The 57,671-nt window shown below is 71.4% G+C and carries 47 protein-coding genes (1 of these 47 running past the window's edge); 21 read left to right on the plus strand and 26 right to left on the minus strand.

What is annotated here, in order from left to right; genetic code table 11:
* Positions 1-194 (plus strand): hypothetical protein (locus tag ABEA82_RS17110; RefSeq protein ID WP_345662376.1); only part of this gene is annotated, 194 nt, incomplete at its 5' end.
* 179 nt (positions 195-373) lie between these two features.
* Here the strand turns inward: ABEA82_RS17110 and ABEA82_RS17115 are convergent.
* The gene (locus ABEA82_RS17115; protein ID WP_345662377.1) at positions 374-1,381 is read right to left on the minus strand and encodes a stage II sporulation protein M; all 1,008 of its coding nucleotides are present in this window, start codon (positions 1,379-1,381) and stop codon (positions 374-376) included.
* 128 nt (positions 1,382-1,509) lie between these two features.
* Here ABEA82_RS17115 and ABEA82_RS17120 point away from each other — a divergent pair, with 128 nt between their 5' ends.
* Positions 1,510-2,559, plus strand: coding sequence for an RDD family protein (locus tag ABEA82_RS17120; RefSeq protein ID WP_345662378.1), 1,050 nt, complete (start codon positions 1,510-1,512; stop codon positions 2,557-2,559).
* 44 nt (positions 2,560-2,603) lie between these two features.
* On the opposite strand, the gene ABEA82_RS17125 is transcribed toward ABEA82_RS17120, so the two are convergent.
* A complete protein-coding gene (locus ABEA82_RS17125; RefSeq protein WP_345662379.1) occupies positions 2,604-3,218 on the minus strand; it encodes a hypothetical protein in 615 nt (204 codons plus the stop codon).
* Positions 3,219-3,331: 113 nt separating this feature from the next.
* A complete protein-coding gene (ahcY, locus tag ABEA82_RS17130) occupies positions 3,332-4,789 on the minus strand; it encodes an adenosylhomocysteinase (RefSeq protein WP_345662380.1) in 1,458 nt (485 codons plus the stop codon).
* A 518-nt stretch (positions 4,790-5,307) separates the two neighbouring features.
* Here ahcY and ABEA82_RS17135 point away from each other — a divergent pair.
* A complete protein-coding gene (locus tag ABEA82_RS17135) occupies positions 5,308-7,509 on the plus strand; it encodes a fructose-specific PTS transporter subunit EIIC (protein WP_345662381.1) in 2,202 nt (733 codons plus the stop codon).
* Positions 7,510-7,585: 76 nt separating this feature from the next.
* Here the strand turns inward: ABEA82_RS17135 and ABEA82_RS17140 are convergent, their stop codons facing one another.
* The 7 genes from ABEA82_RS17140 to ABEA82_RS17170 all read right to left on the minus strand — a co-directional run bounded on the left by ABEA82_RS17140 (position 7,586) and on the right by ABEA82_RS17170 (position 15,350).
* The gene (locus ABEA82_RS17140; protein WP_345662382.1) at positions 7,586-8,566 is read right to left on the minus strand and encodes a cation diffusion facilitator family transporter; all 981 of its coding nucleotides are present in this window, start codon (positions 8,564-8,566) and stop codon (positions 7,586-7,588) included.
* 143 nt (positions 8,567-8,709) lie between these two features.
* On the minus strand, positions 8,710-9,861 hold the full coding sequence (manA, locus tag ABEA82_RS17145; RefSeq protein WP_345662383.1) for a mannose-6-phosphate isomerase, class I: 1,152 nt from the start codon (positions 9,859-9,861) through the stop codon (positions 8,710-8,712).
* 114 nt (positions 9,862-9,975) lie between these two features.
* Entirely contained in the window at positions 9,976-11,103 is a 1,128-nt protein-coding gene (locus tag ABEA82_RS17150) for an SIS domain-containing protein (protein WP_345662384.1), read from the minus strand.
* Between the two features lie 119 nt (positions 11,104-11,222).
* Positions 11,223-11,393, minus strand: a complete 171-nt coding sequence (locus ABEA82_RS17155) for a Trm112 family protein (protein ID WP_345662385.1) — start codon at positions 11,391-11,393, stop codon at positions 11,223-11,225.
* A gap of 332 nt (positions 11,394-11,725) precedes the next feature.
* Positions 11,726-13,090, minus strand: a complete 1,365-nt coding sequence (locus tag ABEA82_RS17160) for a phosphomannomutase/phosphoglucomutase (protein ID WP_345662386.1) — start codon at positions 13,088-13,090, stop codon at positions 11,726-11,728.
* 103 nt (positions 13,091-13,193) lie between these two features.
* Complete coding sequence (locus tag ABEA82_RS17165) at positions 13,194-14,810, minus strand: L-lactate permease (RefSeq protein WP_345662924.1); 1,617 nt, start codon at positions 14,808-14,810, stop codon at positions 13,194-13,196.
* Between the two features lie 117 nt (positions 14,811-14,927).
* Positions 14,928-15,350: a DUF3499 domain-containing protein gene (locus ABEA82_RS17170; RefSeq protein WP_345662387.1), complete on the minus strand. Its 423-nt coding sequence runs from the start codon at positions 15,348-15,350 to the stop codon at positions 14,928-14,930.
* A gap of 294 nt (positions 15,351-15,644) precedes the next feature.
* Between ABEA82_RS17170 and ABEA82_RS17175 the strand changes: the two genes are divergently transcribed.
* A complete protein-coding gene (locus tag ABEA82_RS17175; protein ID WP_039932780.1) occupies positions 15,645-16,100 on the plus strand; it encodes a metallopeptidase family protein in 456 nt (151 codons plus the stop codon).
* 62 nt (positions 16,101-16,162) lie between these two features.
* Here the strand turns inward: ABEA82_RS17175 and ABEA82_RS17180 are convergent, their stop codons facing one another.
* The 3 genes from ABEA82_RS17180 to ABEA82_RS17190 form a co-directional block, all read right to left on the minus strand.
* Positions 16,163-17,692, minus strand: a complete 1,530-nt coding sequence (locus ABEA82_RS17180) for a DUF5719 family protein (RefSeq protein ID WP_345662388.1) — start codon at positions 17,690-17,692, stop codon at positions 16,163-16,165.
* Complete coding sequence (locus ABEA82_RS17185; RefSeq protein ID WP_345662389.1) at positions 17,689-21,375, minus strand: glycosyltransferase family 2 protein; 3,687 nt, start codon at positions 21,373-21,375, stop codon at positions 17,689-17,691. Before ABEA82_RS17185 ends, ABEA82_RS17180 begins: the two co-directional genes overlap by 4 nt.
* 162 nt (positions 21,376-21,537) lie before the next feature.
* Positions 21,538-21,801 carry a WhiB family transcriptional regulator gene (locus tag ABEA82_RS17190; RefSeq protein WP_003990679.1) on the minus strand — a complete coding sequence of 88 codons (264 nt, stop codon included), beginning with the start codon at positions 21,799-21,801 and terminating at the stop codon, positions 21,538-21,540.
* A 660-nt stretch (positions 21,802-22,461) separates the two neighbouring features.
* On the opposite strand from ABEA82_RS17190, the gene ABEA82_RS17195 reads away from it, so the two are divergent.
* The 4 genes from ABEA82_RS17195 to ABEA82_RS17210 all read left to right on the plus strand — a co-directional run bounded on the left by ABEA82_RS17195 (position 22,462) and on the right by ABEA82_RS17210 (position 26,409).
* On the plus strand, positions 22,462-22,968 hold the full coding sequence (locus tag ABEA82_RS17195) for a cysteine dioxygenase (protein WP_345662390.1): 507 nt from the start codon (positions 22,462-22,464) through the stop codon (positions 22,966-22,968).
* A gap of 54 nt (positions 22,969-23,022) precedes the next feature.
* Positions 23,023-23,982 carry a 2-phospho-L-lactate transferase gene (gene cofD / locus ABEA82_RS17200; protein WP_345662391.1) on the plus strand — a complete coding sequence of 320 codons (960 nt, stop codon included), beginning with the start codon at positions 23,023-23,025 and terminating at the stop codon, positions 23,980-23,982.
* Positions 23,979-25,310: a coenzyme F420-0:L-glutamate ligase gene (locus ABEA82_RS17205; protein ID WP_345662392.1), complete on the plus strand. Its 1,332-nt coding sequence runs from the start codon at positions 23,979-23,981 to the stop codon at positions 25,308-25,310. Before cofD ends, ABEA82_RS17205 begins: the two co-directional genes overlap by 4 nt.
* Positions 25,311-25,407: 97 nt before the next feature.
* The gene (locus ABEA82_RS17210) at positions 25,408-26,409 is read left to right on the plus strand and encodes a DNA-3-methyladenine glycosylase family protein (RefSeq protein ID WP_345662393.1); all 1,002 of its coding nucleotides are present in this window, start codon (positions 25,408-25,410) and stop codon (positions 26,407-26,409) included.
* A 175-nt stretch (positions 26,410-26,584) separates the two neighbouring features.
* Here the strand turns inward: ABEA82_RS17210 and manB are convergent, their stop codons facing one another.
* A complete protein-coding gene (gene manB / locus ABEA82_RS17215) occupies positions 26,585-27,667 on the minus strand; it encodes a mannose-1-phosphate guanylyltransferase (protein WP_345662394.1) in 1,083 nt (360 codons plus the stop codon).
* Between the two features lie 135 nt (positions 27,668-27,802).
* The gene (locus ABEA82_RS17220; protein WP_345662395.1) at positions 27,803-29,317 is read right to left on the minus strand and encodes a peptidoglycan recognition protein family protein; all 1,515 of its coding nucleotides are present in this window, start codon (positions 29,315-29,317) and stop codon (positions 27,803-27,805) included.
* Positions 29,318-29,467: 150 nt separating this feature from the next.
* Between ABEA82_RS17220 and ABEA82_RS17225 the strand changes: the two genes are divergently transcribed.
* The 6 genes from ABEA82_RS17225 to ABEA82_RS17250 all read left to right on the plus strand — a co-directional run bounded on the left by ABEA82_RS17225 (position 29,468) and on the right by ABEA82_RS17250 (position 39,133).
* Complete coding sequence (locus tag ABEA82_RS17225; RefSeq protein ID WP_345662396.1) at positions 29,468-30,223, plus strand: TIGR03089 family protein; 756 nt, start codon at positions 29,468-29,470, stop codon at positions 30,221-30,223.
* A 232-nt stretch (positions 30,224-30,455) separates the two neighbouring features.
* Positions 30,456-31,691, plus strand: coding sequence for an LCP family protein (locus ABEA82_RS17230; RefSeq protein WP_345662397.1), 1,236 nt, complete (start codon positions 30,456-30,458; stop codon positions 31,689-31,691).
* 240 nt (positions 31,692-31,931) lie between these two features.
* Positions 31,932-33,680: an LCP family protein gene (locus ABEA82_RS17235; RefSeq protein ID WP_345662398.1), complete on the plus strand. Its 1,749-nt coding sequence runs from the start codon at positions 31,932-31,934 to the stop codon at positions 33,678-33,680.
* Between the two features lie 74 nt (positions 33,681-33,754).
* Positions 33,755-35,377 carry an LCP family protein gene (locus tag ABEA82_RS17240; RefSeq protein WP_345662399.1) on the plus strand — a complete coding sequence of 541 codons (1,623 nt, stop codon included), beginning with the start codon at positions 33,755-33,757 and terminating at the stop codon, positions 35,375-35,377.
* 218 nt (positions 35,378-35,595) lie between these two features.
* The gene (locus tag ABEA82_RS17245) at positions 35,596-37,353 is read left to right on the plus strand and encodes an LCP family protein (protein WP_345662400.1); all 1,758 of its coding nucleotides are present in this window, start codon (positions 35,596-35,598) and stop codon (positions 37,351-37,353) included.
* Positions 37,354-37,444: 91 nt separating this feature from the next.
* On the plus strand, positions 37,445-39,133 hold the full coding sequence (locus ABEA82_RS17250; protein ID WP_345662401.1) for an LCP family protein: 1,689 nt from the start codon (positions 37,445-37,447) through the stop codon (positions 39,131-39,133).
* 52 nt (positions 39,134-39,185) lie between these two features.
* Here ABEA82_RS17250 and ABEA82_RS17255 read toward each other — a convergent pair whose 3' ends face one another.
* Complete coding sequence (locus ABEA82_RS17255) at positions 39,186-40,223, minus strand: glycosyltransferase family 2 protein (protein WP_345662402.1); 1,038 nt, start codon at positions 40,221-40,223, stop codon at positions 39,186-39,188.
* Between the two features lie 127 nt (positions 40,224-40,350).
* Between ABEA82_RS17255 and ABEA82_RS17260 the strand changes: the two genes are divergently transcribed.
* A complete protein-coding gene (locus ABEA82_RS17260) occupies positions 40,351-41,835 on the plus strand; it encodes an LCP family protein (protein WP_345662403.1) in 1,485 nt (494 codons plus the stop codon).
* Between the two features lie 12 nt (positions 41,836-41,847).
* On the opposite strand, the gene ABEA82_RS17265 is transcribed toward ABEA82_RS17260, so the two are convergent.
* A complete protein-coding gene (locus ABEA82_RS17265) occupies positions 41,848-42,405 on the minus strand; it encodes an acyl-CoA thioesterase (RefSeq protein WP_345662404.1) in 558 nt (185 codons plus the stop codon).
* Between the two features lie 119 nt (positions 42,406-42,524).
* Between ABEA82_RS17265 and ABEA82_RS17270 the strand changes: the two genes are divergently transcribed.
* Positions 42,525-43,826, plus strand: a complete 1,302-nt coding sequence (locus ABEA82_RS17270) for an LCP family protein (RefSeq protein WP_345662405.1) — start codon at positions 42,525-42,527, stop codon at positions 43,824-43,826.
* 86 nt (positions 43,827-43,912) lie between these two features.
* Here ABEA82_RS17270 and ABEA82_RS17275 read toward each other — a convergent pair whose 3' ends face one another.
* Both ABEA82_RS17275 and ABEA82_RS17280 read right to left on the minus strand, forming a co-directional pair.
* Positions 43,913-44,278, minus strand: a complete 366-nt coding sequence (locus ABEA82_RS17275) for a four-helix bundle copper-binding protein (RefSeq protein ID WP_345662406.1) — start codon at positions 44,276-44,278, stop codon at positions 43,913-43,915.
* 197 nt (positions 44,279-44,475) lie between these two features.
* Positions 44,476-45,633: an acyl-CoA dehydrogenase gene (locus ABEA82_RS17280; RefSeq protein ID WP_003990716.1), complete on the minus strand. Its 1,158-nt coding sequence runs from the start codon at positions 45,631-45,633 to the stop codon at positions 44,476-44,478.
* A gap of 187 nt (positions 45,634-45,820) precedes the next feature.
* Between ABEA82_RS17280 and ABEA82_RS17285 the strand changes: the two genes are divergently transcribed.
* Positions 45,821-47,164 (plus strand): UDP-glucose dehydrogenase family protein, encoded by a 1,344-nt coding sequence (locus tag ABEA82_RS17285; RefSeq protein WP_345662407.1) that lies wholly within the window; start codon positions 45,821-45,823, stop codon positions 47,162-47,164.
* Between the two features lie 142 nt (positions 47,165-47,306).
* Here ABEA82_RS17285 and ABEA82_RS17290 read toward each other — a convergent pair whose 3' ends face one another.
* On the minus strand, positions 47,307-47,816 hold the full coding sequence (locus ABEA82_RS17290; RefSeq protein ID WP_345662408.1) for a CGNR zinc finger domain-containing protein: 510 nt from the start codon (positions 47,814-47,816) through the stop codon (positions 47,307-47,309).
* Positions 47,817-47,932: 116 nt separating this feature from the next.
* Between ABEA82_RS17290 and ABEA82_RS17295 the strand changes: the two genes are divergently transcribed.
* Both ABEA82_RS17295 and ABEA82_RS17300 read left to right on the plus strand, forming a co-directional pair.
* Positions 47,933-48,304, plus strand: coding sequence for a VOC family protein (locus tag ABEA82_RS17295; protein ID WP_345662409.1), 372 nt, complete (start codon positions 47,933-47,935; stop codon positions 48,302-48,304).
* Positions 48,305-48,318: 14 nt separating this feature from the next.
* Positions 48,319-48,711, plus strand: a complete 393-nt coding sequence (locus tag ABEA82_RS17300; RefSeq protein ID WP_345662410.1) for a VOC family protein — start codon at positions 48,319-48,321, stop codon at positions 48,709-48,711.
* 46 nt (positions 48,712-48,757) lie between these two features.
* Here the strand turns inward: ABEA82_RS17300 and ABEA82_RS17305 are convergent, their stop codons facing one another.
* From ABEA82_RS17305 to ABEA82_RS17325, 4 genes are all read right to left on the minus strand, one after another.
* Positions 48,758-49,891 carry a dipeptidase gene (locus tag ABEA82_RS17305; protein WP_345662411.1) on the minus strand — a complete coding sequence of 378 codons (1,134 nt, stop codon included), beginning with the start codon at positions 49,889-49,891 and terminating at the stop codon, positions 48,758-48,760.
* A 324-nt stretch (positions 49,892-50,215) separates the two neighbouring features.
* On the minus strand, positions 50,216-51,403 hold the full coding sequence (locus ABEA82_RS17315) for a dipeptidase (protein WP_345662412.1): 1,188 nt from the start codon (positions 51,401-51,403) through the stop codon (positions 50,216-50,218).
* A 5-nt stretch (positions 51,404-51,408) separates the two neighbouring features.
* A complete protein-coding gene (gene purE, locus ABEA82_RS17320; protein WP_345662413.1) occupies positions 51,409-51,936 on the minus strand; it encodes a 5-(carboxyamino)imidazole ribonucleotide mutase in 528 nt (175 codons plus the stop codon).
* On the minus strand, positions 51,933-53,072 hold the full coding sequence (locus ABEA82_RS17325) for a 5-(carboxyamino)imidazole ribonucleotide synthase (protein ID WP_345662414.1): 1,140 nt from the start codon (positions 53,070-53,072) through the stop codon (positions 51,933-51,935). Before ABEA82_RS17325 ends, purE begins: the two co-directional genes overlap by 4 nt.
* Before the next feature lie 167 nt (positions 53,073-53,239).
* Between ABEA82_RS17325 and ABEA82_RS17330 the strand changes: the two genes are divergently transcribed.
* Positions 53,240-53,746 carry a GtrA family protein gene (locus ABEA82_RS17330; RefSeq protein WP_345662415.1) on the plus strand — a complete coding sequence of 169 codons (507 nt, stop codon included), beginning with the start codon at positions 53,240-53,242 and terminating at the stop codon, positions 53,744-53,746.
* A gap of 47 nt (positions 53,747-53,793) precedes the next feature.
* On the opposite strand, the gene ABEA82_RS17335 is transcribed toward ABEA82_RS17330, so the two are convergent.
* Together ABEA82_RS17335 and ABEA82_RS17340 are read right to left on the minus strand one after the other, a co-directional pair.
* Complete coding sequence (locus tag ABEA82_RS17335) at positions 53,794-55,071, minus strand: ATP-binding protein (protein ID WP_345662417.1); 1,278 nt, start codon at positions 55,069-55,071, stop codon at positions 53,794-53,796.
* 118 nt (positions 55,072-55,189) lie between these two features.
* The gene (locus ABEA82_RS17340; protein WP_345662418.1) at positions 55,190-55,867 is read right to left on the minus strand and encodes a response regulator transcription factor; all 678 of its coding nucleotides are present in this window, start codon (positions 55,865-55,867) and stop codon (positions 55,190-55,192) included.
* A gap of 516 nt (positions 55,868-56,383) precedes the next feature.
* On the opposite strand from ABEA82_RS17340, the gene ABEA82_RS17345 reads away from it, so the two are divergent.
* On the plus strand, positions 56,384-57,671 hold the 5' portion of the coding sequence (locus tag ABEA82_RS17345; RefSeq protein ID WP_345662419.1) for a peptide MFS transporter. Its footprint extends 218 nt past the window's final position; 1,288 of the gene's 1,506 nt are visible here — the first part of the coding sequence; its start codon is at positions 56,384-56,386; its stop codon lies beyond the right edge, outside the window.

Raw genomic sequence — 57,671 nt, forward strand, 5'->3', positions numbered from 1 at the left:
CTCGGGCTTTCCTCCGGGCGCTTCCCTTCGGTCTTGCGTTTCCGACTCTATCAGATCTTTCCGATCCGATTTCCTCGGTGCTTTCCAGGTTCCCGCTTTCGCGTTTCCCTTTCCGGCGGTTCCGACTTTATCAGAAGTTTCGAGCCGGACTGACCGGCAACTCAATTCCGATTTATCGGGAGGGGCTTCAATGAAAGCGATGCTTCACGAAGCAGACAGATGCTCACTGTAGCCGGTTCGGGGCTGAACCCCGCCTCCAGGCAACTGTTCGAATCTACCTCCCCGCATTCGCCGTGTCAACGGCTCCTGTGGGGCGAAGAGGAGACTAGCAGTTGAACGGACGTGGACGCACATCAGGCGGTCGTGCCCTGCTTCAGGCCGCTGTCGGGACGGTGGCGCTGCGTTCCGCTGCCTCGACGTCGCCGGTCTCACCGGCGCGTGCGGCACGGCCACCCACGACATAGACGTAAAGCAGGAAGGCCAGTTCGGCGATGACTCCGATGGTGATGCGTGCCCAGGTGGGAAGGCCGGACGGGGTGACGAAGCCTTCGATGGCGCCGGAGACGAAGAGGACCAGGGCGAGGCCTATGGCCATGCCGATGGCGGCTCGGCCCTCTTCCGCGAGAGCCGTGCGCCGTGTGCGCGGGCCCGGGTCTATCAGGGTCCAGCCGAGGCGCAGACCCGTGCCGGCCGCGACGAAGACGGCGGTCAGTTCAAGCAGGCCGTGTGGGAGGACGAGGCCGAGGAACGTGTCGAGGCGACCTGCCGAGGACATCAGGCCGAAGCCCACGCCGAGGTTGAGCATGTTCTGGAAGAGGATCCAGATGACCGGTAGACCGACGAAGACCCCGAGGATCAGGCACAGGGCAGCGGCCCAGGCGTTGTTCGTCCAGACCTGGGCGGCGAAGCTCGCGGCCGGGTGGCTGGAGTAGTACGTCTCGTACTGGCCGCCCGGGCGGGTGAGCTCGCGTAGTTCGCTGGGGGCCGCGAGGGAGGCCTGCACTTCGGGGTGGGTGCCGATCCACCAGCCCAGGAGGGCGGCGACGGCCGTGGACAGCAGCGCGGTGGGGACCCACCAGTGGCGTGAGGTGTAGACGGCGGCGGGGAAGCCGTGGGTGAGGAACCGGGTGACGTCGCGCCAGGAGGCGCGCCGGGTGCCTGTCACGGCGCTTCGCGCGCGTGCCACGAGTTGGCTGAGCCGGCCGGTCAGCTGGGGGTCGGGTGCGCTGGACTGGATCAGGGAGAGGTGCGTGGCGGTGCGCTGGTAGAGGGTGACGAGTTCGTCGGCTTCGGCGCCGTTGAGGCGGCGCTGGCGGCGGAGCAGGGCTTCGAGGCGGTCCCACTCCGCGCGATGGGCGGAGACGAAGACGTCGAGGTCCATCGGTGTGCCTGCTCCTCGGCTGTTCGTCGGCGGCTCGTCGTGGATCAGCTTGTCGTACTACGGCGCGATGCGCCCTCAGCTTGGCAGACTGGCCCTGACGGGGGCAGGGCAGGGGAAGGACGGCGGGCGTGAGTGAGCTGGTGACGGGCGAGGCGGTGGCGTTGGAGCTGCGCCCGGCGAGGCTGCCCAGCAGGGCGTTGGCCGTGTTGCTGGATCTCGTGGCGGCCATGGCCGTCTACATCGCGGTGACCGTCGCGTTGGTGGTGTCCACTGCCTCGCTGGACGAGGCGGCGCAGACGGCGCTGTCGATCGCGACGTTCGTTCTGGTGCTGGTGGGTGCGCCGATAGCGGTCGAGACGCTCAGTCACGGGCGGTCGCTCGGGAAGATGGCCTGCGGGCTGCGTGTGGTGCGGGACGACGGTGGTCCGATCAGGTTCCGGCATGCCCTGGTGAGGGGCTTGATCGGGGTGATCGAGATTCTGATGACCTTCGGCATCGTCGCCTGTGTCGCCTCGTTCGTGTCGGCGCGTGGGCGGCGGCTCGGTGACGTGTTCGCGGGGACTCTCGTCGTACGGGAACGGATTCCGGTCGCGCGGACCGGTTTCGTGCCGACTCCTCCGCCGTGGCTGGCCGGGCGGTTCTCGGGGCTCGATCTGTCCGCGGTGCCCGACGGTCTGTGGCTCGCCGTCCGTCAGTACCTGACGCGCATGCAGCAGTTGGATCCGCAGGTGGGCCGGTCGATGGCGGAGCGGCTGGCGTCGGATCTGGCGGAGCGTACGGGGGCTCCGGTGCCGCAGGGTGTTCCGGCGGCGGCGTATCTGGCAGCGGTCGTGCAGGAGCGGCAGGCTCGGGAGGCCCGGCGGGCTTTCGTCAGTGTCAGGGGGGACGGGTCCGCCTCTTCCGCGACGTCTGCTGCGACACCGGCCGACGTCCAGGCTCCGGCCGACGTACGGGCTCCGGCCGACGTACGGGCTTCAGCCGACGTACGGGCTTCAGCCGTGGACGAGGTCGGGGCTGCGCACGGATCACCGGTGGTGCCAGGTGGCGCTGCGTCCGGGGCATCCGAAACTCCCGCAGCGACCGAAGCGACCTCGCCGGTTACGGGAGGCCGGCCTGCCGAGTCGCACGAGGTGCCGGTGGGTGACCGTCCCGGCACCGGGTTCGTGCCGCCGGCGTGACGGCGGGCGGGCTGCCCCGCTCATCGGCTGCCGGGGCGGTCGGCTCAGGTGAACGGCGACGGTGGTGATTCGAGGTCCTCGAGCTCGATGCCGGGGGCCGCGAGCACCACGTCGCCGGCGATGTGCACGGCGTGCTGCTCACCCGTGTCCAGGGCTGTGACCTGGTATTCGTCCACGGTCAGAGGGCCACTGTCAGTGGTGTGTGCTTCTCTTTTCAGCAAGGCCCACGACTGGTCCACGGTGCGCGGGGCGAGGACCGGGTCCGTGAAGGCTACGAGGCGTACGCGGGTGGCTGTTGCCGAGGGGGTGAGGCGCAGGAGACGGGCGGTGGCGACGAGGAATGCCGGGGAGGTCCCGGTGAAGGCATGGGCGGGCACATTGCCTTCGGTGGCCTCGGTTCCGGTGGGGTCGGTGCGGACCCAGGTGACGCCGTCGAGTGCGGCACCGCGGACCTGCCAGGCGGCGGCGTGGAGTTCGAGGCGGATGGGGCGGCCGAGTTCGTCGAGAGTGAGGTCCACGGAACCGCGGTGATCGCCTGAGGGGGTGGTCAGCTGGGAGACGTAGCGCCAGCCGGAGGGGCCGACGGCGCACTGGAAGTGCTCATCTGCGAGGGGGGTGTGATCGTGCGGATCATGGAGCGAATAACGGCCGCGGGGCATGGGGGTCCTGGGTCCTGACGGGCTGGGCCGGTCACCGGTCCGTCGAACGGGGCAGGCCCCCGGCACGGGGGTGCGGGGGCCTGCCTCGGTCTCGACGGTGCTGAACTACCGGCTCAGTAGCGGTAGTGGTCCGGCTTGAACGGGCCCTCGACCTGCACGCCGATGTATTCGGCCTGCTCGGGGCGGAGCGTGGTGAGCTTCACGCCGAGCGCGTCGAGGTGGAGGCGGGCGACCTTCTCGTCGAGGTGCTTGGGCAGCACGTAGACGCCGGTCGGGTACTCGTCGGGCTTGGTGAACAGCTCGATCTGGGCCAGGGTCTGGTCCGCGAAGGAGTTGGACATCACGAACGACGGGTGGCCGGTGGCGTTGCCCAGGTTCAGCAGGCGGCCCTCGGAGAGGACGATGATCACCTTGCCGTCGGGGAAGGTCCAGGTGTGGACCTGCGGCTTGACCTCGTCCTTGACGATCCCGGGGATCTTGGCGAGGCCGGCCATGTCGATCTCGTTGTCGAAGTGGCCGATGTTGCCGACGATGGCCTGGTGCTTCATCTTGGCCATGTCCGAGGCCATGATGATGTCCTTGTTGCCGGTCGTGGTGATGAAGATGTCGGCCTTGTCGATGACCTCGTCGAGGGTCGTGACCTGGTAGCCGTCCATCGCGGCCTGGAGGGCGCAGATCGGGTCGATCTCGGTGACGATCACACGGGCGCCCTGTCCGCGCAGGGACTCCGCGCAGCCCTTGCCCACGTCGCCGTAGCCGCAGACGACCGCGGTCTTGCCGCCGATGAGGACGTCGGTGGCGCGGTTGATGCCGTCGACGAGGGAGTGGCGGCAGCCGTACTTGTTGTCGAACTTCGACTTGGTGACGGCGTCGTTGACGTTGATCGCCGGGAACAGGAGGGTGCCGTCGCGCTGCATCTCGTACAGGCGGTGGACGCCGGTGGTGGTCTCCTCGGTGACGCCGCGGATCTCCGAGGACAGCTGGGTCCACTTCTGCGAACCGTCCGTGATGGTGCGGTTCAGCAGCTCGAGGATGACGCGGTGCTCGTCGGACTCGGCGGTGTCGGGCGAGGGGACCTTGCCGTCCTTCTCGTATTCGACGCCCTTGTGGACGAGGAGGGTGGCGTCACCGCCGTCGTCGAGGATCATGTTGGGGCCGCCGGTGGGGCTGTCCGGCCAGGTCAGAGCCTGCTCCGTGCACCACCAGTACTCCTCCAGGGTCTCGCCCTTCCAGGCGAAGACCGGGACGCCCTGGGGGTTGTCCACGGTGCCGTTCGGGCCGACGGCGATGGCCGCGGCGGCGTGGTCCTGGGTGGAGAAGATGTTGCAGGAGGCCCAGCGGACCTGTGCGCCCAGGGCGACCAGGGTCTCGATGAGCACGGCGGTCTGCACGGTCATGTGCAGGGAGCCGGTGACACGGGCGCCGGCCAGGGGCTGTGCCTCGGCGTACTCCTTGCGGATCGCCATCAGGCCGGGCATCTCGTGCTCGGCGAGGGTGATCTCCTTGCGGCCGAACTCGGCCAGGGAGAGGTCGGCGACCTTGAAGTCCTGTCGGTTGTCGACAGTCGTCATTCGAGCTGCTCCTCGGGTTGGGTCGAGGTGGGTACGGCTGGTCTGCGCGGCGGCGGACACAGGGGTGCCCCGAAGGAGGACACAGGCATGCCCGCGTACGCGCAGCGCAGTCCGTCGGAGGCCCTCTCTCCCTCGGCCGGTCCGCGTCGGGACCGCCCGACCGCCATCAGCAGCGACGTCTGGCTCCGTCCCAAGCTACACCGGGAGGCCGTGCCACCCCCAGCCCGCCTCCGAATAGATCGCGCCACCGGGGACGGGGTGAGCGGGCTGGGTGCGGGGGCCTTCGGGGGCGGCGGCAGGTCAGGTGGCGGTGAGGTGTGCGAGTGGTGGGCGAGAGCGATAACAGGACACCAACGAACGGTCGACAGGAGGCGGTAAACCGGTACGTTCAGGGACCTTTCGGCCTTTGAGTCTGCGGTGGGGTGGTGCAGGATGCCCCGGAGATCTGACCAACTGATCGATCTTGCGGGAGCGTCCGGGACGGCGGTTCCGTATGACAAAGGCGTTAGGAGATCGACGTGACGAATCCGGCCGGCCCTCCCCCCACGGGCGACGGCGGTGGCGAGCGGCAGCGGTTGAAGCTGCTCGCGGTGACCGCGTGCCCGACCGGCATCGCCCACACCTACATGGCGGCCGAGAAGCTCGCCCAGGCCGCCGAGAGCCGCGGCATCGACATGAAGGTGGAGACCCAGGGATCCATCGGGGCTGAAAACGTCCTCGACGACAACGATGTCAACCACGCGGACGGTGTCATCGTCGCCGCGGACAAGGACGTGGACCTGAGCCGTTTCGTCGGCAAGCGGGTGCTGACGGTCGGGGTGGCGGAGGGCATTCGCCACCCGGAGCAGCTCATCGAGAGGGTGCTGTCGGCGCCCGTGCACACCGAAGGGGGCACCCCCTCGGCCCCCACGAACTCCGCGGCCGGCGGCAAGGAGCGGAGCATCGGGTACAAGGCGCTGATGAACGGGGTCAGTTACATGATCCCGTTCGTCGTGGTCGGCGGGCTGCTGATCGCGATCTCGCTCTCGCTCGGCGGGCACACCGACCCGTCGGGCGGGCTGGTCATCCCGAAGGACTCCTTCTGGATGGACGTGAACAACATCGGCGTCATCGGCTTCACGCTGATGGTGCCGATCCTGTCGGGCTATATCGCGTACGCCATCGGGGACCGGCCCGCGCTGGTGCCCGGCATGATCGGCGGCTGGATCGCCAACACCGGTGAGCTGTACGGCTCCAAGGCGGGGGCCGGGTTCATCGGGGCGATCGTGACCGGGTTCCTCGCCGGGTATCTGGTGCTGTGGATCAAGAAGGTCAAGGTCCCGAAGTTCGCGCAGCCGATCATGCCGATCATCGTGATCCCGATCGTGGCGACCACGGCACTGGGGCTGTTCTTCATCTACGTCCTCGGCAAGCCGATCTCCTGGGTGTTCGAGCATCTGACCGACTGGCTCAGCGGTATGACCGGTACCAGCGCGATCCTGCTCGGCGCGATCCTGGGGCTCATGATCGCGTTCGACATGGGCGGGCCGGTCAACAAGACGGCGTTCCTGTTCGGCGCCGGGCTCATCGCGACCGGCAACCAGACGGTCATGGGCATGTGCGCGGCCGCGATCCCGGTCATGCCGCTGGGGCAGGGCCTGGCCACGCTGATACGGAAGCGGCTGTACACCGAGCAGGAGCGGGAGACGGGGCTCGCCTCGCTGTTCATGGGGTGCTTCGGCATCTCGGAGGGTGCGATCCCGTTCGCGGCGGCGCGGCCCGCGCAGGTCATCCCGGCCAACATGCTGGGTGGCGCGGTCGCCGGTGCGATCGCGGGTGTCGCCGGTGTCGAGGACGCGGTGCCGCACGGTGGTCCGATCGTGGCGGTACTGGGCGCGGTGAGTGGTGTGCCGATGTTCTTCGTGGCCGTGGTGATCGGCTCGGTTGTCACCGCGCTGGCCACGGTCGCCCTGGTGGACCTGAGCGAGCGCGGGGGACGCGGGGCGGCGGCAGGTGGCGCCGGTGCGGCTGTGCCCGTGCCAGAGCCCGTCCCGGCCGGGGTGGGTGCCGGAGGGGTCGGCGTCGGCGGCGGCACGGCGTCGCGGCCGGCCGTCCGGGAGACGGAGACGGTCGGCGCGGGTGCGTCACCCGCGGCGACGTCCGCACCGCCCGCAACGCCCGCACCCCCAGCGGATCGTGAGACGGCCGCATCCGAGACGCCTGAAGTGGCCGCCGACAGCGCTACGGCCGCGGAGACCGGGGTGGACGGAATTGACGGAGTGGACGGGGTTCTCTCCGGCTACCTCACCCAGGAGACCGTGAAGGTCGAGCTCGGTGCGGACGGCAAGGAGTCCGCGATCCGGGAGATGAGTGAGCTGCTGGCACGCACCGGCAAGGTCGCGGATGTGGACGAGCTGGTGGCGTGCGCGCTGCGGCGGGAGGCGCAGGGCACGACCGGGCTCGGTGAGGAGATCGCGATTCCGCACGCCAAGACGGATGCGGTGACGGAGCCGGTGGTCGGTTTCGCGCGGTCCGCGGAGGGCGTCGAGTGGGGCTCGCTGGACGGCACGAAGGCGAGGCTGGTGTTCATGATCGCCGTGCCGGAGGCGGCGGCCGGTGACGAGCACCTGCGGATTCTGGCGTTGCTGTCGCGGAAGTTGATGGACGCCGGATTCCGTGAGCGGCTGCTGGCCGCGCCGGACGAACCGGCGCTCCTCGGGGTGCTGCGCGAGGTCGGGTGACCGGAGGCCTCAGAAGAAGCCCATGGGGCCCGCCGACAGGTTCGGCGGGCCCCATGGGCGTGGAAGAGGCGAGGTGTCAGTGGTCGGCGGCGTGGGGGGTCGGACCGCCCGGGGTCGCCTCGGGGTCGGGGCCCTTGGCGGCTTCGGCCTCGCTGTAGATGTCCGGCTCGAGGTAGATGACGCGGGCGATCGGGACGGCTTCGCGGATGCGGGCCTCGGCGGCGTTGATGGCGGTGGCGATCTCGGTGGCCGTCTCCTCGTGACGGACGGCGATCTTGGCGGCGACCAGGAGTTCCTCCGGGCCGAGGTGGAGCGTGCGCATGTGGATGACGCGGGTGACCGTGTCGCCGTCGACGAGGGCGGTCGCGATCTTCTGGGTCTCCTCCGCGCCGGCGGCCTCACCGAGCAGCAGCGACTTGGTCTCGGCGGCGAGGACCAGGGCGATCACGATGAGCAGGACGCCGATGCAGAGGGTGCCGATGCCGTCCCAGACGCTGTCGCCGGTGAGCAGGGCGAGGCCGACGCCACCGAGCGCGAGGACCAGGCCGACCAGGGCGCCGAGGTCCTCCAGCAGGACGACCGGCAGCTCAGGGGCCTTGGCGCGGCGGACGAACTCCGTCCAGGAGCGGCCGCCGCGCAGGGTGTTGGACTCCTTGATGGCGGTGCGGAAGGAGAACCCCTCGGCGATGATCGCGAAGACCAGGACGCCGACCGGCCAGTACCAGTGCTCCAGCTCGTGCGGGTGCTTGATCTTCTCGTAGCCCTCGTAGAGGGCGAACATGCCGCCGACCGAGAAGAGCACGATGGACACGAGGAAGGCGTAGATGTAGCGCTCGCGGCCGTATCCGAAGGGGTGCTGCGGGGTGGCCTCGCGCTGGGCCTTCTTTCCGCCGACCAGGAGCAGTGCCTGGTTGCCGGAGTCGGCGACCGAGTGCACGGACTCGGCGAGCATCGACGACGAGCCGCTGAAGAGGAACGCCACGAACTTCGCTACCGCGATCGCTAGGTTGGCTCCCAGTGCCGCCACGATCGCCTTGGTGCCGCCTGACGCGCTCATATGCTCGCGTTGTCCCTTCGTACGCCGTTCCATGGCCCGGACGCCCGCCTTGGTGCGCCGCCCGTGGCTTTACCCGTGCTTGACGGTGGGCCATTGTTGCAGCCCGCTCAGGCGCGGGTACCCCAGGACCGCCCTGGGAAGGGTCAGGCGACGACCGTGGCCCGGAAGAGCGTGCCGGTTCCGGACACTTCGGCCTTTTCGCCTGCCGGGACGAAGACGGACCGGCCCGGGCTCAGGTCGTGCTCGCCCGCCCGGACGGAGCCGGCCGTGCAGAGCAGGATCTGCGGGGTCGCGCGGGTGAGGTCCTGGGCGGTGCCTCCCTCGGGGAGGACATGACGGGACAGGCGGAACTCGTCGATCGGGGTCTCGTAGAGCTCCTCGCCGTCCGGGGCGGCCTCGGGACGCAGGACGCCGGGGTCGCTGGGGCGGAAGCGGACGATGCGCAGGAGTTCGGGGACGTCGACGTGCTTGGGGGTGAGGCCGCAGCGCAGGACGTTGTCGGAGTTGGCCATGATCTCCACGCCGAGGCCGTTGAGGTAGGCGTGCGGGACTCCGGCGCCGAGATAGAGGGCCTCGCCGGGCTGGAGCCGGACGTGGTTCAGCAGCATCGCGGCGATGACGCCGGGGTCGCCCGGGTAGTGGTGGGCGATGTCCGCGTAGGGGGCGTAGCTGCCGCCGAGGCGGGCGCAGGCGGCCGCCGCCTCCTCCACCGTGCGGGACATCTCCTCGGGGTCGGCGGTGAGGATCGCCGTGAGGACCTCGCGCAGGGCGGCGCCCTCGGGGTGGGCGTGCAGCAGGTCGACGTACGGCTTGAGGGAGTCGACGCCGAGGTCGTCGAGCAGGGCGGCGGCCGAGAGCGGGGAGCGGAAGCCGCAGAGGCCGTCGAACTCGGTGAGCGCGCAGATCAGTTCGGGCTTGTGGTTGGCGTCCTTGTAGTTGCGGTGCGGGGCGTCCACGGGGATGCCGCGGCGCTCCTCGTCGGCGTAGCCCTCCTTGGCCTGTTCCAGGTCGGGGTGGACCTGGAGGGAGAGCGGGCCGCCGGCCGCGAGGATCTTGAGGAGGAAGGGCAGACGGGGCCCGAACTTGGCGACGGTGGCCGGTCCGAGTTCCTTCTCGGGGTCGGCGTCGATGACCTCGACGAGCGTGCCCCGGCCGGTGCGTGAGGGTGCGCCCGGGTGGGCGCCCATCCACATCTCCGCCTGCGGTTCGCCGGTCGGTTCGGTGCCGAGCAGGTGCGGGATGGCGGTGGTGGAGCCCCAGGCGTAGGGGCGGATGGTGTTGTCGAGGCGGTCCATGGAGGTCTCTCTGCGTGTCTGTGCGTACGACGTACGTACGACGTGCGTACGGCCGTGGCGTGCCAGGCCGGCTTACGGGGGCTGGGCTCGGGCGTCAGGGTGTCCCGGGCATGATCAGGCCCTCGAAGCGAGCGCCAGGTAAACCGCGGCGAAATCCGTGATGGCGATCAGTTCCGCGAGGGTCTCCAGTTCGTCGCCCGCCTCGGGTTCGAGCTCGCTGATCGGGGTGTCGTGGCTGAGGGCCAGGTCGCGGGCGCCGGGTGCGGCGGTGAGGCCGCCGATGGGGCGGTCGCGGAGGAGCACCACGCGCGCGTGGAGGGCAGGTGGTTCCTCGACGCGGTCGCGGAAGAAGTCGTCGGGGTCGGCGCTGGCGGCCAGCGGGCCGGCGAGCAGCGCGCCGTGGGCGGCGAGGGCCTCGGGGAGTTCGGCGACCACCGCGGGGGTGCCGGACAGTTCGGCGAGCGCGGCGGCAAAGCGGCGGCCCGCCGGGCCTGCCGAGATGCCCTCGGTCCAGACGACCGGGAGCGCGTCGGCGAGCTCGGCGGCCAGGGTCTTGGCGGGGTTGCTGTAGGTGGCGATGGCGGGGCCGCAGAACTCGGCGACGCGGTCGAGGCGGTCGGCGACCTTGCCGAGGGCGTCAGGCGGGGCGGCGAGCACTCCCGTACGGTCCAGGAGCGCGAGGAGCGGGGTGAGCAGAGCCCACAGGACGCCGGGGGCGGACGCGGCGAAGGGCTCCTCCTGGTCGTACGGGGCGGTCGCCATGGGCACGAACAGGCCGTGCGAGCCGGCTACGGCGTCGGCGAGCGGGGTACGGGCGGGGGCCACGGCGACGACGGTGCAGCCACGGCGGTAGGCCTGCTCGGCGAGAAGGGACAGGCCCGGTTCGGTGCCGTCCGGCGTGGTGATCAGGAGGAGGTCGACGGAGCCGGTCCAGCCGGGCAGTTCCCAGCGCAGGGCGCCTGCCGCGGGGGCGACCCCGGTGGGGGCCAGCCGGATGACCGGGCTGCCGGCGGCGGCGAGGGTGCCGAGGAGGTCGGCGGCGTGGGTGGCTGCCGCGCCCGGGCCCGCGATGAGGACGGCGCGGGGCCGGCCGTCGGGCTTGAGGTCGTTGACACCGGCCTCGGCGGAGTGGCGGGCCGCCGTGCGGACGCGGGCGCCGGCTTCTGCGGCGCCGCGGAGCAGGCCGCGGTGGTCGGCCTCGGCGAGGCCCTCCGGGGAGTCGAGCAGCGATTCGTCGAGCATGGGGCGGCAGCCTCCGATCGCCGGGGTCCATTGGTTCCGGGACTCTTCTGGGTGTCCTACGTCGGTGCCCGTTGTGCCGGGGTCCATGTGCGCCGCTGGGGCTGCCCCGGGCGGTCGGGTCATGCCGGGCGGCGGGCCTCGTCGACCAGGAGGACGGGGATGCCGTCGCGTACGGGGTAGGCCAGGCCGCACTCCTGGGCGGTGCAGAGGAGTTCGGTGTCCTTCTCCTCGAGAGGGGCGTGGCAGGCCGGGCAGGCGAGGATGTCCAGGAGGCCGGCTTCGAGTGGCATGCGGGTTCCTTCGGAGATCGGCGGGGTGGATGTGCCTGGTCAGGGTACCGCCGTGGGGTGGGCTGCGGGGTGGGTGAAGGGGCTCTGCCCCTTCGACCCCGCCAGGGGGCTCCGCCCCCTGGACCCCCGGCCTTCGCCCACCCACCACCCGAATCGGTCGGACAGGAGGCCGGGCTCGCCCCCGAAGCGGTCGGACCGGAAGCCAGACCCGCCCCGAAGCCGTCGGACCCGAAGCCAGGCCGCCCCGAAGCCGTCGGACCCGAAGCCAGGCCCGCCCGAAGCCGTCGGGTGGGAAGCTGGGGCCTTCTTCAGGAGGCCCGGCTCGAGCGGACTCAGCCTCTGATGATGCCCAGTGCCTCGTCGCGCACTTTGGCCATCGTCTCCGGGTCCTTGGCCTCCGCGTTCAGGCGCAGCAGGGGTTCCGTGTTGGAGGGGCGGACGTTGAACCACCAGTCGCCGGCGGAGACGGTCAGGCCGTCCAGCTCGTCGAGGTCGATGCCCTCGCGGTTCTCGTACGCGGAGCGGATCGCGGCGAGGCGGCCCGCCTGGTCGGTGACCGTGGAGTTGATCTCGCCGGAGCCGGCGTACCGGTCGTACTGGGACACCAGGGAGGAGAGGGGGCCCGCCTGGCCGCCCAGGGCCGCCAGGACGTGGAGTGCGGCCAGCATGCCCGTGTCGGCGTTCCAGAAGTCGCGGAAGTAGTAGTGGGCGGAGTGCTCGCCGCCGAAGATCGCGCCCGTGCGGGCCATCTCGGCCTTGATGAAGGAGTGGCCGACGCGGGTGCGGGCCGGGGTGCCGCCGTTCTCCTTCACGACCTCGGCGACCGAGCGGGAGGTGATCAGGTTGTGGATGATCGTGCCCTTGCCGCCGTGCCGGGCCAGTTCGCGGGAGGCCACCAGGGCGGTGATCGCCGACGGGGAGACGGGCTCGCCGCGCTCGTCGACGACGAAGCAGCGGTCGGCGTCGCCGTCGAAGGCGAGGCCCAGGTCGGCGCCCTCCTCGCGGACCCGCTTCTGGAGGTCGACGAGGTTGGCGGGGTCGAGGGGGTTGGCCTCGTGGTTGGGGAAGGTGCCGTCCAGCTCGAAGTACATCGGCACCAGGGTCAGGGGCAGGCCGGCGAAGACCTCGGGGACCGTGTGGCCGCCCATGCCGTTGCCCGCGTCGACGACGACCTTCAGGGGGCGGATGGAGCTCAGGTCGACCAGGGAGCGCAGGTGGGCCGCGTAGTCCGACAGCGTGTCGCGGCCGGTGATGGTGCCCGGCGTCGCGGCGGGCTCGGGGGCGCCCGACTCGCTCCAGCGCTCGACCAGTTCGCGGATCTCGGCGAGGCCCGTGTCCTGGCCGACCGGGGCGGCGCCCGCGCGGCACATCTTGATGCCGTTGTACCGGGCCGGGTTGTGGGAGGCGGTGAACATGGCGCCCGGCAGGTTCAGCGCACCCGAGGCGTAGTAGAGCTGGTCCGTCGAGCACAGGCCGATCTCGGTCACGTCGGCGCCCAGCGCGGCGGCCCCGCGCGCGAAGGCACGGGACAGGCCGGGTGAGGAGGGCCGCATGTCGTGCCCGGTCACGATGGCGCTCGCGTCGGTGACCCGGACGAAGGCCGCTCCGAAGAGCTCGGCCAGGGACTCGTCCCACTGGTCGGGGACGACCCCGCGTACGTCGTACGCCTTCACGACCTGCGACAGATCAGCAGCCACGGCCAACCTTCCTGAAAAAGTACTGTCGGTCGGCCCAAACTACCCTCGCCCACTGACAGCGCGCTGGGCGGACGGCGAGAGGGCTCCGAGAGGTCAGCTCAGGTCAGGGCAGCATCCAGGCCAGGACCGGGGTGCTCTGGCCCACGACGATCAGGCACATGACCAGCAGCAGGCCCAGGCTCCACGGCAGCACCTTGCGCAGCAGGTCGCCCTCGCGGCCCGCGAGCCCGACGGCCGCGCAGGCGATGGTGAGGTTCTGCGGGGAGATCATCTTGCCGAGGACGCCGCCGGAGCTGTTGGCGGCGGCCAGGAGGTCGGGCGGGAGTCCCGACTCGTGGGCGGCGGTGACCTGGAGGGCGCCGAAGAGGGCGTTGGCCGAGGTGTCCGAGCCGGACACGGCGACTCCGAACCAGCCGAGGACGGGCGACAGGAACGCGAGCCCCGCTCCGGCCGCCGCGACGAAGTAGCCGATCGTCGCGGCCTGGCCGGAGAGGTTCATGACGTAGGCGAGGGCGAGTACGGACGTCACCGTGAGGATCGCGAAGCGCAGCTCGTGGACGGTGGCGAGCCATTCCCTGACGGCCACGCGCGCGTGCACCCCGATGACGGCGGCCGTGCAGATCCCGGCGAGGAGCACGAGCGAGCCGCCGGTCGACACGATCGGCCAGCTGAAGACGTTGCCGCTGACCGGCTCGCCGTCCGGCCCGGCCACGTTCAGGAAGGGCCAGTCGTAGGTCTGGGTCGCCTCGGCCAGCCAGTCCTTGACGGCCGGGATCTGCGCGACGGAGAAGATCACGACGATCAGCGCGTAGGGGGCGTAGGCCCGCAGGACCTCGCGGGGCGGGTCCTCCTCGTCGAGCTCCTCGCTGCGGGCGCCGGTGAGCACGGAGGCGCGCACGGACTCGGCGGCGGGCACGCGCGCGTGCGGCGTCGCGACGAGGGCGCCCGCGCCGGCCAGGGCGGCGCCGATGTCGGCGAGTTGGGCGGAGAGGTAGTTGGAGGCGGCGAACTGGGCGACGGCGAAGGCGACTCCGCAGGCGAGGGCGGGCACCCAGGTCTCGCGCAGGCCGCGCCGGCCGTCCACCAGCCAGACCAGCACGAGGGGCACCAGGAGGGCCAGCAGCGGCGTCTGACGGCCCACCACGGACGCCACCGAGTCCAGCGGCAGCCCGGTCACCTGGGCGAGCGTGACGACCGGTGTGCCCATCGCGCCGAAGGCCACGGGCGCGGTGTTGGCGACCAGGGCGACGACGGCGGCGCGCACCGGTTCGAAGCCGAGGGCGACCAGCATGACGGCGCTGATCGCGACGGGTGCCCCGAAGCCGGCGAGTGCTTCGAGCAGCGCCCCGAAGCAGAAGGCGATGACGAGCGCCTGGATGCGCGGGTCGTCGGACAGCCGCCCGAAGGAGCGGCGCAGGATGTCGAAGTGCCGGGTGAGGACGGTCATCCGGTACACCCACAGGGCGTTGACGACGATCCACAGGATGGGGAAGAGGCCGAAGACGGCGCCCTGGGCGGCGCTGGAGAGGGTCTGCCCCAGGGGCATGCCGTAGGCGAGGCAGGCGACGAGGACGGCGGCGAGGAGCCCGGTCAGGCCGGCCAGGTGGGCCTTCATGCGGACGGCGCCGAGCAGGACCAGGACGGTGACGAGGGGCAGGGCCGCCACGAGGGCGGACAGGCCGAGCGAGCCGGCGACGGGTTCCAGTTCCTGGACGTACACGGGCGCCTCCCCGGCTTCCGTCATGCGAAAGCGATTTCTCGCGTCCTCAAAACGGAATGGTCATGTCCGCGCCAAGCCCGCGTCAATGGGTGTGCGTGGGGAGGAACCGGGGTGCGGTCAGTTGTCGGGCGAGCGCAGGACGCGCAGGTGCCCTCGTCGCGCGACCTCCATCGGGTCGGCCGCGCGCCCGCCGCCACCGGCCCCGGCCGCCCGCTCCTGGGGGCGGGCCGCCTCGCGCACGGCGTTCGCAAGCGCTTCCAGGTCGTCGCCGCTGGGGCGCGCCGGGGCGGAGCCGTCGAGAAGCCGGACGACCTCCCAGCCGCGCGGGGCGGTGAGGCGCTCGGAGTGCTCGGCGCACAGGTCGTAGCAGTGGGGTTCGGCGTAGGTGGCGAGCGGGCCGAGGACCGCGGTCGAGTCGGCGTAGACGTACGTCAGCGTCGCGACGGCGGGACGGCCGCAGGCGGTGCGCGAACAGCGACGTACAGGGCTCACGACGATGGACGGTACCTCACTCTTGACCGGGCCGCGACGACTCTCCACCAGGTCACTCCCCCGTGTCGCGCTGTGAGACGCCCCACACACCCCGTCCGGCCCACCCGGCTGACCTGCTCGAACAGCGTCGTCCGACGCGCCGGACGGGCCGGTAAGCGGTCAAGAGCCGTCACAAAACCCTCAATTGCCGTGAGGTCGGCACTCTCGTAGGGATACGGATTCGAGCCCAACCTTGGCTTGAATGGTCATGTAACGACATGCCGCGCGGGTCGGCCGGAAGCCGTCCGCGCGCCCGTGCGGTGCCGGGCGCACGGGCCTGGCGGGGACTACCCTTCACCAGTGATGGACAAGCCCGTGACGCCCCGTGACGCCGCCCCCGGGCCCCGCCGCCGTGATCGCCACGGCCGGGGCATGCGCGGCCCGATCGCACCACCGCAGGTGCCGCTCGCCGCGAGCCGCGCGGAGGCCTTCGCGGATCTGGTGCAGGACTCCGTGGAGCGCCTGGAGCGGCGGTGGCCGCAACTCGCCGACATCGACTTCCTGGTCCTCGAGGTGCCGCGCCTGGACGGCCCCGGCCAGGCCTGGAACGACGAGGCGGTACCGCTCGGCGGCACGATCGGCGCCCGCGAGGGGCGTCCCGCGCGCGTGGTGGTCTACCGGCGGCCGGTCGAGATCCGCACCAAGGGCCGCGACGAGCGGGCGGCGCTGGTGCACGAGGTCGTCGTCGAGCAGGTCGCCGAGCTGCTCGGGCTGACGCCGGAGACGGTGGATCCGCGGTACGGCGAGGACCAGGGCTGAGACCGGCCGAAACCGGTCGCCCGCCCTGCTTCCGCGGCACCGCCTGCCTCCGCGGCACTGCCCTACTTCTGCAGCACCGACAGGTCCTCGTCCGCCTCCGGCACCGCGACCGTCCCCCGGTCGTCCGGCAACGTCTGCACCGTGAAGCCGGGGACTCCGCCCTCGCTCGCGGACAGGGTGCGGGCGCCGTAGACCGGGCCGCCGGACTTCGGCTCGACCGTGAGCGCGTACGTGCCCTTCAGGCCGCTGGGGACCGGGGGCTCGATGTCCTGGGTCGTGCCCGCCTTGATCGTGTACGTCTTGGACACCGGCGCGCCCCCCTCGCTGCCCGCCGAGGCGGTGACCTCGACCGTGGCGGCGCCGGCGGGCGCGGTCAGGGACAGGGTGCTGCCCTTGGCGCTGTTGTCCGCCGAGGTCGCGCGCGTGCCGACCGGGCGGGCGGCCGGGATGAACGCCGTCTCCTGCTTGTCGCCCTCGCCGCGTACGACCCGCAGGGCCGCCACCACCGGCACGGCTCCGTCCGTCGGCGTCAGCACCAGGGAGCCCGCCTCGCCGCGTGTCACGTCGCCCAGGTCGACGGCGGTCGTCATACCGCCCTTGACGTGCACCGTCTCGTGTCCGGCCGGGGTGATCAGCCCGGAGGGGGAGGCGAGGCGCACCTTCAGGTCGGCGTCGTCGTCGCCGGGTGTGAAGGCGACCAGGCGCACCGAGGTCGCGTCCTTGGGGAGGCCGGGCAGGACCAGGCTGCCCGACGGGTCCGTGGAGGCGGCCAGCCAGTCGCCGCCCAGCTTGTCGTCGAGGGCCTGCACGGCGGCGCCGACGCGGCCGCTGCGGACGTTGACGTGCACCGTGACGTTGTCCTGCTTTTCGCCGGTGAGGGTGGACAGCAGGACCGGCTCGCTGGAGTGCGGCTGGACCGTGATGCCCTCCCCCACCGTGGACTTCAGGGTGCCGTCCTTGCCGTAGAGCTCGATGTCGACCACGGCGGCCGAGCCGTCGGGGTTCGTCAGATGGACGTAGTCGGTGCGGTCGGCCGCCGTGCTGGCGCCGGGGAACCAGAAACTCGTGTCCGGGGCCGTGCAGTTGACGCCCTGTAGGCCGCGCCCGGTCCCCGCGGCGACCTCCGTCGTCTCCTGGACGGTCCAGCCGGGCGCGAACCTGCCGTCCGCGGTGCCGACGAGCGCGGGCGTGTCGGCTCCCGAGCTGTCCCCGGTGACCGGCTTGCCGGGCTCCTCGGGGGTCAGCACGGGCTTCTCGGTCTTCTGCTCGCCGGACTTCTTGTCGTCCTTCTCGCCCTGGTCGCCGCCCGCGCCCGAGCCGTCCGCCGACTCCGCGGCCGCCGCCTGGAGTTCGGCCTTGCCGCCGCCTTCGGTGCCCTTGGTGACGGGCGTGAAGGAGGTGTACGACGTCTCGGCGAGGTCGGACATGCTGGGCGAGGGGCACAGCAGGCTCGTGCGCTCCACGGGCAGTTGGGCGGCAGCCTTGGCGGAGGTGTCCGCGCCCGGGGCGTCCGGGGCGGACAGGGCCGCGAATCCGGTGACGGCGGCGAGCGCGGTCGCGCCGGCGATCAGGGACAGGGTGGTGCGGTTCACTGCTGGCTCCCGTCGGGACGCTCACTGCCCGTGCCGTGGGGGTCGTTTTGCTGCTCTGCCGGGTCGTACGGCATGCCGTAGCCCTGGGTGTAGGCCTGGTCGTAGCCCGTCTGGTCGTACGACGGCGTCTGGGGCTGCCCGCCGTAGGCGTACGGGTCGTACTGGCCGCCCTGGTACGGGTCCGCCTGGTACTGCCCGTGGTACGCGTCCGCCGGGTACTGGGCTCCCTGGTACTGGTCGCCGTAGCCCGGGTAGTCGCCGCCCGGGTAGCCCGCCGCGTCCCACTGGCCGTGGTGCTGCTGCTGCGGGACCCCTGCGGGTTCCGGTGGCGGAGGCGCGGCCGGGAACTCCTCGGGTGTCGCGGTCTGTTCGGCCTCGGCCTCGGCCTGGGCGCGCAGGCGGCGGGCGCGGCGGCCCTCGCCGGCGACCGCCTGGGCCGGGACGGCGGGCTCGTCGGGCAGGTCGTCGTCGATGTCGCGGCGCCGGCCGGGCAGCGCGAGCACCACGAGTACCGCGGCGATCAGGCCCTGCGCCCACAGCCACAGGGTGTGGGTGAGCGGGTCGTCGTAGGTGACGTCCAGCTTGCCGCCGGTGGCGGGGAGTTCGAAGCCCTGGGCCCAGCCGTCGACGGTGGTGCGGGTCAGCGGCTTGCCGTCGAGCGTGGCCGTCCAGCCGTCGGAGGCGGTGTCGGCCAGGCGCAGCACGCGTCCGTCGGTGCCCGTCGGGATCGTGGTGTGGATGTCGACGGGGCCGGCGGCGACGGGCTCGGGGGTGCCGGAGCCGGAGGCCGGGACGATGGCGGCGCGCGCGACCTCCTGGTCGATCCGCCACAGCGCCCCACCGCCCTGCTGGCTCAGCCGGGTCAGCCCGGGCGTGGCGTCCAGGACGCGGGTGACCTCGCGGGGGGCGCCCTGATGGACGAGGACGTAGCGCACGGCGAAACCGCCGAGCTGGTCGGCCTGGTCGGCGCCGGAGCCGGCGACGAGGTTGGCGACGACCTTGTCGAGCTTGCCGTTCTCACCGTCGGCCGCGGCGATCTCACCGTCGCCGAGGCGGGCACCGGAGCCGCGGACCAGCATGTAGCCGACGTGGGAGGCGGAGTCGCTGTCGAGGACGAGAGTGCGGGCCTGGTCGCGGGTACCGCTCTCCTCGGCGACGAACGCGGGCACCTGGGTCGCGTCGCGACGCTCCAGGGGCCCGTCGGCGCCGCGGATCATCCAGCCGGCGGCGATGAGCAGCGGGCCCGCGGCCGAGGCGAAGGCGATCAGCGCGGCGACCGGCTGGCGCCAGCCGAAGCTCTGCTCGGCCACGCGCGAGCGTGCCCCGTCGGCGCCGAGGACGGCTGCCGCCAGGAGGGCGATGCCGTAGACCAGGGTCGCGGGTCCGGCCCAGGTGGAGCTGTTGGCCAGGACCGCGAAGACGAAGCCGGTCAGGGCGACCGCCCAGGCGGTCCGGATGCCCGACTGGCGTTCGGAGCGCAGCAGGGCGGCGAGCGCGGCCAGCACGATGCCGATCAGCATCAGGCCGCTGACGGTGCCGGGGCCGCCCGGGCTGGCGCCGAGCAGGTCGAGGGCGGAGGCGGCCGAGGGGCCGTAGTCCAGGCCGGCCTGCCGGAAGAAGCCGAACGGCAGCAGCGACAGCGACCAGGGCGCGAGGACCAGCAGGGGCGTGCCGAGCTGGGCGAGGAACCGCGGTCCGTAGGCCGTGATCTCCGACCGGCGCAGGACGAGCAGCCCGGCGCCGAGGAGCAGCGCGATGGGCCACACGATCGGGGTGAACGCCGTGGTGATGGTCAGCAGCAGGGCGTAGGCCCAGGTGGCGCGCCAACTGCCGCGGGTGCCCGCGGGGCCGGCCAGGCCGCCGGCCGCGATGCCCGCGCGGGCGATGAGCGGCAGCAGCACGGCCAGGACGGCGGTGCCGATCCGGCCGCCGGCGAGGGCGCCGGTGGCGGCGGGCAGGAAAGCGTAGGCGACGGCCGCCCAGGCGCGCAGCAGCCGGGACTCCACCAGGGGGCGGGAGGCGAAGTACGCGGTGACACCGGCCAGCGGCACCGAGCAGACGAGCAGCACCGTCACGGCGAGGCCGGTCGAGCCGAACAGCAGGGAGGCCAGCATCGCCACGAGCGCGACGTACGGCGGCGCGGAGGAGGTGCCTCCGGCGGCGACCGGGTGCCAGGCGTCCAGGTAGCGCGCCCAGAGGTCGGCGGAGTCGGCCGGGGCGGGCAGCAGGGCGCCGCCCGCGAGCGCGCCGCCGCCGAGGAGTTCGCGGCAGGCGGCCAGGGAGACGAGCAGCAGCACCAGGAAGAGCACGGGGCCGGGCTTGCGCGCGATGCGCTTGAGCCGGGCGAACTGCTCGATCTCCAGGAAGTCCGCGTCGTCGCCGCCCGGGCCCGACTCGACGGCGCCGCCGTGCCGTCCCGCGCCGGCGGCGACTTCCGGGTCGGAGCGGCCGACGACGTTGCTCGCGACCTGTTCCACGGTGGCCCGGACCGTCGCGCCGGGCGGCGGGAACAGCGCCCGCAGCTCGTCCTTGTCGATCTGGGGTGCGCCTCTGCGGCGCCGCCCGGCGAGGATCCGCTCGGGCCTGAGCAGCGTGCCCATGAGGCCGCGGATCTCGTCGACGGCCTGTCCGGGGACCTTGCCGACTAGGTAGGCGAGGGTCCGCAGCAGGGTGCCGAGCACGATCCGCAGCAGCACCCAGGGCAGCACGGCCGTGCGTGTGTTGACGAGGAGGGTGTAGACGGCGCCGGCCTTGTCGACCTTGTGCGGGGAGGCCGACGTGCGGCCCACGCAGTCGACGGTGCGGCGCTCCCGGGAGGACGCCTCGGCGTGCCGGACGACCGCCTCGGGGGCGACCAGGACGCGGTACCCCGCCGCGTGCGCGCGCCAGCACAGGTCGACGTCGTCGCGCATGAGGGGCAGATGCCGGTCGAAACCGCCGAGCTGTTCGAAGACGTCGCGGCGGACGAGCATGCCGGCGGTGGACACCGACAGCACGGTCCGGACGTGGTCGTGCTGGCCCTGGTCCTGCTCGCGGCGGTCCAGGCCGGTCCAGCGGCGGCCGGAGTTGGCGATGGAGACGCCGACCTCCAGCAGCTGCCGTTTGTCGTACCAGCCGCGGAGCTTGGGGCCCACCACGGCCACGTCCTCGCGGCCCAGCTCGTACTCGTTCTCCACGACCCGCAGCAGCTGGGCCAGGGCGTCGGGTTCCGGGGCGCAGTCGTCGTGCAGCAGCCACAGCCACTGCACCGGCTCGCCGTGCGGGAGGTCCGGCAGGTCGTACGCCTCGTCGCGCCAGGAGCGCGTGACCGGGTCCCAGCCGCTGGGCCGCTTCAGGTACGGCAGGTGCTCCGGGGTGAGGACCGGGGCGGTGCGGCCGCACTCCTCGACGGCCTGGCCGAAGCCGGTGCGGCGGGCGAGGTGCAGTACGCGGTCGGCGCCGAGGGCGCCGGTGACCAGCTGGGCGGAGTCGTCCGCGCTGCCGGTGTCGGCCCCCATCGCGTACTGGACGGGTCGCTCCTGGCCGAGCAGCCCGGCGAGCGCGTCGGGCAGCCAGCGGGCGCCGTCGTGGGAGACGAGGACCGCGGTCACCACATGACGCGGGAACTCAGGGGGGCGGGCCGGGTCGAACGCGGCTGTGGCAGCGGTGTCGTGATGGGCTGCCGGGTGGCTGTGCACGGACATCGAGGTACGGGCCCCGGTTCGGTGGACTTCAGTGGACGCCCGCGACCGGTGGGGGCAGCGGGGCGTCTCGGACGAGCGCCCACACTATCGGCTGCGCAACATGCCGGCCCGCCGCCTGTGGACAACCCACGGGCGACGGGCCGTTCACGACGTCAAGCGGAGTCAGACCGCGGCCTTCTTCAGACGGCGGCGCTCCCGCTCGGACAGGCCGCCCCAGATGCCGAAGCGCTCGTCGTTGGCGAGGGCGTACTCAAGACACTCGGAGCGGACCTCGCAGGAGAGGCAGACCTTCTTGGCCTCCCGGGTCGAGCCGCCCTTCTCGGGGAAGAAGGACTCGGGGTCGGTCTGGGCGCACAGCGCGCGCTCCTGCCAGCCGAGTTCCTCGTCCGCGTCGTCGACCAGCAGTTGCTGCACCAGCTCGGTCATGTGCGCCCCTCGTCTGTTCTTTCCGCGTCCCCGTGATGTAGCCGTTACCGATTCCGGCTGAACGACACGAGTGAAATTACAAGTGTGCTGCTCCGGGCGAGTCAAGCCGAGATCTGCTATTGAGCCCCTTATTCACTCTGCGGAACCAAGCCCATGCGGAAAGTGTTCAAATCACCATAAAACCTGACACACAGACGGAGCCCGCGAGGGCGTCCACCTTCCGCCGGACCCCTTGGAGTCCTGTACGGAGAAGGACGCCCAGAGGTTCGATCTCGTTCCGACACATGCGTCGAAGCGAACCGGATCACAGTCGGATCACGAGTACGCAACGGCGCTCGCGCGCACGGATGGACGCCATGTGTCCCGGACCGGCCATGAACAAACCTTTCATCTGAGCGGTGAACCGGAAGAGGTGAAACCCGTCGCACTTCCCGGGTGCCGAGTTGACAGTGGTGGTGTGAACCGGTGTCCTAGTGGGCATGCTCGCGAACTTGGCATTCACCTCGACCCGCACCGCCGGGTCCCACGGTGCTGCTCGCGCTCGCTGTAGCTGTCGCTGTTCCAGCTGTTGAGCCACACCCGCTCCAGCTGAAGGCCGAGCCACCCGTACTCGGCTCCCGTTCCCTCTGACCTTCTTTCACTGAGGAACCAGCCCACCCCATGAACAGCGACAGCGACCTCCAGATCGCCGGCGACATCCTCGAAGTCCCGCACCTGCTCCAGGCCCCGCGCGAGCACCCGGCCACCGTCGCCGAGTTCGTCGGCCTCGCCCGTTCCATCGCCGCCGACCGCTCCCAGTGGGAGCACCTCGTCCGGTACGACGCGACCAGCCGCTGGTACCACCGGCTGCGCACCGGCCCGGGCTACGAGGTGTGGCTGCTGTCCTGGGTGCCCGGGCAGGGCAGCGGACCGCACGACCACGGCCGCTCCTCCGGTGTGCTGACCGTGCTGGACGGCACGCTGACCGAGCGCACGGACCGGGGGACGCGCGCCTTGCGGGCCGGCGCGCAGCGCGTGTTCGCGCCGGGGTACGTGCACGAGGTGGACAACGACACGCTGGAGCCGGCGGTGAGCCTGCACGTCTACTACCCGGGGCTGACGGAGATGCCGATGCACGCGGCCCCGCACTGCGAGGCGCTGAGCGAGCCGGGCGCCCTCACCGCCTGACCGGTTGTCGTGGCCGCCGACCGGTTGTCGTAGGGGCCTGCAAGACTGTCGCCCATGCGCATTGTGGTTCTGGCAGGCGGCATCGGTGGTGCCCGGTTCCTGCGCGGTCTGAAGCGGGCCGTGCCGGACGCGGACATCACGGTCATCGGCAACACCGGGGACGACATCCACCTCTTCGGGCTGAAGGTCTGCCCGGACCTCGACACGGTGATGTACACGCTCGGCGGCGGCATCAACGAGGAGCAGGGCTGGGGGCGCGCCGACGAGACCTTCCACCTCAAGGAGGAACTCGCGGCGTACGGCGTCGGGCCCGAGTGGTTCGGCCTCGGCGACCGGGACTTCGCCACGCACATCGTGCGGACCCAGATGATGGGCGCCGGGTATCCGCTGAGCGCGGTGACGGACGCGCTGTGCGACCGCTGGAAGCCGGGCGTGCGGCTGATCCCGATGTCCGACGACCGCGTCGAGACCCATGTGGCCGTCGAGGTCGACGGTGAGCGCAAGGCGGTCCACTTCCAGGAGTACTGGGTGCGGCTGCGCGCCTCGGTCCCGGCGGAGGCGATCGTGCCGGTCGGCGCCGACCAGGCGAAGCCCGCGCCGGGCGTCCTGGAGGCCATCGCCGAGGCGGACGTGATCCTCTTCCCGCCGTCCAACCCGGTCGTGTCGATCGGCACGATCCTCGCCGTGCCCGGTGTCCGGGAGGCGATCGCGGACGCCGGGGTGCCGGTGATCGGCCTGTCCCCCATCGTCGGCGACGCGCCCGTGCGGGGCATGGCCGACAAGGTGCTCGCCGCCGTGGGGGTCGAGTCGACCGCGTCGGCGGTGGCCGAGCACTACGGCTCGGGCCTGCTGGACGGCTGGCTCGTCGACACGGTGGACGCGGGCGCGGTGGAGCGCGTGGAGGCGGCCGGGATCCGCTGCCGGGCCGTGCCTCTGATGATGACCGACGCCGACGCGACCGCGCAGATGGCCCGGGAGGCGCTGACACTGGCGGAGGAGGTGCGGGCGGTTTGAGCGGCGAGGTCTCCCACGACCGGCAGGGCACCGACGGGTACCGGGTGTGGGCCCTGGGCGGGATGCCGGAGGTCACGGCCGGGGACGACGTGGCCAAGCTGATCGCGGCCGCCGAGCCCGGCCTGGCCGACGGTGACGTGCTGCTCGTCACCTCGAAGATCGTGTCCAAGGCGGAGGGCCGGGTCCTGCGGGCGGCCGACCGGGAGGCGGCCATCGACGCGGAGACGGTGCGGGTGGTCGCCCGGCGGGGCAGCCTCCGGATCGTCGAGACCCGGCAGGGCCTCGTCATGGCGGCGGCCGGGGTCGACGCCTCCAACACGCCGTCCGGGACCGTGCTGTTGCTGCCCGAGGACCCGGACGCCTCCGCCCGCGCCATCCGCGAGGGGCTGCGGGACGTCCTGGGCGTCGACGTCGGTGTCGTCGTCACCGACACCTTCGGGCGACCCTGGCGCGCGGGGCTCACGGACGTCGCGATCGGCGCCGCCGGAGTGCGGGTGCTCGACGATCTGCGCGGGGGCACGGACGCGTACGGCAATCCGCTCAGCGCCACCGTCGTCGCCACCGCCGACGAACTCGCCGCCGCCGGTGACCTGGTCAAGGGCAAGGCCGCCGGGCTGCCCGTCGCCGTGGTGCGCGGACTGCCGCACGTGGTCGCGGACGGCGACGACGCGGAGGGCGCGCGGGCCATCGTGCGCGGCGCGCGCGACGACATGTTCCGGCTCGGTACGTCGGAGGCGGTACGGCTGGCGGTGACCCAGCGGCGTACGGTCCGGGCCTTCACGGACGAGCCCGTCGACCCCGGAGCGGTACGGCGTGCCGTGGCCGCGGCGGTGACGGCACCGGCGCCGCACCACACCACTCCGTGGCGCTTCGTGCTGCTGGAGTCCGAGGAGTCGCGGACGCGGCTGCTCGACGCCATGCGCGACGCGTGGATCGCCGACCTGCGACGGGACGGCAAGACGGAGGAGTCCGTCGCCAAGCGCGTGCGGCGGGGGGACGTCCTGCGGAACGCGCCGTACCTCGTCGTCCCCTGCCTGGTCATGGACGGCTCGCACACCTACGGCGATCCCCGGCGCGACACCGCCGAGCGGGAGATGTTCGTGGTCGCCGCGGGCGCCGGAGTGCAGAACTTCCTGGTCGCGCTGGCCGGGGAGCGGCTCGGGTCGGCATGGGTGTCGTCGACGATGTTCTGCCGGGACGTGGTGCGCGAGGTGCTGGACCTGCCGGCGGAGTGGGACCCGATGGGCGCGGTGGCGGTCGGGCATCCGGCGGAGGAACCGCGGCCGCGGCCGGAGCGGGACGCCGGGGCGTTCATCGAGGTGCGGTGACGGACGCGGGGCGGCGTCTAGGCTCATAGGGCCGTTCCGCCCGCAGCCCGGCGGCTTCAGGGACCACGCGGCTTCAGGAACATCAGGGACTTCATTCATGGCAGGACGGTTCGCTCCCCGGCCCACGCGTACGACCGTGCGCGGTGGGGATGTCTCCGTGGCCGGGGGCGTGCCCCGGCAGGCCGCGGGGCCCGGGCGGGTGCGGGACTGGGTGCCGGACGGGCCGCTGGATCTCGGACTGGTGCTCGGGCCGCTGCGGCGCGGGCCGGGGGACCCGACGTTCCGTGCGATGCCGGACGGGTCCGTGTGGCGGGCCTGTCGTACCCCGGCCGGGCCCGGGACGCTGCGGGTCTGCGCGTACGGCGGTGGGGTGCGCGGCCAGGCTTGGGGGCCCGGGGCGGAGTGGCTGCTGGAGCAGTTGCCTGAGCTGCTCGGGGCCGCGGACGACCCGTCCGCCTTCGTGCCGCGGCACCGGCTGGTGGCGCAGACCCGGCATCGGAGGCCGGGGCTCAGGCTGACGCGGACCGGGCTGGTGCTGGAGTCGCTGATTCCGTCGATCTTGGAGCAGAAGGTCACGGCCGACGAGGCGTACCGGGCGTGGCGGCTGCTGGTGCGCAAGTTCGGGGAGCCGGCGCCGGGGCCCGCGCCCGAGCGGATGTGTGTGATGCCGGCGCCTCGGACGTGGGCGTTGATTCCGTCGTGGGAGTGGCATCGAGCCGGGGTCGACAACAAGCGGGCGTCGACGATCCTGCGTGCGGTGCGGGTGGCCGGGCGGTTGGAGGAGGCGGTCCGGATGGAGCCGGGGGCGGCTCGGGCGCGGTTGGAGGTCGTGTCGGGGATCGGGCCGTGGACGTCGGCGGAGACGGTGCAGCGGAGTCTGGGGGCGGCGGACGAGGTGACCGTGGGGGATCTGCATCTGCCGCGGATCGTGGGGTGGGCGCTTGCCGGGGACCGGGATGCGGATGACTCCGTGATGCTGGAGTTGCTGGAGCCGTATGCGGGGCAGCGGCATCGGGCGGCTCGGTTGATTCTGCTGAGTGGGAGGGTGCCGGGGCGGCGGGTGCCGAAGATGCCTCGGTGGGATATCGGGCAGTTGTGAACTGTTGCCCTTCCCCGGGGCCGGTTTCTGGTGCTCGGCGTTGGTGCCTGGGGCGGGTGGGTGCGCAGCTCGGCGGGACGAGGTGCCGCTGCGCCCACCCTCCCCCAAGCTCTCGACTTCGCTCGAGCAGGGGGGACCCCCATCGCCCCAGCGGCACGACTGCCCGCAGCTGGCGCTATTGGTCCGAGGAGAAGCGGACTGCTGCTGCGGGGATTTGGGCGTCGCACCAGATGCGGGTGCCCTCCAGGAGTTCGTTGTCGGGGCCGACCGTCGCGCCGTCGCCTATGACCGTGCCGGTGAGGACGGAGCGTTCGCCGACTCGGGCCCGGCTGCCTATGAGGGAGTCGGTGATGACCGCGCCGGGTTCGATCACCGCGCCGGCGAGGATCGTGCTGCCGAACACGCGGGCTCCCTCGGCGACGAAGGCGCCCTCGCCCACCACCGTGCCGCCCGAGAGCTTCGCGTCGGACGCGACGGTCGCCGTCGGGAGGACCAGGCGGTCACCGCACCGGCCCGGGACCGCGGGAGACGGGGCCCGGCCCAGGACCAGGTCCGCGGAGCCCCGGACGAAGGCCGCCGGCGTGCCCAGGTCCAGCCAGTACGTCGAGTCGACCATGCCTTGGAGGTGTGCCCCGGCGGACAGCAGGTCGGGGAAGGTCTCCCGCTCCACCGAGACCGGACGGCCCAGCGGGATCGTGTCGATGACCGAGCGGCGGAAGACGTACGCGCCCGCGTTGATCTGGTCGGTGACGATCTCCTCCGGCGTCTGCGGCTTCTCCAGGAACGCCAGGACCCTGCCGGTGTCGTCCGTGGGGACCAGACCGTAGGCGCGGGGGTCCGTGACCTTCGTGAGGTGGAGCGAGACGTCCGCGCCCGTCGACGCGTGCGTGTCCACCAGGGCCGGGATGTCGAGGCCCGTCAGGATGTCGCCGTTGAAGATCAGCACCGGGTCGTCGGGGCCGGAGTGCAGCCGTGACGCCACGTTGCGGATGGCGCCGCCCGTGCCCAGGGGTTCCTCCTCCGTCACGTACTCGAGGTGGAGCCCCAGTGCGGAGCCGTCACCGAAGTACGGCTCGAAGACCTCGGCCAGGTAGGACGTGGCGAGGACGATGTGCTCGACGCCCGCGGCTCTCGCTCTCGCCAGCTGGTGCGTGAGGAAGGGCACCCCGGCCGCCGGGACCATGGGCTTGGGCGTGTGCACCGTGAGCGGGCGCAGCCGGGTGCCCTTGCCGCCGACCAGGAGGATCGCTTCTGTCACGTGTCGTCTCTGCTTCCTGCCGGGACCGGCCGAACTGTCTTTCGGCCGGTCAGTGTATGCAGACCGTTCCGTGGCGCCTTCGCTGGCCGTGCGGCATTCCGCCCCGCTGCCCCCCGACGGCGGTGAACGTGTGTCTCAGCGGCCCTGGTACCCGGCCGCCTTGGAGCGGGCCGAGCCGAGCTTGCCGTAGAGCTTGCGTCCCGGGCATGACGTGTTGAAGCCGTCCCGGTGACCTGAGATCACGTTCAGTCGAACCTTCTTGCCTTTTCGGTAGAGGTTGCCACCTCCCGACTTCAGGTATGTCTTGCCCCGCGGATTCATCCCGTACAGGCCGAGCTTCCACGCCGCGAGCCGGGCGATGCCCTTGACGGCGGCGGACGACGGCTTCTTGGCCCCGTACGAACCGAGGACGGCGATCCCCATGCTGTTGCTGTTGAAACCACGGGTGTGCGCGCCGAGGACCGCCTTCGCCACGCCCCCCGCGCGGCCCTCGTAGATCTTTCCGCACTTGTCGATGAGGAAGTTGTAGCCGATGTCCCGCCAGCCCATGCTCTTGACGTGGTAGCGGTAGATACTGCGGATGAGTGAGGGGGCCTGCGAGCAGCGGTAGCCGTTGCCGCTGGCCGTGTGGTGCACGAAGGCCGCCTTGACCTTCTTCGTGTAGACGAACTTGCCCTCCCGCAGCCCCTCGTCGGCGCCCCAGCCGCGACGCGTGACGATCCGCGGCCGCGGGCCGACGTACGGCTTCGCCTGCAACTGCGCCATCAGTGCCTCGGCGTTGATGGCGTAGAGCTCCCGCTCGGTCTCGGCGCGGCTCAGTTCCGCGATCTCGGTGGCGCCGAGGGGCGCGAGTCCGGCGTTGGCCGCGTCGGCGGCGGTGACGGCGGAGACGTCGGCGTTCAGTTCGGCGGTGCGAGGGACTTCCTCCGGAGTGCCGGGGAGTGCGGCGGTCTCCGCGGCGTCCCCGGAGAGTGGGGCGGCTTCCGCCGCATCGCCGGGGTCCACGAGTTCGAGGCGCAGGCCGGAGGGGAGTGCGGACGCGCCCGTGCCGTGGGGGCCTGGGGCGGCTTCCGGGTCGTCGGGCTCGGGGACGACACGGAGTTCCACACCGTCGGACTTGCCCACCCACAGGGGTGCGGTGCCGCCTCGCACCCGGCCCGAGGTGCCCTCGGCGGTGCCCGGATCGGCTCTGTGGTCGGCGGTGTGGGTGTCGATGTCCTGCCAGCCGGTCCAGGTGCGGGTGCCGGCGGTGCGGGTGCGGACCTGGACGCGGCCGTGCAGTTCGGCTTCGGGGTCGTCCCAGATGACGCCGACGAGGGAGAAGCCACGCACGGCCCGGCGGGGCAGGCCCTGTTCGGTGGTGCCGGGGGCGGACGGGGTGGCGCGGCTCCGGGTGAGGGGTTCGAGGGGGAGGGACTGGGTGCCGCCGGGGGCGTACGGTTCGGCGGCGCGCCGGTCGGTCGTGGTGGTGGTCGCGGTCCGGTCGGTGGTCGTGGTCGGTGTCCCCGCTCGGGGCGCGGGTCTCGCTGCCGTGGCGGCTTCCGCGGTCGGTACCGGTCTCTCCGTCCCCGCCACGGCGGGGGGAGCGAGCGGGAGGGCCAGAGCGGCCGCACAGGTGACACCGATGGAAGAAGCAAGGAATCCACGCATGCCCCCGATGTTGGACATAGTCATATAACTCTGTCCATTTAGGATGTGACGCTCTGTCGCCCAGGATGCGGCCGAACCGGTGACGCACCGGCGGCGGGGCGGCGGCCGGGGCGTTGGGCGCGGGCTCGTGCGGCACGTACGCTTGCGCGGGTGAACGCCACCGATCGCACCCCTGCCGACCTGCTGGGTTCCGCGCTCGCCGCGGACCCGGGACGTCCCCTTGTGACCTTCTACGACGACGCCACCGGCGAACGCGTCGAACTCTCCGTGGCCACCTTCGCCAATTGGGTGGCCAAGACCGCCAACCTCCTCCAGGACGAGTTGTCCGTCGAACCCGGGGACCGGGTGGCGCTGTCGCTGCCCGCGCACTGGCAGACGGCGGTGTGGCTGCTGGCCTGCTCGTCGGTGGGGGTCGTCGCCGACGTGTCGGGGGACGTGCGGGCGGCCGACGTCGTGGTGAGCGGGCCGGAGGGGCTGGAGGCGGCTCGGGCGTGCTCCGGGGCGCGGATCGCGATGGCGCTGCGGCCGCTCGGGGGGCGGTTTCCGCAGGTTCCCGAGGGGTTCGTCGACTACGCGGTGGAGGTGCCGGGGCAGGGGGACCGGTTCGTGCCGTACGCGCCGGTGGATCCGGAGGGGCCCGCGCTGATCGTGGCGGGGCGGGAGTTCAGCGGGGCGGAGGTCGTGGAGCGGGCTCGGGCGGAGGCGACGGGGCTGGGGCTCACGGGGCCGGGGTCGCGGATTCTGTCGGGGTTGCCGTACGACACGTGGGAGGGGTTGAACGCGGGGTTGTACGGGCCGTTGGCCACGGGGGGGTCTGTGGTGTTGTGCCGGCATCTTGAGCGGGCTGGGGACGGGGTGCTGGACAAGCGGGTGGAGAGTGAGCGGGTTACGGCTATCGCCCGGTAGGGCGTTTCGCGCGGTGCTCGGCGTGGGTGCTGGGGGCGGGGCGTTGCGCAGCCCGGCGTTGCGGGGTGCCGCTGCGCCCACCCGTGCCGCCCCAGCGGCACGACTGCCCGCAGCTGGGGGCGGCGCCCCGTTCGGACCATTCCCATCCCGCCCCCGGGCTCCTTTCGCGCCACAGTCGTAGGAGAAGTGCGCGTGGCGCGTTCCTACGTCAGGGGTCAGGAGGGGTCCTGTCTTGGCCGGCACCAGTGGTGGGTCCTTCCGGAGGCCGGGGGCGAGTGCGGGGGCCTCGGCCAGTGGGCGGGGGCTGGTGCGGCGGCGTCGGCGGCGGTGGGCGCGGTGGACGGCGTTCGGGATCGCCGTCGTGGTCGCGGCGGCCGCGGGGGCCGGATGGGCGGTGTACGCGAAACTCAGCGGAAACATCACGCCCGACGAGGCAGCCGCGGCCGAGCTCGCGCGGTACGAGAAGGAACGGCCCACCTCACTCGTCAAGGACGCGCGGAACATCCTGCTCATCGGTTCGGACTCGCGTCAGGGCGACGACAACGCCCGCTACGGGCGGGACTCCGGGACCGAGCGGTCGGACACCACGATCCTGCTGCACCTGTCCGCGGGCCGGGGCAGGGCCACCGCCGTCTCCCTGCCCCGGGACCTGATGGTGGACATGCCGGGCTGCCGGCGCCCGGACGGTTCCCGCAGTGCGCCGAGGTTCGCCATGTTCAACCAGGCGTTCCAGCTGGGCGGCTCGGCCTGCACCATCCGGACCGTAGAGAAGCTCACCGACGTCCGGGTCGACCACCACGTCGTCGTCGACTTCCACGGCTTCAAGCGGATGGTCGACGCGGTCGACGGCGTCGAGGTGTGTCTGAAGGAACCGATCGACGACCGGGCGGCCAAGCTGCGACTGCCCGCCGGGCGGGTGACGCTCGACGGCGAGCAGGCCCTCGGTTATGTCCGCGCCCGCAAGTCGCTCGGCGACGGCAGCGACACGGAACGCATGGAGCGGCAACAGCGCTTCCTCGGGGCACTCGTCAACAAGGTGCGCAGCAATGACGTTCTGCTGAATCCGGTGAAGCTGTATCCCGTGCTGGACGCCGCCACGTCCTCTCTCACAACGGACCCGGATCTGGCGAGCCTTCGCGGCTTGTACGAACTCGTGCGGGGGCTGCGCGACATCCCCATGGAACAAGTGCAATTCCTGACCGTGCCTCGGCAGTCGTATGCGTACGACGCCAATCGCGACCAACTCGTGGAGCCGGCGGCGGAGAGGTTGTTCGAGAGGCTGCGTACGGACACTCCGGTGGCGATCACCGGGACCGGGGCGCACGGTTCCGCACCGCTGAGGCCTGCCGATTCGCGGGACGGGTCGTACGGGGATTCGCATGCGGGCCCGTTTGCCGAACCCGCCGTCACCGTTTCTCCTCCACCGACGTTCCGCGGGAACACGGCAGCCGAGGACACCTGTGAGTAAAGCGGGCACCAAGGTAACTCCAAGGCAACGAACTCTTCACCCAGGAAATGGGCGAATTGCCCAAGTGTAGGGACGTGCAATTTGTCACCGTCGTCGCTCGGCACTGAACTGGGCGGTTAGTGTGAGCGATCCCGGTGCGCCCCGGCTCTGAGGACGGTCCTGAGATCGCGCACTGTGTGACCGAGACCCGGGCGCCTTGGAGGGGAAGGCGCCGCGCCCCGACGGAGGAAACAGACGACCGTGGACGCGCAAGGCCGTGGGCGGGCGGACGACATCGACCCCGCAGACCAGTGGGTGCTCAATCCGAACACCGGCGAATACGAATTGCGACTGCCCCCTTCCGCACCGCAGTCGGGCGTTCCCGGGCCCCGCAGGCCGCCGTCCTCCGACTCGGGTCCGCCGGCGCGCGGCCGTACGGAGGCGCCCGGCCGGCCGCGGCCCGAGACGCCCGGCCGTGCGGTGCCGCCGCCGCGCAGGCGCCGCGGGGCTCCGGCTCCGGAGGAACCGCTGCCGGGGCGGCGCGGGCGCCGGCCCGCCAAGCAGGCCTCGAAGGGCAAGAAGGCCCTGCTGTGGACCGGTGGCGTGATGGCGTTCGTGCTGGTCGCCGGGGCGGGCGCCGCGTACTTCTACATCGAGCACCTGAACAACAACATCGCGTCGGTCTCCGACGACGGCGCGAGCACCGGTGGCTTCGAGAAGGACAAGGCCATCAACATCCTGCTGATCGGCACCGACAAGCGCACCGGCGCGGGCAACGAGAAGTACGGCGACGCGGGCAGTGTCGGGCACGCCGACACCACGATCCTGCTGCACGTCTCCAAGGACCGCTCCAACGCGACCGCGCTGAGCATCCCCCGTGACCTGATCGTCGACATCCCGGACTGCCCGACCACGCAGGAGGACGGGTCGCAGAAGGTCATCCCGGGCACGCCGCAGACCCGCTTCAACACGAGCCTCGGCCAGGACGGCCGTACCCCCAGCTGCACCATGCGGACCGTGACGGAGCTGACCGGGGTGAAGCCGGACAACTTCATGGTCGCGGACTTCAACGCGGTCAAGACGCTGACCAGCGCCGTCGGCGGGGTCGAGGTCTGTCTGGGCAAGGACATCGACGACCCGGACTCGCACCTGAAGCTGTCGAAGGGCAACCACACGATCGAGGGCGAGCAGGCCCTGGCGTTCGTGCGCACCCGGCACGCGGTCGGCTTCGGCGGCGACCTGAGCCGGATCGGGCTCCAGCAGCAGTTCCTGAGCGCGCTGATGCGCAAGCTGAAGTCGAACGACACGCTCAGCAGCCCCACGAAGATGCTCGACCTGGCCGAGGCGGGCACGAAGGCGCTGACCGTCGACTCGCAGCTGGACAGCATCAACAAGCTGAAGGACCTCGGTCTGGAGCTGGGCAAGCTCAACACCAAGAACCTGACGTTCGCCACGACCCCGGTGATCGACAACCCGGCGGAGAAGGTCAAGACCACGGTCGTGCTCAACGAGTCGTCGGCCCCGCAGGTCTTCTCCATGATCAGGAACGACGTCTCCTTCACCGCGGTCAAGGAACAGAAGAAGAAGGAGGCGGCCGCGGTGGCCGCCCGGCTCAAGGGCACCAAGGCCGACGCCTCCGAGGTCCGGGTGCGGGTCCTCAACGGCGGTGCCGTCGCGGGCAGCGCGCAGGAGACGCTCAGCTGGCTGCAGAACGAGGAGGGCGTGACCAAGTCGGAGAACGCGGGCAACGCGCCCGCCTCCCTGGCGAAGACCACGCTCGAGTACGCCCCCGACCAGGCCGACCAGGCCCGTCGCCTCGCCGACATCATGGGCCTGCCCGGGTCGGCGCTGAAGCAGGGCGAGAGTGTGACGAACTCGCAGGGCGTGCCCGCGATGACCCTGACCCTCGGCAAGGACTTCAAGGGTGCGGGCTCCTCCCAGGCCGCTCCGACGAAGGCGCCGGCGGACGTGGACAAGTCCACGGCGGACAAGGTCGAGTGTGCCGAGTGACCTGACGGGCCTGTCTTACGTCTCACAGGACGTAGGGCAGGCGTTGTCCGGTGACACGGGGGTGGGGAAGCGAGATGGCGCAGAGCAGCAGTGTGTACGGCGAGGGGACGAAACCGGGTGCGGTCCCGCGTGAGCCGGCCCGGGGCGGGTCCGCCGGGCCGGACGGCGCTGACGGCCGGCGAGGCCGTCGGCCGCGCCGCGGGCGTCGCGTCCTGCGCTGGTCGGCGACCACCCTCTCGGTGCTGGTCCTGGGGACGGCCGGCGCCGGCTACCTCTACTACGAGCACCTGAACGGCAACATCGAGAAGGGCCAGCGCAGCAGCGGCGACTCCAAGGCGACGAAGGCCGCTCCGAACGCGGCCGGCCAGACGCCCCTGAACATCCTGCTGATCGGCTCCGACAGCCGTAAGTCCGACGAGAACGTGAAGCTCGGCGGTGCCCGGAACGAGCGCGGCAACCCGCCGCTCGGCGACGTGCAGATGCTCATCCACCTGGCCGCCGACCGCAAGAGCGCCTCCGTGGTGAGCATTCCGCGCGACACCCGGGTCGACATACCCAAGTGCACCGACCCGAAGACCGGGAGGACGTACCCGCCGGTCAACAAGATCATCAACACCTCGCTGGGCCGTGGCGGTGCGGGCTGCACGCTGGCGACCTGGCAGAACCTCACCGGCATCTACATCGACCACTGGATGACGATCGACTTCGCGGGCGTGGTGCAGATGGCGGACGCCATCGGCGGGGTGGACGTGTGCGTCGAGCAGAACGTGTGGGACCGCCCGCTGCCCGGCGTTCCCGGCGGCTCGGGCCTGAAGATGAAGGCCGGCCACAAGAAGGTCAAGGGCGTGCAGGCGCTCCAGTGGCTGCGCACCCGCCACGCCTGGGGCAGCGACCCGCTGCGGGCCAGGGCGCAGCACATGTACATGAACTCGATGATCCGCACGCTCAAGGCGCAGAACGTCTTCACGGACACGGGCCGGCTGACGGACCTGGCCGAGGCGGCCACCAAGTCGCTGAACGTGTCGGAGGAGATCGGCACGGTGAAGAAGCTGTACGACCTGGGCATGCAGCTGAAGACGGTGCCGACGGACCGCATCACCATGACGACGCTGCCCACCTCCGAGGACCCGGAGGACGTCAACCACCTGATCCCGGCGGGCGCCGACGCCGACCGGGTGTGGGCCATGCTCCGCGACGACGTGCCCTTCGACGGCAAGGGCGGGAAGCCGCGGAAGAAGAAGACGGAGGAGTCGGAGAAGGACTCGGCGGATCCGGCCGCGGCGGACGGAGCGATCGGTGTGCTGGTGCAGAACGCCACGCGTTCCAGCACCCTCGGCCCGGTCAGCGGCCGCGCGGCCGCCGTCGCCCGGTCACTCGTGGGCGAGGGGTTCACGAAGGCCGCCGCGGACACCTCGCCCGCCCGCGCCGAGGAGCGGACCGTCGTGCGCTATCCGAGCGCCGAACTGGAGGGCGATGCGCAGCGCGTCGCCAAGTCACTCGGCATTCCTGTGAGTTCGGTGAAGCGCTCGACCGATGTCTCCGGTGTCACGGTCGTGGTGGGCGCCGACTGGCGTACGGGCACGGCCTATCCGAAGCAGGCGGCGCCGAAGGCCGGAGACCTGCCCGGTGACGCGGACGCGCTCAATGGTTCCGACGCCGGAAAGTGCATGGACGTGTACGCGCCGTACCGCTGGTAGCGGACGATGCGTCACACGCGCGTGAACTCCTCGAACTCCCGTTCATGAATTGGGCTGGATTGCCCAAATGTATGGACGTTGAATTTGTCATTCGGCGCACATCGGCGTTCAACTGGGCGGATAGTGTGAGCGATCCAGTGCTTCTGTGATGACCAAGTACCCGTGCGCTCTCCGGGGGGAGAGGGCGCCGCGTGCCCCGACGGAGGAAACAAGCAACCGTGGACGCGCAACGCCGTGGGCGGGGGGAACCGATCGACCCCGCAGACCAGTGGGTACTCAATCCGAACACCGGCGAATACGAACTGCGACTGGCTCCATCCGCAGCGCAGTCGCCGGGCCCCGGGGCACGCGAAGCCGCGGGCGCTCGTGGAACCGGCCGTGGTACCGCTGGTGGTACCGGCCGTGGTAGCGGCCGTGGTACCGGTGGCGGTACGACGACCCGTACCGAGGTCCCGCCGCAGCGCAGACGGCGCGGCGCCCCCGAGGAGCCGCCGCCGGGACGGCGTGGCGGACGGAAGCCGGCCCAGCGGAAGCCGAAGAAGGCGAAGAAGGTGCTGCTGTGGACCGGCGGCACGATGGCGTTCGTCCTGGTCGGAGTCGGCGCCGCCGGCTACCTCTACCTCCAGCACCTGGCGGGCAACGTCACGACGACCGACGTCGGCAGCGCGGGCGCGAGCAACTTCAGCAAGGACGAGGCCTTCAGCGTCCTCATCATCGGCACGGACAAGCGCACCGGTGAGGGCAACGAGGGCTACGGCGACAAGGGCAGCTCCGGGCACGCCGACACCACGATCCTGCTGCACGTCGCCGAGGACCGCTCCAACGCGACCGCGCTCAGCATCCCCCGCGACCTGATCGTGGACATCCCGGACTGCCCGACGAAGCAGGAGGACGGCTCGGAGAGGATCGTCGCCGGGCAGCGGGCCGTCCGCTTCAACCGGAGCCTCGGGGAGAACGGCCGGGACCCGGGCTGCACCATGCTCACGGTGGAGGAGAACACCGGCATCGAGGTAGACCACTTCATGATGGCCGACTTCAACGCCGTGAAGACGCTGACCTCGGCGGTCGACGGGGTCGACGTCTGTGTGGAGAAAGCGGTCAACGACAAGGACTCCAAACTCGTCCTGCCCGCAGGCGAGTCGAAGGTCGAGGGCGAGCAGGCCCTCGCGTTCGTCCGCACCCGCAAGAGCTTCGGCAACAGCGGCGACCTCGACCGGATCAAGGTCCAGCAGCAGTTCCTGGGCTCGCTCATGCGCAAGATGTCCTCCGGTGACACCCTCACGAGCCCGTCCAAGCTGCTGAAGCTCGCCGAGGCCGCGACCGAGGCGCTGACGGTGGACAAGGCGATCGGCAGCGTCGGCACGCTCAAGGACGTGGCGCTGGAGCTGAAGAAGGTGCCGACGAAGAACATCACCTTCACGACGGTGCCGGTGAAGGACAACCCGGCGGAGACCGTGAAGGCGACGGTCGTCTTCGACGAGACCAAGGCTCCCCAGGTGTTCGACATGATCGCCAACGACGTGTCGTTCACCGAGGTCAAGCGGCAGAAGAAGAAGGAGAAGGACGCCGAGGCCGCGCGGCTGAAGGGCACCAAGGCCCCGGCCTCCGAGGTCCGGGTGCGGATCCAGAACGGCGGTGCCGTCGCCGGCAGCGCCCAGAAGACCCTCCAGTACCTCCAGGTGGAGGAGGGCGTGACCAAGTCGGAGAACGTGGGCAACGCGCCCGCCGCACTGGCGAAGACCACCCTCGAGTACGGGCCCGACCAGGCCGACCAGGCCCGGCGCCTCGCCGACATCATGGGCCTGCCCGGGTCGGCGCTGAAGCCCGGCGAGAGCGTGACCAACTCCCAGGGCCTGCCCTCGATCACCCTGACCCTCGGCAAGGACTTCAAGGGCGCCGGTGTGAAGCTCGACGCCCCGGTCGAGGCGCCGGACGTGGAGAAGTCCACGGCCGACAAGGTGAAGTGCGCGAGTTGACCCGCTGAGGGCAACTGACAGGCCCGTCGTGCGTCTAACAGGAGGCAGGACGGGCCTGTCGCGTGCGCGGGGGGCGGGAAGGACCGGGGAAGTGACGCAGAGCGGTGTACGGGAGAACGAGACGCGGCGGGGCGTCCGCGGTGAACCGGGCCCGGGCGAGGCGGAGTCGGAGACGGAGACGTCCGACGACGAGGGCGGCTCGGCGAAGGACACCGGGCCGGACACCCGGGCGGGTGAACAGCACCCCGGCGCAGGCGGTGACGGCGGTGAAGGCGGTGACGTCCGCAGCGCCGCGGGCAGCCCCCGGCGTCCGCGGCGGCTGCTGAAGTGGTCCGCCGCCGTGCTCGCCCTGCTCATACTCGGGACGGCCGGGGCCGGTTACCTCTACTACCGGCACCTCAACGGCAACATCAAGAAGGACGCCCTGAACCTCGGCGACCACAAGGTCGCCGCTCCCACGCCGAACGCCGCCGGTCAGACCCCGCTGAACATCCTGCTCATCGGCTCCGACGCCCGCGACACCGAGGAGAACCAGAAACTCGGCGGCGCCCGCGAGACGTTCGGCGGCACTCCCCTCGCGGACGTCCAGATGCTGCTGCACCTGTCCGCCGACCGCACCAACATGTCGGTCATCAGCATGCCCCGCGACACCCTGGTGAAGATCCCCAAGTGCACCGACCCGGACGACGGGAAGGTGTACCCGGCGACCCAGGGCCGGCGGATGACCAACCAGAGCCTCGGCCACGGCGGTCCGGGCTGCACCGTGGCCACCTGGCAGGAGCTCACCGGCATCCACATCGACCACTTCGTCATGGTCGACTTCGCGGGCGTGGTGTCCATGGCCGACGCCGTCGGCGGTGTCCCGGTGTGCGTCGACGCCAACATCCACTCGCGCACCTCCGACGGCAAGGGCTCGGGCCTGAAGCTGGAGAAGGGCACCTCCTACGTCCAGGGCGAGCAGGCCCTGCAGTGGCTGCGCACCCGCTACGGCTTCGACGACGGCAGCGACCTCGCCCGCGCCAAGGCCCAGCACATGTACATGAACGCGATGGTGCGGCAACTGCGCGACAACGCCACCCTGAGCAGCCCGAACAAGCTCCGCAGACTGGCCGAGGAGGCCACCCGGGCCCTGACGGTCGACACCGGCCTCGACACCGTCAAGAAGCTCTACGACCTCAGCGACGAGCTGCGCAAGGTGGAGCCGAAGCGCATCACCATGACGACGATGCCCAACCGGTACGTCGGCGCCCGCGTGGAGCCCACGGACGACGCCGAGCAGCTGTTCCGGCTGGTGCGCGAGGACATCGCGCTGGACGGCAAGGACGAGTCGAAGAAGCAGACCACGGAGAAGGCCGCCGACCCGGCAGCGGCCGACGACGAGATCCCCGTCCAGGTCCGCAACGGCACCCGCACCGGCACCCTGGCAGCGGCGCGCGGACGCGCGAGCGAGGTGACCGGGCTGCTGACGGAGAAGGGCTTCGCCCAGGCCGTCGCCGACAGCACCGGCTCATGGAGCGAGGACAGCACCGTCGTCCGCTACCCGAGCGCCGACCTGGAGGGCGACGCCCAGCGGGTCGCCGAGGCCCTGGGCATCCCGCTCGGTTCGGTGAAGCGGTCGACGGACGTGTCCGGCGTCACGCTCGTCGTCGGTGCCGACTGGCGCGAGGGCACGGCCTACAAGGCGCCGAAGCAGAACGACAAGACCCCGAAGTCGGCCGAGGCGCTCAACGGCGCGGACGACAAGGCCTGCATGCACGTGAACCCGGCGTTCACCTGGTGACGGAAACGGGCCCCTCCCGCACGGGGAGGGGCCCGGACACGAGCGGTGTGCGTCAGCCGGTGGCCGCGTCCGCGCGGACCGCCGGGCGGCGGCTCGCTATCACCTTGCGGGCGAGCGCGCGCGGACTGGTCAGGAAGCCCCAGCCCCACGACATGTGCATGGTGGCCAGCGCCACCGGGATCTGCAGCCGGGCCTTCAGCGGCAGCCCCTTGCCCGCCGGAACCGAGCCGAGGAGGATCGCCGCGAGATAGCCGCCGGGCACCACGAAACCCCACGGCGTCAGCACCGCGCCCACCAGGATCCCGGCCGCGATCGCGCACACGGCGGCCGGCGGGGCGAGGTAGCGCAGGTTGATCGAGCCCTCGTGGAAGCGGGCGACGACGTGCCGCCAGCGGCCGTAGTCCTTGTACTGCTTGGCGAGCGCCTTCACGCTCGGCCGCGGCCGGTACGACACCCGCAGTTCCGGCGAGAACCACACCAGCCCACCGGCCTCACGGATGCGGAAGTTCAGCTCCCAGTCCTGGGCGCGGATGAACTCCACGTTGTAGCCGCCCTGCTGCTCCAGCGCCTCGCGCCGGAACACTCCGAGGTAGACGGTATCGGCGGGGCCCGCCTGCCCGCCGGTGTGGAAGGCGGCGTTGCCGACCCCTATCTTCGAGGTCATCGCGGCGGCGACGGCGTGCTCCCAGTCGTTCTCGCCCTCGGCGTGCATGATGCCGCCGACGTTCTGCGCCCCGGTCTCCTCCAGGAGCCGTACGGCGGTGGCGATGTAGTTCTGCGAGAGCATGCCGTGCCCGTCGACACGGACGACGATCGGGTGCCGGGAGGCGTTGATCGCGGCGTTGAGGGCGGCCGGCGTACGGCCGGTCGGGTTCGGGACGGTGTGGACACGCGCGTCTTCGGCCACGAGCTCGGCGGCGATCTCGTCCGTGCGGTCCGTGGACGGACCGAGGGCGATCACGACCTCCATCTCGCCGGCGTACTCCTGCGCGAGGATCGCTTGGACTGCTCCCCGCAGATGCCGTTCCTCGTTGAGGACGGGCATGATCACAGAAACGGCGGGGAGCCGCACGTCGGGATTGGCGTTCATAGAGCGCTCACGTTACCGCGAACGGGGGATACCGGTGCGCGCCGCCGGGGCGGTACCGCAGGCCGCAGATCGTATCGGCCTACGGTGTCACGGATCTCACGTACGGCCGCCGTCCGGAGGTATCCCCTTGCCCACGCCGCCGCGATCCCCTCGGACCACCGCCACCCCGCAGCGCCGCCCGCAGCCCTCCCCCGGCCGTGCCCGGCGCAGGGCCGCGCCGTCCGCACGGGCCCGCAAGCCGCGCTGGGGTCTGCGGGTGGTCACCACGCTGTCCGTGGTGGTCCTGGCCTCCGCCGGTATCGGGCACGCGGTGATGACCAGCCTGGAGGCGGACATCGTCCGGGTCGACCCCTTCAAGGACATGAAGAACCGGCCCGAGGCGGGCCACGGCATGAACGTCCTGCTCGTGGGCACCGACGGCCGCGACAAGATCGGCGCGGAGGAGCGGCGGAAGTACCGGCTCGGCGGCGCGCCCTGCCACTGCACCGACACGATCATGATCGTGCACATCTCGGAGGACCGGGAGCGGGCGAGCGTGGTCAGCCTGCCGCGCGACTCGTACGCGGTGACACCCCCGCACGTCGACCGTACGACGGGCGAGCGGCACGGGGGCCATCCGATCAAGCTCAACGCGGCGTACGCGGAGGGCGGTCCGCAGCTGACCGTGCGGACCGTCGAGGGCATGACCAAGGTGAAGATCGACCACTATCTGGAGGTCGACTTCACCAGCTTCATGAAGACCGTGGACGTGGTCGGGGGCGTGCGGATCTGCACCGCCGACCCCCTGAAGGACAGCTACACCGGCCTGGACCTGCCGGCCGGGCAGCACACGCTGGAGGGCGGGCAGGCGCTGCAGTACGTACGGGCCCGGCACGTCGACGGGGCCTCCGACCTGGGCCGGATGAAGCGCCAGCAGCGTTTCATGGCGGCGCTCGTGGACCGGGTCACCTCCTCCGGGATCATGCTGAACCCGATGAAGTTCCGGGACGTGACCCGGGCGGTGCTCGGCTCGGTGCGGGCCGACAAGGGCTTCGGCACGGACGAGATGCTGGACCTGGGCCGGGCCATGCGGAACTTCTCCCCGTCCTCCTCCGAGTTCACCACCGTCCCCATCGAGGGGATGGGGTACGCCGTCGAGGGGGTGGGCTCGACGCTGAAGTGGGACCCCGTGAGGTCCGAGCGCCTCTTCCACGCCCTGCGCGAGGACCGGCCGCTGTCCGCGCACCGGCCGGGCGGCGCGGTCCCGCTGGTCCCGGTCGCTCCGCAGCGGATCAGCGTCCAGGTGGAGAACGGCACGAGCACGCCCGGCCTCGGCCGCCGGGTGGACGCGGCGCTCGCGGCGGCGGGCTTCGTCACGACCCGCACCCCCGTGACCCATGCCACGGACGACGTGAAGCGCACGGTCGTCGCCTACGACCCCCGCTGGGACCGCTCGGCCAAGTCCCTCGCGACGGCCCTGCCGGGCAGCGAGCTCCGTCCGGTCGCGGGCCTGGGAGCCACCCTGAAGGTCATCGCGGGCTCCGACTTCGACCGCGTCCGCAAGGTGCGGGCGGAGGACCCGGGGCAGGGCGGGGGCGGGGTGGTCCGTGGGGACGAGGTGGCGTGCTCGTAGCGCCTCGGCGCGTCAGTCCTCGAACCCCTCCGCCGCCCGCTTCTCCCGCAGCTCCATGATCGCGCGGCGGCGGGCCAGGCGGTGGGTGCGGCGGATCTGGGCCTCCTGGTAGCGGCGCTTGTCGCGTTCGGTCTCCGGGAGGACCGGCGGGACCCGGCGGGGCTTGCCGTCGGCGTCGACGGCCGCGAAGACGAGGTAGGCGGAACCGACCTGGGTGGGCGGGGTCGACTCGTTCCAGCGCTCGGCGAGGACCCGGACACCGACCTCCATGGACGTCCGGCCGGTCCAGTTGACCTGCGCCTTGACGTGCACGAGGTCACCGACGCGGACCGGCTCCAGGAAGGCCATCTCGTCCATGGAGGCGGTGACGGCCGGCCCGCCGGAGTGCCGCCCGGCCACGGCCCCCGCCGCGTCGTCGACCAGCTTCATGATCACCCCGCCGTGCACCGTCCCCAGAAGGTTCGTGTCGTTGTGGGTCATGATGTGGCTGAGCGTGGTTCGGGAGGCCGAGGTCGGCTTGCCCGGGATATCCGGAGTGCCGGAATCCGCAGCTGAGGCCTGCTCTGTCATGGCCCCCACCTTATGCCGAGGCGACATGAGGGGGTTTTGTGTCAGCTTCGCCACAGCCGTGCTCTGATTTTCCGACGACCCTTGTATGGCGCACTACGGACACCTGCACACTGGGGCGCATGAACACATGGCCCGAGGGACGGTCCGGCGACAACCGCGGCGGCCGGTACGGACGCGGCAGCTCCAGCTCACAGCCCGAGAGTGCCCGTGTCATGCGGCAGGTCCGCCGCGGTCCGGCGGCGTCGCCCGGGCAGGCCGGCTACGGCGGTGCTCCGCAGTACGCCGGAGGAGTACCGCAGCAGCCGTCGTACGTCGACGGTGGATACGCCGAGCCGCCGGGCGGCTATGACAGCGGCTACAACACCGGCCAGGTCTACGGCTCCCCCGGCGGCAGAGGCCCCGGGGGGCCGGGCGACGGCATGTACGAGCCGCGGCCCGCGCCCAACTGGCGCCGCCGTATCAAGGTGACGACCATCACGCTGGTGACGCTGCTGGTCGTGACGAGCGTCGCCACCTACTTCTGGGCCGACTCCAAGCTCAACCGCGACGTCGACCTGTCGAAGGTCATCGACAGACCGGAGGCGGGCGAGGGCACCAACTACCTGATCGTCGGCTCGGACAGCCGCGCGGGCATGTCGGCCGAGGAGAAGAAGAAGCTGCACACCGGGTCCGCCGAGGGCAAGCGCACGGACTCGATGATGATCCTGCACACCGGCGGCGGCGCCCCGACGCTGGTCTCGCTGCCGCGTGACTCCAACGTCACGATCCCGTCGTACAAGGGCTCCGACTCCGGCAAGCTCTACCAGGGCACGGGCCGCCAGACGAAGCTGAACGCGGCGTACGCGGAGGACGGCCCGGAGCTGCTGGTCCGTACCGTCGAGGCCAACACGGGCCTGCACATCGACCACTACGTGGAGATCGGCTTCGGCGGCTTCGCGAACATCGTGGACGCGGTCGGCGGGGTCGAGATGGACATCCCGCAGGACATCAAGGACACCAAGTCCGGCGCGGACTTCAAGAAGGGCAAGCAGACCCTCAACGGCGAGCAGGCCCTCGCCTTCGTCCGCACCCGCTACGCGCTCGCGGGTTCCGACCTGGACCGTACGAAGAACCAGCAGAAGTTCCTCTCGGCACTCGCCAACCAGGTCGCCACGCCGAGCACGGTCCTCAACCCGTTCAAGCTCTACCCGACCATGGGCGCCGGCCTCGACTCCCTCGTGGTCGACAAGGACATGGGCCTGTTCGACCTGGCCGACATGTTCTGGGCGATGAAGGGCGTCAGCGGCGGCGAGGGCAAGTCCATGAACATGCCGATCGCGGGCAACGCCGGGAACGGCAACCTCCAGTGGGACACCGCGAAGGTGAAGACGCTGGTGAACGAGTTGAAGAACGACGACAAGGTCACCGTCTCGAGCAAGTGAGCACCACGCGGCGAAAGGGGGCACCCCGTGGGGTGTCCCCTTTGCTGTGAGCTGGTCGGCGTGAGCCGTTCGGCATGAGCCGGTGCTCACATCGTGGCGGCCGACATCGAGCGGCACGAGTCGGCGCAGCGGCGACACGCCTCGGCGCAGCGCATCATCTGGTCGTCGTCCGGCATGGACATACACGCCTCGGCGCTCATGTCACAGGCGCGGGCGCACATCGCGCACATCTCGGCGGACAGCGGCGAACGGCGCATCATCATGTCGGCGCACATGCGCGTCATCTCGGCGCAGTCCATGACGGCACGCATGATCTGCATCTGGGCCGGGCCGCCCAGCTGCAGGCAGGAGCTCATGGTCTCCTCGCACACGCCGTGGCAGGTCATGCACGCCTGGACGCAGTCCTGCATCTCCTTGCTCAGCGGGGCCGTGGTGGCGGGCTGCTGGGTCATGGCTTCCTCCCGGGGAGACGACGAGGGCCGGGGCCGGCCCCCGTGTCTTCCGTCCTACGCCTGCGCGGTCCCGACCGCCACGGGGCGGAAGGACCCAATCCGCTCGGCGGGCGCGGGGTTGGACACCGTGGCGAAACGCGGATCGCCCTCCTGGCCGGACGGGCGGGCAGGGGGGCGACCGGTGAAGCGGGGCGGCCTTACGGCAGGTTGCGGGCCATGACGATGCGCTGCACCTGGTTGGTGCCCTCGTATATCTGCGTGATCTTGGCGTCCCGCATCATGCGCTCCACCGGGTAGTCACGGGTGTAGCCGTAGCCGCCGAGCAGCTGGACGGCGTCGGTGGTGGCCTCCATGGCGACGTCCGAGGCGAAGCACTTGGCGGCGGCGCCCAGGTAGGTCAGGTCGGCATCGCCGCGCTCGGAGGCGGCGGCGGCCTGGTAGGTCAGGGCGCGGGCGGCCGAGATCTTCATGGCCATGTCGGCGAGCATGAACTGGATGCCCTGGAAGTCGGCGATCGGCTTGCCGAACTGCTTGCGCTCCTGGACGTAGCCCTTGGCGTAGTCCAGCGCGCCCTGGGCGATGCCGAGGGCCTGCGCGGCGATGGTGATGCGGGTGTGGTCGAGGGTCTTCATCGCCGTGGCGAAGCCGGTGCCCTCCTCGCCGATCATGCGGTCGGCGGGGATGCGGACGTTGTCGAGGTAGACCTCGCGGGTCGGGGAGCCCTTGATGCCGAGCTTCTTCTCGGGGGCGCCGAAGGAGACGCCCTCGTCGGACTTCTCGACGACGAAGGCGGAGATGCCCTTGGAGCGCTTGGTGGGGTCGGTGACGGCCATCACCGTGTAGAACTCGGACTCGCCGGCGTTGGTGATCCAGCGCTTGACGCCGTTGAGGACGTAGTGGTCGCCGTCGCGGACGGCCTTCGTCTTCATGCCGGCGGCGTCGGAGCCGGCGTCCGGCTCGGAGAGGCAGTAGGAGAACATGCCGTCGCCCTTGGCGAGCGGGGACATGTACTTCTTCTTCAGCTCCTCGGAGCCGGAGAGGATCACCGGGAGCGAGCCCAGCTTGTTCACCGCGGGGATGAGGGAGGAGGAGGCGCAGACGCGTGCGACCTCCTCGATCACTATGACGGTGGCCAGGGCGTCGGCGCCGGAGCCGCCGAACTCCTCGGGCACGTGCACGGCGTGCAGGTCGTTCGCGACCAGCGCCTCGAGCGCCTCCCGCGGGAAGCGGGCCTCCTCGTCCACGGCGGCGGCGTACGGCGCGATCTTCGCCTCGGCCAGCGAGCGGACGGCGTCACGGAGCATGTCGTGCTCCTCGGACGGGCGGTACAGGTCGAAGTCAGCCGATCCGGCCAAGGTCTCTCACGCTCCAAAACGCTGCGATGCTGGCGCTAACTACCGTTAAGTAATCAAAAGTTTATGGGGTCGTCCCCGGGAGTGATACGTGAGCTAGACGACAGCGAGAAGTTGCCCAGTGAAGCGCCTCCCCATGCCCCGGCTATGCTCGGGCGCGCACCGCATGCCGTAGACCCCTGGAGCACCCATGGCCCTGAAGATCACCGTGATCGGCACCGGTTATCTCGGCGCGACACACGCGGCGGCCATGGCCGAGCTCGGCTTCGAGGTGCTCGCCCTCGACGTCGTGCCCGAGAAGATCGAGAAGCTGGAGCGCGGCGAGGCCCCGATGTACGAGCCGGGGCTCGACGAACTGCTGCGCAGGCATGTCGCCGGGATCGAGGGCTCCAGCGGCCGGCTGCGCTTCACGCAGGACTGGGCCGAGGTCGGTGCGTTCGGGGACGTGCACTTCGTCTGCGTGAACACTCCGCAGCGGCACGGCGAGTACGCCTGCGACATGAGCTACGTCGACGCCGCGATCGCCTCGCTGGCCCCGCATCTGCACCGTCCGGCGCTGGTCGTCGGCAAGTCGACCGTGCCCGTCGGCTCCGCCGACCGGCTGGCGTCCTACCTGGCCGCGCACGCGCCCGCCGGTGCGGACGCCGAGCTGGCCTGGAACCCGGAGTTCCTGCGCGAGGGCTTCGCCGTGGACGACACGCTGCACCCGGACCGGCTCGTGGTGGGCGTGCGCAGCGAGCGGGCGGAGAAGCTGCTGCGGGAGGTGTACGCCACGCCGATCGCCGAGGGCTCGCCGTTCGTGGTCACCGACTTCCCGACGTCCGAGCTGGTGAAGACGTCCGCGAACTCCTTCCTGGCGACGAAGATCTCCTTCATCAACGCCATGGCGGAGGTGTGCGAGGCCGCGGGCGGTGACGTCGCCAAGCTGGCCGAGGCCATCGGCTACGACGACCGGATCGGGAAGAAGTTCCTGCGGGCCGGGATCGGCTTCGGCGGTGGCTGTCTGCCGAAGGACATCCGGGCGTTCATGGCGCGCGCCGGCGAGCTGGGCGCGGACCAGGCGCTGACGTTCCTGCGGGAGATCGACTCCATCAACATGCGCCAGCGCGGGCAGATGGTGGAGCTGGCCCGGCAGGCGCTGGGCGGCGGGCCGTTCCTGGGGAAGCGGGTGGCCGTGCTCGGCGCGACCTTCAAGCCCGACTCGGACGACGTCCGGGACTCCCCCGCGCTGAACGTCGCCGGGCAGATCCACCTCCAGGGCGGCCAGGTGACGGTCTACGACCCCAAGGGCATGGACAACGCCCGCCGTGTCTTCCCGACCCTCGGCTACGCCGACACGGCGCTGGAGGCCGTGCGCGGGGCCGACATCGTGCTGCATCTGACGGAGTGGCGGGAGTTCCGCGAGCTGGACACCGAGGCCCTCGGCGAGGTCGCGGCGGCCCGGCTCATCCTCGACGGCCGCAACGCCCTCGACCCGGAGCGCTGGCGCAAGGCCGGCTGGACGTACCGGGCGATGGGGCGGCCCCGGGCCTGAGTCCACCGCGGACTCCCGTACGCGCGAGGACAACCGCGGACTCCCGTACGCCCGAGGACAGGTGACGCCGGTTCGGCCGAGGCTCAGTCGGCCGAACCGGCGTCACGTGCATTCTGCCCCACCGGGCCCTTACGCGGGCGGGTCAGGCCCCTTTCGCCCGGTAACGGCGCATCTTCGCGCGGGCTCCGCACACCTGCATCGAGCACCAGCGCCCGCGGCCGGCCGGGCTGCGGTCGTAGTAGGCCCAGTGGCAGTCGGCGGCCTCGCAGGCCTTGAGCCGGGTCCAGGTGCCGGCGACCAGGGCCTCGGCGACGGCCGCGGCCACGCGAGCGGGCAGGGGGCGGTCGTCGGCGGGGGTCAGGGCGGCCGAGCCGTCCGTGGTGTCGACCGTGACGACGAGGGGGGTGCCGGCCAGCAGGTCGCCGAGCGGGGTCACCTCGCGGTGCGGAGGGTGACCGGCGTGGGCGAGCAGGACCGCGCGCAGTGACTCGCGCAGGGCACGGGCCTGCTCGGCCTCCCCGTCCCGGGTGATCCCGAACCGGGCCCGGCCCTCCGCGGTGTCCAGCGAGTCGGCGCCCGACTCGATGTCCAGCGTGTTCACCAGGGCCTCGACCAGGGCCAGGCCGCCGGGCGCGGGTGATCTCTCCGTCATGGCTGGACCGTACCTCTCGCGTATTCCCTTGCGAGGTTACCGTCAATGAGGGAGCATGCAGTAACGGTTACCGGTTACCCGGATCCGAAGGTAACAGCGACTTCGAGGAGGAAGTCATGGCTCTCGCCAAGCTGGGTGTCGTCGTCCTGGACTGTCCCGACCCGCACGCGCTGGCCGCTTTCTACGCCGAGGTGCTCGGCGGCACGCCGACGGTGGAGAGCGACGGGGAGGACGAGTGGGTCGACCTGAAGGTGCCGGGCGGCACACCGCTGGCCTTCCAGGCCGCCCCCGGATTCGTACCGCCGCGGTGGCCATCGCCGGACCACTCCCAGCAGTTCCACCTCGACCTGGACGTGGAGGACCTGGACGCGGCCGAGAAGGGCGTGCTGGCGCTCGGCGCGACGCCGCTGGACACGGAGGACCGGAGCCGGTCCTTCCGGGTTTACGCCGACCCGGCCGGGCACCCGTTCTGCCTCTGCGCCTGTTGACCCCTGGAGGCCCCATGTCCGCAGTGGCACGTTTCCGTTCCGTGGTCGTCGACTGCCCCGACCCGCGCGAACTGGCCCGCTTCTACGCGCAGGTCGGGGGCGGCACCCCCGAGGACGACGACCCCGACTGGGTGGTGCTGCGGATTCCCGGCGGGCCCCGGCTCGCCTTCCAGCGCTCGCCCGGCTACTCCCCGCCGGAGTGGCCCCGTTCGGACCGCAACGCCCAGCAGTTCCACCTGGACTTCGACGGCGGTTCGACCTGGGAGGAGATCGACGCGGCCGAGGAGCGGGTGCTGGCGCTGGGGGCTCGGGTACTGGACAAGGAGGACTACGAGAAGAAGGACTTCCGGGTCTACGCGGACCCCGTGGGGCACCCGTTCTGCCTGTGCCGGATCGAGCAGGGCTGATCCGGCCGGGTGGGAGGGCGGGCGGGACGGAAGGCGGGCGGGACGGTCACCCGTCCAGCTCAGAGATCTTCGCTCCTGACGGGGCGCGCCGCTGCCGTGCGGCGCGGGCCGTGAAGTCGGTGCCGCGCAGCAGGCGCTGGACGTTTCCCCAGGTCAGGAGGGCCACGTCGGCCTCCTCCCAGCCGCGCCGCAGCAGCTCGGCGACGAGCCGCGGATAGCAGGAGACGTCGCCGAGTTCCTGCGGGTGGGCCGAGCCGGCGTCGTACGTGCCGGCCAGGCCCACGCACTGCGCTCCGGCCACGGCACGGATGTGATCGAGGTGGTCGGCGACGTCGCGGACGCTCGGGCCGGTCTGCTCGGCGGTCAGCGGCACCAGACAGAGTCCCTTGGCCGCGCCCAGCTCCGCGAGCAGTTCGTCGGGCAGGTTGACCGGGTGGGGCCGGATGGCGCGGGCGGCGGAGCGGCTGCACAGCACGGGTGCCCGGGACAGGCTCAGGACCCGGCTGATGGTCTGCGCGGACGCGCCGGAGAGGTCCGCGATCACACCGAGCCGGTTCATCTCGCGTACGACCTCCTCGCCGAACCGGGTCAGTCCCGCCTCGCTCGCCCAGGAGACACCGGTCAGCGTCAGGGCCCGCAGGCCGAGGAGGTGCAGCTGGCGCAGGATGCCCAGCGAGTCGCCGATGGCCGGGGCCCCGGCGGGGCCGAGGAGCACGGCGACCCGGCCGCAGTTGCGCGCGTCCGCGACCTGCCCGGCCGTCGAGGCGAGCCGCAGACCGTCGTCGCAGGTCCGGGCGGCGGTCTTGGCCAGGTCCAGCTGCTCCAGGGTGGCGCCGACGGCCCGGTCGCCGTCGAAGCCCTCGGGCAGGTGCAGGGACCAGAACAGCGCGCCCACGTGTCCGTCGCGCAGTCGGGGCACGTCCGTGCCGACGGTGCCCTCGCCGAGCTCCAGGTCGTAGTAGGGCAGGCGTTTGAGCGCCCAGGGCAGTCCGTTGTAGCCGTCGGCGACGGGGTGGGCGGCGAGGATGGCGTGGGCCCGGACCATCGGCGCGTCGTCCGGGTCGGAGACCGGCTCGTAGGACTCGGCCGTGATGACGCCGTCGTCGGGGTACGGCTCGGCCAGATCGTCGACGTCGCCGGCCGTGGCGCTGGGGCGCAGGTCGTTCTGGAGGTCTGCCATGGGGGCTCCGTACGGTCCTCGTGCAGTACCGTCACCGTCGCACGGAGCGTGGGGCTGTTCCTGGTGGGCGGGGCGTTCGGAGTACGGCGGGAGGGCGGGCGCTCCGGGCGGCCGGGCCGCCCCGATCACCTGGTCAGGGCGTCCCTGGAGCGGACCAGGCCGGCGACCGTCCGGCCGATGCGGGCGCGCTCGGCCGGCCCTCCCTCGCCGATCCCGACCTGGCGACGCGGCTGCGGCTCGGGGCGCCGCTCGACGAGATGCGCGACCGGTACTTCATGTACGGGGCGGGGCGGCCGGCTGCACCGACCACCCCGCCCTCGACGCTCAGCCCGCGGGGGCGTCCAGCGACTCGATCGTGGCGTTGGACGGCGACCGGGTCGCCTGGAGTCCCCGTGCCACGTCCTCGGCCGCGTCCAGCACCCGGACCGCGTTCTTCCAGGTCAGCTTGGCCAGGTCGGCCTTCGACCAGCCGCGGTCCAGCAGCTCCGCGAGGAGGTTCGGGTAGCCGGAGACGTCGTCGAGGCCGTCGGGGGTGAAGGCCGTGCCGTCGTAGTCGCCGCCGATGCCGAGGTGGTCGATGCCGGCGACCTCGCGCATGTGGTCCAGGTGGTCGGCGACCGTCGACACCGTCGCGACCGGGCGCGGCTGCCGCTCCTCGAAGGCGCGGTGGATCTTCATGGCCTCCGCGGTGGTGTCGAGGTGGTGGAAGCCGTGGGCGCGCATGTTCTCGTCGGCCGCGGCCGTCCAGTCCACGGCCGCCTGGAGCACGAACTTCGGCACGAACGTCACCATCGCGATGCCGCCGTTGGCAGGCAGCCGCTCCAGGACGTCGTCCGGGATGTTGCGCGGGTGGTCGCACACCGCCCGTGCGGACGAGTGGGAGAAGATCACCGGGGCCGAGCTCGTGTCGAGCGCGTCCCGCATGGTCGTCGCCGCCACGTGGGACAGGTCGACGAGCATGCCGAGCCGGTTCATCTCCCGCACGACCTCCCGGCCGAACGCGGTCAGACCACCGGCCTTCGGCTCGTCGGTCGCCGAGTCCGCCCAGTCCACGTTGTCGTTGTGGGTGAGGGTCATGTACCGCACCCCGAGCCCGTACAGGCCGCGCAGGGCGCCCAGGGAGTTGGCGATGGAGTGGCCGCCCTCCGCGCCCATGAGGGAGGCGATCCGGCCCTCCCGGCGCGCGGCCTCCATGTCGGCGGCCGTCAGCGCGGGCCGCAGATCCTGCGGGTACCGGGCGAGCAACTGCCCGACGCAGTCGATCTGTTCGAGGGTGGCCGCGACCGGGTCGGGCGAGTCCGTGCGGACGTACACCGACCAGTACTGCGCGCCGACCCCGCCGGCGCGCAGCCGGGGGATGTCGGTGTGCAGATGGGCGCTCTGGTCGGCGGCGACGTCCCGGGCGTCGAGGTCGTAGCGGACCTGTTCGCGCAGCGCCCAGGGCAGGTCGTTGTGGCCGTCGACGACCGGGAACTCGCGCAGGAGTTCCCGGGCTGCCTCCTCGGAGGTCATCGCCGTCACTTCCTCGCGCCGAAGCCGAAGCCGCCCGAGCCCTCGACCTTGGAGCGCAGGCGCTTGCCCTTCTCGGTGGCCTGGTCGTTCAGCTCCTGCTGGAAGTCGCGCATCCGGCCGCGCAGTTCCTCGTCGTGGGCGGCGAGGATGCGGGCCGCCAGCAGACCGGCGTTGCGGGCGCCGGCGACGGAGACCGTGGCGACCGGGACACCGGCCGGCATCTGCACGATGGACAGGAGGCTGTCCATGCCGTCGAGGTACTTCAGCGGCACGGGCACGCCGATGACCGGCAGCGGGGTCACGGAGGCGAGCATGCCGGGCAGGTGGGCGGCGCCACCGGCCCCGGCGATGATCACCTTGAGCCCGCGGGCGTCGGCCTGCTCGCCGTAGGCGACCATCTCGCGCGGCATGCGGTGCGCGGAGACGACGTCGACCTCGTAGGCGATCTCGAACTCGTCGAGGGCCTTCGCGGCGGCCTCCATGACGGGCCAGTCGGAGTCCGACCCCATGACGATGCCAACAACAGGGCTCATTCGGTGATGGTGCCTCTCAGGTAGCCGGCTGCGTGACCGGCGCGCTCCAGCACGTCGTCCAGGTCGTCGCCGTAGGTGTTGACGTGACCGACCTTGCGGCCGGGCTTCACGTCCTTGCCGTACATGTGGATCTTGAGCTGGGGGTCGCGGGCCATGCAGTGCAGGTACGCGGAGTACATGTCCGGGTAGTCGCCGCCGAGGACGTTGACCATGACCGTCCACGGGGCGCGCGGGCGCGGGTCGCCGAGCGGGAGGTCCAGGACGGCTCGCACGTGGTTGGCGAACTGGCTGGTGACGGCGCCGTCCATCGACCAGTGGCCGGAGTTGTGCGGGCGCATCGCGAGCTCGTTGACGAGGATGCGGCCGTCGCGGGTCTGGAACAGCTCGACCGCGAGGTGCCCGACGACGCCGAGCTCCTTGGCGATGTTCAGCGCCATCTCGGAGGCCCGGACCGCGAGGTCCTCGTCGAGGCCGGGGGCCGGGGCGATGACCGTGTCGCAGACGCCGTTGACCTGGCGGGACTCCACGACCGGGTAGGCGACGGCCTGGCCGTGCGGGGACCGTACGACGTTGGCGGCGAGCTCGCGGAGGAAGTCGACCTTCTCCTCGGCGAGCACGGGGACACCGGCCTTGAAGGGGTCGGCGGCCTCCTCGACGGAGTCCACGACCCACACGCCCTTGCCGTCGTAGCCGCCGCGGACGGTCTTGAGGACGACCGGGAACCCGTCGCCCTCGGCCGCGAAGGCCGCCACGTCCTGCGGGTCGCTCACGATCCGGTGCCGGGGGCACGGCACGCCGATCGCGTCGAGCTTCGCGCGCATCACCCCCTTGTCCTGGGCGTGCACGAGCGCGTCGGGACCGGGGCGCACGGGGATGCCGTCCGCCTCCAGGGCCCGGAGGTGCTCGGTGGGTACGTGTTCGTGATCGAAGGTGATCACATCGCACCCTCGCGCGAACTCGCGCAGCGTGTCGAGGTCGCGATAGTCGCCGACGACGACATCGCTCACGACCTGCGCAGCGGAATCCTGCGGGGTGTCACTGAGAAGCTTGAACCTGATGCCCAGCGGGATACCAGCCTCGTGTGTCATACGAGCGAGCTGGCCACCGCCGACCATGCCGACTACCGGGAACGTCACTCCCCCAGGGTATCGGCCGCGCCAAGGTGGCTGGTTTCCCGTCCCTCCCGGCTCCGCCCGGACCGTCTCCGGCCGTCCACCGCCATCCACAGGAAGATCGCGCGGGAGGGTGGTTAGCATGACTGGGTTGACGCAGAAACGATTGAGGGACGGGGGCCTGCACGACCATGGAACATGGTGCCTCGCGGTTCCGACGGCTCGTTCACGAAGTCGCCAAGTTCGGCGCGGTGGGCGGTGCCGGGGTGCTGGTCAACCTCCTCGTGTTCAACCTGGTGCGGCACGTCACCGACCTCCAGGTGGTGCGCGCGAGCGTCATCGCGACCGTCGTGGCGATCGTCTTCAACTACGTCGGCTTCCGCTACTTCGCGTACCGCGACCGCGACAAGTCCGGGCGCACCCGGGAGCTGGTCCTGTTCCTGCTGTTCAGCGCGGTGGGCCTGGTCATCGAGAACGGCGTCCTGTACGTGGCGACCTACGGTTTCGACTGGAACAGCCCGCTCCAGAACAACATCTTCAAGTTCGTCGGCATCGGCGTCGCCACGCTGTTCCGCTTCTGGTCCTACCGCACCTGGGTGTTCCGCGCCCTTCCCCCGGGGGAGGCGGTGGCGGACGCGGAAGCGGCCCCGGAGCGGGAACGGGACGAGCGGTCCCGGGCCGGGCAGCGGGTGCCGTAGGGCCGTCGGCCGTGAGCCCGCCGGTCGTAGACCCGTCGTGAGCCGGGTCAGCGGATCATCGGCTCGTCCTCGCCGCCGAGGGACTTCTGGAGGGGCGTGCGGGACAGGAACAGGCCGAACACCGGGGGCTTGGTCTGGAGCATCTCCAGTCGGCCGCCGTCGGCTTCCGCGAGGTCACGGGCGACGGCGAGGCCGATGCCCGTGGAGTTGCGGCCGCTGATCGCCCGCTCGAAGATGCGTGCGCCGAGGTCGGCGGGGACCCCGGGGCCCTCGTCGGTGACCTCGATGACGGCCTGGTTGCCGGTGACCCGGGTGCGCAGGGCCACCGTGCCGCCGCCGTGCATCAGGGAGTTCTCGATCAGCGCGGCCAGGACCTGCGCCACCGCACCGGGCGTGCCCACCGCCTGGAGGTGCCGCTTGCCGGAGCTGACGATCGCCCGGCCCGCGCTGCGGTAGGCGGGGCGCCACTCGGCGAGCTGCTGCTGGATGACCTCGTCGAGGTCGAAGGTGACGGCGGAGCCGGTGCGGGGGTCGCGGGAGTTGGTCAGCAGCCGCTCGACGACGTCGGTGAGCCGCTCGACCTGCGTCAGCGCGATCGTCGCCTCCTCCTTCACCGTGTCCGGGTCGTCGGTGAGGGTGATCTCCTCCAGGCGCATCGACAGCGCCGTCAGCGGCGTCCGCAGCTGGTGCGAGGCGTCCGCGGCCAGCCGCCGCTCGGCGGTCAGCATGCGCGCGATGCGCTCGGCGGACCCGTCCAGCACGTCCGCCACCCGGTCCAGCTCGGGCACGCCGTACCGCTTGTGCCGGGGGCGCGGATCGCCCGAACCGAGCCGCTCGGCGGTCTCGGCGAGGTCGGTCAGCGGCGACGCCAGCCGGTTCGCCTGGCGGACCGCCAGCAGCACCGCGGCCACCACCGCCAGCAACGCCACCAGCGCGATGATCAGCAGGGTGCGGCCGACCTCCCGGGTCACCGAGGAGCGCGGCTCCTGGACCGTGACGGTCTCGCCCTCCTCGCCGGGCGCGCTCGCGCTGATGACGTCACCGTCCGGTTTGGTGCCGACCTCGATGGGCGACTCGCCGGGGATGCGGATCACCGCGTAGTAGCGGTCCTGCGTGACCTGCTCGCGCAGGACCTCCGCGTCGACCTGCTGCGCCCCGAAGAGCCGGCTGTCGACGATGCTGGCCAGCCGGACCGCCTCGGACTCCACCCGCTCCTGGGCGCTGTTGCTGATCGTCCGGCTCTCGACGATGACCAGGGAGACGCCGAAGACGGCGATCACGACGAGCACCACGGCGAGCGTGGACTGGATCAGTCGGCGGCGCATGTCCTCTTACCCGTTTGTCCGTGTCGGCCGTTTCCCCGTGTCAGCTGTGTGTCGTGTCAGCTGTGTCCTGTCGGCCGTTTCATCCGTGTCAGCCGCGCGTCCTCGCCCGGCCGGCGGCTCAGCTCTTCTCGAAGCGGAAGCCCACACCGCGCACGGTGGCGATGTAGCGGGGGTTGGCCGCGTCGTCGCCGAGCTTCTTGCGGAGCCAGGAGATGTGCATGTCGAGGGTCTTGGTCGACGACCACCAGGTGGTGTCCCAGACCTCGCGCATCAGCTGGTCGCGGGTGACGACCCGGCCCGCGTCACGCACCAGCACCCGCAGCAGGTCGAACTCCTTCGCGGTGAGCTGGAGCTCTTCCTCGCCCATCCAGGCGCGGTGCGACTCGACGTCGATGCGCACGCCGTGCGTGGCGGGCGGCTGCTGGGGCTCGGCGGCGCCGCGCCGCAGCAGGGCGCGGACCCGGGCGAGCAGCTCGGCGAGCCGGAAGGGCTTGGTGACGTAGTCGTCGGCACCGGCGTCGAGCCCGACCACGGTGTCCACCTCGTCGGCACGCGCGGTCAGGATGAGGATCGGAATGGCATGGCCCTCGCCACGCAGCCGGCGGGCCACCTCGAGGCCGTCCATGCCGGGCAGGCCCAGGTCGAGCACGACGAGGTCGACGCCGCCCTGCAATCCGGCGTCGAGAGCGGTGGGGCCGTCCTCACGCACCTCGACCTCGTAGCCCTCCCGGCGCAGAGCACGGGCCAGCGGCTCCGAGATGGACGCGTCGTCCTCGGCGAGCAGTACACGGGTCATGGAGTGATGGTAGACCTGCACCGCCCTGAGCTGGGGTGTGACCGGAAGCCTTGATTCTTACCAGTGGCATACCCGCTTCTTACGACGCGCGGGTATGCGACCACACCTCTGCCTGTGGGGTGCGATTCCGGTAAGGACCTTGGAAAAGAGGCGTATGGTTCCCCCGGCACCTGTGATCCCTGTCTCAAGTCCTTTCATTTGCGGTGGTGTCGTGCCGTATGGTGAATCGACGCCTGTAACACCACGGCGACCTTCGGCGGCTGCTTGCCCCTGAAGGTCTCTTTTGTGTGCGGGCTGGTTCCCGCCAGCCCCGACTCGAAACGACCTGTGGCCGGGCCTCCTCGTGGCGGCGACGCGCGTAGAGGCGTGGATCCCGGTGGCGACCGCCCACTGCTCCGTGACCCGGAGCGGCCCCCTCAGGCGTCGGGCGGACGGCCGTACGCACCGGTGCCGGCAGACCCCCACCGGGCGCACCACCGCTGTCGCGGGGCGCGTCCCGACCAGCAAGGAACGACCATGGCGTCCAGCCTGACGAAGGACTCGGCCCGCCCGGGCACCCCCGGTTCCGAGAAGACCTTCTTCGGCCACCCCCGCGGACTGGCCACTCTCTTCATGACCGAGATGTGGGAGCGATTCTCCTACTACGGCATGAGGGCCCTGCTCCCGCTGTACCTGGTGGCCCCGGGTGGCCTGCACCTGAGCGCGGGCGCGGCGACGGCGATCTACGCCGTGTACCTGTCGCTCGTGTACCTGCTCACCCTGCCCGGCGGCTGGTTCGCCGACCGTGTGCTCGGTCCGCGCAAGACGGTCGCCGTCGCGGGCCTGGTCATCATGCTCGGCCACCTGTGCCTCGCGCTGCCCGCGGCCGCGAGCTTCTATGTCGGCCTGGGCCTCGTCGCCATCGGTTCCGGCCTGCTGAAGGCCAACATCTCCACGATGGTCGGCCACCTCTACGACGGCCCGGAGGACCCGCGCCGGGACGGTGGCTTCACGCTCTTCTACATCGGCATCAACCTCGGCGCCTTCATCGCCCCGCTGGTCATCGGCACCGTCGGGGAGAACGTCAACTGGCACTTCGGCTTCGCGCTGGCCGCGCTCGGCATGGCGCTGGGTCTCGTGCAGTTCCTGCTCGGCGGCCGTCACCTGAGCGCGCGCAGCAGCGAGGTCCCGACGCCGCTGTCGCCGGCCGAGAAGGCGTCGACGCTGCGCAAGGGCCTGATCTGGCTGGCCGTCGCCGTGGTGTTCTACGGCGTCGTCGGCGGCACCGGCCACTTCACGCTGAACTGGGCGCTGATCCCGCTCACGCTGCTGGGCCTGATCGTGCCGATCCTGGTCATCTCCCGCATCGTGCGGGACAAGGACCTGGACTCGGGCGAGCGGTCGAAGGTGTCGGCGTACATCTGGTTCTTCGTCGCCGCCGCCGTCTTCTGGATGATCTACGACCAGGGCGGCTCGACCCTGTCGCTGTTCGCCGAGAAGAGCGCCGACAACAGCGTCTTCGGCTGGGAGTTCCCGGTCTCCTGGTACCAGTCGGTCAACCCGGTCATGATCATGGCGCTGGCGCCCGTCTTCGCCTGGCTGTGGCTGTGGCTGAACCGGCGCGGCCAGGAGCCGAGCACCATCGTGAAGTTCGCCTCCGGTCTGGTGCTGGTGGGTGTGTCCTTCTTCCTCTTCCTCGCCCCGCTGTCGATCGCGGAGGGCGGTCACAAGGCCGCGGCACTGTGGCTGGTCGCGATCTACTTCGCGCAGACCGTCGGTGAGCTGACGCTGTCGCCGGTGGGTCTGTCCGTGACGACGAAGATGG

The sequence above is a fragment of the Streptomyces venetus genome (genome assembly GCF_039540295.1).
In the GTDB taxonomy this organism is placed as follows: domain Bacteria; phylum Actinomycetota; class Actinomycetes; order Streptomycetales; family Streptomycetaceae; genus Streptomyces; species Streptomyces venetus.

Excerpts from the sequence above, each read along its gene's own strand:
- ABEA82_RS17115 (WP_345662377.1), bottom strand. The coding sequence starts at position 1,381 with ATGGACCTCGACGTCTTCGTCTCCGCCCATCGCGCGGAGTGGGACCGC.
- ABEA82_RS17125 (WP_345662379.1), bottom strand. The coding sequence starts at position 3,218 with ATGCCCCGCGGCCGTTATTCGCTCCATGATCCGCACGATCACACCCCC.
- ahcY (WP_345662380.1), bottom strand. The coding sequence starts at position 4,789 with ATGACGACTGTCGACAACCGACAGGACTTCAAGGTCGCCGACCTCTCC.
- ABEA82_RS17140 (WP_345662382.1), bottom strand. The coding sequence starts at position 8,566 with ATGAGCGCGTCAGGCGGCACCAAGGCGATCGTGGCGGCACTGGGAGCC.
- manA (WP_345662383.1), bottom strand. The coding sequence starts at position 9,861 with ATGGACCGCCTCGACAACACCATCCGCCCCTACGCCTGGGGCTCCACC.
- ABEA82_RS17150 (WP_345662384.1), bottom strand. The coding sequence starts at position 11,103 with ATGCTCGACGAATCGCTGCTCGACTCCCCGGAGGGCCTCGCCGAGGCC.
- ABEA82_RS17155 (WP_345662385.1), bottom strand. The coding sequence starts at position 11,393 with ATGCCACTCGAAGCCGGCCTCCTGGACATCCTCGCCTGCCCGGCCTGC.
- ABEA82_RS17175 (WP_039932780.1), top strand. The coding sequence starts at position 15,645 with ATGGACAAGCCCGTGACGCCCCGTGACGCCGCCCCCGGGCCCCGCCGC.
- ABEA82_RS17185 (WP_345662389.1), bottom strand. The coding sequence starts at position 21,375 with ATGTCCGTGCACAGCCACCCGGCAGCCCATCACGACACCGCTGCCACA.
- ABEA82_RS17190 (WP_003990679.1), bottom strand. The coding sequence starts at position 21,801 with ATGACCGAGCTGGTGCAGCAACTGCTGGTCGACGACGCGGACGAGGAA.
- ABEA82_RS17195 (WP_345662390.1), top strand. The coding sequence starts at position 22,462 with ATGAACAGCGACAGCGACCTCCAGATCGCCGGCGACATCCTCGAAGTC.
- cofD (WP_345662391.1), top strand. The coding sequence starts at position 23,023 with ATGCGCATTGTGGTTCTGGCAGGCGGCATCGGTGGTGCCCGGTTCCTG.
- ABEA82_RS17210 (WP_345662393.1), top strand. The coding sequence starts at position 25,408 with ATGGCAGGACGGTTCGCTCCCCGGCCCACGCGTACGACCGTGCGCGGT.
- ABEA82_RS17220 (WP_345662395.1), bottom strand. The coding sequence starts at position 29,317 with ATGCGTGGATTCCTTGCTTCTTCCATCGGTGTCACCTGTGCGGCCGCT.
- ABEA82_RS17240 (WP_345662399.1), top strand. The coding sequence starts at position 33,755 with ATGGCGCAGAGCAGCAGTGTGTACGGCGAGGGGACGAAACCGGGTGCG.
- ABEA82_RS17255 (WP_345662402.1), bottom strand. The coding sequence starts at position 40,223 with ATGAACGCCAATCCCGACGTGCGGCTCCCCGCCGTTTCTGTGATCATG.
- ABEA82_RS17265 (WP_345662404.1), bottom strand. The coding sequence starts at position 42,405 with ATGACAGAGCAGGCCTCAGCTGCGGATTCCGGCACTCCGGATATCCCG.
- ABEA82_RS17270 (WP_345662405.1), top strand. The coding sequence starts at position 42,525 with ATGAACACATGGCCCGAGGGACGGTCCGGCGACAACCGCGGCGGCCGG.
- ABEA82_RS17275 (WP_345662406.1), bottom strand. The coding sequence starts at position 44,278 with ATGACCCAGCAGCCCGCCACCACGGCCCCGCTGAGCAAGGAGATGCAG.
- ABEA82_RS17285 (WP_345662407.1), top strand. The coding sequence starts at position 45,821 with ATGGCCCTGAAGATCACCGTGATCGGCACCGGTTATCTCGGCGCGACA.
- ABEA82_RS17290 (WP_345662408.1), bottom strand. The coding sequence starts at position 47,816 with ATGACGGAGAGATCACCCGCGCCCGGCGGCCTGGCCCTGGTCGAGGCC.
- ABEA82_RS17295 (WP_345662409.1), top strand. The coding sequence starts at position 47,933 with ATGGCTCTCGCCAAGCTGGGTGTCGTCGTCCTGGACTGTCCCGACCCG.
- ABEA82_RS17300 (WP_345662410.1), top strand. The coding sequence starts at position 48,319 with ATGTCCGCAGTGGCACGTTTCCGTTCCGTGGTCGTCGACTGCCCCGAC.
- ABEA82_RS17305 (WP_345662411.1), bottom strand. The coding sequence starts at position 49,891 with ATGGCAGACCTCCAGAACGACCTGCGCCCCAGCGCCACGGCCGGCGAC.
- ABEA82_RS17315 (WP_345662412.1), bottom strand. The coding sequence starts at position 51,403 with ATGACCTCCGAGGAGGCAGCCCGGGAACTCCTGCGCGAGTTCCCGGTC.
- purE (WP_345662413.1), bottom strand. The coding sequence starts at position 51,936 with ATGAGCCCTGTTGTTGGCATCGTCATGGGGTCGGACTCCGACTGGCCC.
- ABEA82_RS17330 (WP_345662415.1), top strand. The coding sequence starts at position 53,240 with ATGGAACATGGTGCCTCGCGGTTCCGACGGCTCGTTCACGAAGTCGCC.
- ABEA82_RS17335 (WP_345662417.1), bottom strand. The coding sequence starts at position 55,071 with ATGCGCCGCCGACTGATCCAGTCCACGCTCGCCGTGGTGCTCGTCGTG.
- ABEA82_RS17340 (WP_345662418.1), bottom strand. The coding sequence starts at position 55,867 with ATGACCCGTGTACTGCTCGCCGAGGACGACGCGTCCATCTCGGAGCCG.